We start from the raw sequence: 57671 nt of genomic DNA on the forward strand, positions 1-57671 counted from the left end.
GGCTACGGCAAGGGCGAGTGGACGGACTCGGCCGTGCGCCGGTACGTGACCGACGCCGGCCCGCTGCTGTCCCGCCTGCACAAGCTCGTCCGCGCCGACAGCACCACCCGCAACCGGCGCAAGGCGGCCGCCCTGCAGCGCACCTACGACGACCTCGAGGCAAGGATCGGCCGCATCGCCGCCGAGGAGGACCTGGCGCGGGTGCGGCCGGACCTGGACGGCAACGAGATCATGCGGCTGCTCGGCCTGCCGCCGGGGCCGCTGGTCGGCAGGGCGTGGCGGCACCTGAAGGAGCTGCGCCTGGACCGCGGCCCGCTGGACCACGACGAGGCGGTCGCGGAGCTGCGCAGGTGGGCCGAGGCCGAGGGGGTCAGTGGCCCGCCTGCCGAGCCCGGCGACTGACCAGCTCGAACCCGCTGATCCCGGCCAGGTAGAGGATGGTCGCGGCCACGATCAGGCCCACCGACTCGCCGTTGGCCGGGATCACGGTCGCCGCGATGGCCACCGCAAGCGCTTGCGTGATGTTGAACAGCATGTCGTAGAGGGCGAACACCCGGCCGCGGGTCTCGTCGCCGATGTCGCGTTGCACGGCCGCGTCGACGCACAGCTTGACGACCTGGCCCGTGTAGGCGATGAGGAACGCGGCGACCAGCGTCGTCGGCAGCAGCATGGGCAGGCCGAGCCCGAACTGGGTGGCCGCGGCGGCCCCGAGCGCGACGAACACGGTCCGCTTGCGGCCGAACGCCGTGACCAGCCGCGCGGTGGTGAGCCCGGCGAGGAAGATGCCGAGGCCACCCGCGCCGAGCACCACGCCGAGTCCGGGCAGGCCGGCCTTGATCGGCCCCCAGTCCGCGAAGCTGTAGCGCATCAGGATCACGGTCAGCAGCAGCGAGATGCCGAAGGCCGCCCGGTGCGCCATGAGCGCGCAGAACCCGGCGGCGACGCTGGGTGTGCGGGCCGCGACCCGGCCGCCGTCGAACAACCCGGTGGCCACCGCCGCGACGGCGGTCGCCGGCTCGACGACCCGGTCCGGGCCGAGCGCGCCCCGGACGAACCGCCCGGCGAGCCAGGCGGCGAGCACGGACCCGACGACCGCGACGACGGTGGTGAGCCCGGAGCCGATGTTGCCCTCGCCGAACAGGGCACGCAGCCCGACCGCGCAGCCCGCGCCGATGACGGAGATGACCGCGCCGAGCGTCACGGACAGCGCGTTGGCCTCGACGAGGTTGGGCACGGGCACGACATGCGGCAGCGCGGCGGACAGCCCGGCGCCGACGAACCGGCTGATGCCGATCACCACGAGGGCGAGCAACAGGATCGGAAACCCGTCCACCCCGATGGCCACACAGCCGGCGGACACGACGATCAACGTCCCACGAAGCACGTTGGCGGCGACCAGCACACGACGCCGGTCCCACCGATCAAGCAACGCACCGGCAAAAGGCCCCACAATCGAGTACGGCAGCAGCAGCACGACGAACCCGGCCGCGATCTCCGGTGGCGACACCGCCCGCTCCGGATTGAACACAACAGCACCAGCAAGCCCGGTCTGAAAGAGCCCATCCCCCCACTGCGACGAGAACCGGCTGAACAACAGCCGCCGAAACCCCTCGACAGCCAGGAGCCTCCGCGCCCCGATCCGAACGTGATGGGGGTCAGCCCCCATACGCGAAGATCTCTCCACCGTCTCACTCACAAAGAATCAGCCTACGGCGAACGATGTAAAGATCCCGAAACGCCACTTGACACCCCACCCAGCCCCACCACGGAGCGGAGAAGCTCAAGGGTCCCCAGGAGGGCGTCAGGCGGTCCAGGGGCGAGCCGTCCTCGCGGACCCAGCCAGGGCACCGGGGGCCCGGGGGCGGAGCCCGCCGGGCGGGGCCTGGGGGTTGCGCCCCCAGAAAACAAACGGAGCGAGCTGGTCCGCGCTTTCTGCGGACACAGCTCGCCCCGAGCGGAGGCCGGACATCCGGTCGCCTCACGGCGGTTGGCGCAACGCGGCTCCTGCCGAACGGTATTCCGCGAAGGCGATTCTGGTTGAGCCCGGGGGACACGGTGATGTCCAGCCACCTGCTGCAACGAGGAGGTATCGCTGATTGTTCCCCGTGTGGTGAACTCCTGCTGGATTCAGAACGACCGGATGGGATCATGTGGCTGTGCGATCCGACGCTCCCGACGCGGCAGTCGAGCCGGGCACGCTGCTCGTGGCGGCGCCGAGCCTGACCGACGCCAACTTCCGCCGCACGGTCGTGTTCGTCATCGACCACCGGGGCGAGGGCACCCTCGGGGTGGTGCTGAACCGGCCGAGTGAGGTCCCGGTCGATGACGTGCTGCCCAACTGGGGCCCGCACGTGACCAACCCGGGCTCGGTGTTCGTCGGCGGCCCGGTCGACCAGAAGACCGCGTTGTGCCTGGCCGCCATGCGTACCGGTGAGCAGGCGACCGGGGTCAAGGGCCTGATCGGCGTGCGTGGCCCGGTGGCTCTGGTGGACCTGGACGCCGACCCCGAGATGCTGGTCCCCAAGTTCCGCGGCCTACGGGTGTTCGCCGGCTACGCGGGCTGGGACGTGGGTCAGGTGGCGGGCGAGATCGAACGCGGTGACTGGATCGTGGTGCCGGCGCTGCCGTCCGACGTGCTCGCCCCGACCGAACACGACCTGTGGGGCCGCGTCCTGCGGCGGCAGGGCATGCCGATGGCGCTACTCGCCACCCACCCCGGCGACGTTCGCACCAACTGACTTCGCGATCCCGCAGCCGCCGCACTGGCAACCCGCGCAACCGGCCGGCAGCTCGGGCGCGGGCTGCGGCATGGGCTCTGGCATGGCCTCGGCGGCCCGGTGCCCGAGCACGCCCCCGGCCGTCGCGATGACCGCCAGGCCGGCGAGCGCGACGAGCGCGACCACCAGTGCGGTCGCGCCGGTCAGCGTCAGCGCGACCGCGCCGCCCACGACGCCGATCCCGCCGCCGACCGCGACCGGCAGGCCGGCGACCTTGTTGCCGACCCGGAACGTCTCGTCGTCGCGCAGGGTGGCCGGGGTGCGGACGCCACCGAACCGGTTCCTCGGCAGCCGTTCGAGGAACCCGAGCGTTCCGACGGCGGCGAGGAGCAGTCCGACTACCAGCGGCACGAGCGCGACGAGTGACACGCGCACGATCGTATGTCGTCCGGTTCGGGGCCGGACGAACGGTGTTGTCGCCCGCGATAGACTGGTGGTATGAGCGCCGGACGCCTGCTCCTTAGCCGGCCGCGCTGACCGACCCTCAGGAGGTCAGTGCGGCAACCCCTCGTGCCCTGCGGCAGAGGGGTTTTTTGTGTTCGGAGCAGAGCAACCACGGAAGGACCCCCGACGATGAGTGAGCAAGTCTCGGCCGTCGACCCAGCGGCAGTGCCCGCACACCGCTACACGGCCGCGCTGGCCAACTCCATCGAGGCGCGGTGGCAGGAGCGCTGGCAGGAGCGCGGCACCTTCGAGGCGCCCAACCCGGCCGGCCCGCTGAAGGGCGACGTGCCGGAGGACAAGCTGTTCGTGCAGGACATGTTCCCGTACCCGTCCGGGTCGGGCCTGCACGTCGGCCACCCCCTGGGTTTCATCGGCACGGACGTGTTCGCCCGGTACCACCGCATGACCGGGCGCAACGTGCTGCACACCATGGGCTTCGACGCGTTCGGCCTGCCCGCCGAGCAGTACGCGGTGCGCACCGGCCAGCACCCGCGCAAGACGACCGAGGAGAACATCAGCCGGTACCTGACCCAGATCCGCAGGCTGGGCCTGGGCCACGACGAGCGCCGGCGCGTCAGCACCACCGACCTGACCTTCTACCGCTGGACGCAGTGGATCTTCCTGCAGATCTTCAACTCCTGGTACGACACCGAGCAGGACAGGGCCCGGCCGATCAGCGAGCTGGAGGCCGAGTACGCGCAGGACAGGCGTCGCACGCCCGACGGTCGCGGCTGGTGCGAGCTGACCCGCGTCGAGCAGCGGCGGATCATCGACACGCACCGGCTGGTGTACCTGTCGGAGACGCCGGTCAACTGGTGTCCGGGGCTGGGCACGGTGCTGGCCAACGAGGAGGTCACGGCCGACGGTCGCAGCGAGCGCGGCAACTTCCCCGTGTTCCGCAAGAACCTGCGCCAGTGGATGATGCGGATCACCGCGTACTCCGACCGCCTGATCGACGACCTGGATCTGCTGGAGTGGTCCGACCAGGTCAAGACCATGCAGCGCAACTGGATCGGCCGCTCGTCGGGCGCGCACATCCGGTTCCCGGTCACGGGCGGTGACGCCATCGAGGTCTTCACCACCCGGCCCGACACCGTGTTCGGCGCGACGTACATGGTCCTGGCGCCGGAGCATCACCTGGTGGACCGGATCGTGCCGGCGGCCTGGCCGGCCGATGTCGACGAACGCTGGACCGGCGGCCACGCGACGCCCGCCGAGGCCGTCGCGGCCTACCGGCTGGCCGCGTCCCGCAAGTCCGAGCTGGACCGCCAGGAGAACAAGGAGAAGACCGGCGTCTTCGTTGGCGTCCACGCGACGAACCCGGCCACCGGCACCAGGATCCCGGTGTTCATCGCCGACTACGTCCTGATGGGCTACGGCACCGGCGCGATCATGGCCGTGCCCGGCCAGGACCAGCGCGACTGGGACTTCGCGAAGGTCTTCGGCCTGACGATCATCCGGACCGTCCAGCCGACCGAGGGCTTCGACGGCGAGGCGTTCACGGGCGAGGGCGTCGCGATCAACTCGGGCTTCCTGGACGGCCTGGACGTGGCCGAGGCCAAGAAGACGATCATCGGCTGGCTGGAGCAGCACGGCCACGGCGAGGGAAAGCTGCAGTACAAGCTGCGCGACTGGCTGTTCGCCCGGCAGCGCTACTGGGGCGAGCCGTTCCCGATCGTGTTCGACGAGGACGACCTGCCGCACGCCATCCCCGAGCGCCTGCTGCCGGTGGAGCTGCCCGAGATCGCGGACTACTCGCCGGCGTCGTTCGACCCGGAGGACGCCGGCTCGGAGCCGTCCCCGCCGCTGCTGCGCGCGACGGAGTGGATCGAGGTCGAGCTGGACCTGGGCGACGGGCCGAAGAAGTACCGCCGCGACGCGAACGTGATGCCCCAGTGGGCCGGTTCGAGCTGGTACCAGCTGCGGTACGTGGACCCGACCAACACCGAGAACATCTGCGAGCCGGAGAACGAGCGGTACTGGCTGGGCCCCCGCCCGGAGATCCACGGCGAGCAGGACCCGGGCGGCGTCGACCTGTACATCGGCGGGATCGAGCACGCGGTGCTGCACCTGCTGTACTCGCGGTTCTGGCAGAAGGTGCTGTTCGACCTGGGGCACGTGTCGGCGAAGGAGCCGTACCGCCGCCTGTTCAACCAGGGCTACATCCAGGCCTACGCGTACACGGACGCCCGCGGGGTGTACGTGCCGGCCGAGGAGGTCGTGGAGCGGAACGGCAGGTTCTACTGGGAGGACCAGGAGGTCCGCCAGGAGTACGGGAAGATGGGCAAGAGCCTGAAGAACGTCGTCACGCCGGACGAGATGTGTGAGCTGTACGGCGCGGACACGTTCCGGTTCTACGAGATGTCCATGGGCCCGATGGACGTGTCCCGGCCGTGGGCGACCAAGGACGTCGTCGGCGCCCAACGGTTCCTGCAGCGCATGTGGCGCAACGCGGTGGACGAACAGACGGGTGCGGTCAACGTCAGCTCCGACGAGCCGGACGAGGCGACCCTGCGCGCACTGCACAAGGCGATCGCCGGGGTGCACGCCGACTACGCGAACATGCGGTTCAACACGGCCGGCGCGAAGCTGATCGAGCTGAACAACCACGTGACCAAGACCTACGGCAACAAGCCGGCGCCGCGGTCGGTGGTGGAGGCCATGGTGCTGATGGTCGCGCCCCTGTGCCCCCACGTCGCGGAGGAGATGTGGGACCGCCTGGGCCACGACCGGTCCCTGGCCCACGGTCCCTTCCCGACCGCCGACGAGAAGTACCTGGTCGAGGACACGATCGAGTACCCGATCCAGGTCAACGGCAAGGTCCGCGCCCGCGTCACCGTCCCGACGTCCGCGACCCAGGACGAGGTGCGGACCGCGGCCCTGGCCGACGAGAAGGTGTCGGCGCTGATCACGGGCGAGCCGAAGAAGGTGATCGTGGTTCCCGGCCGGCTGGTCAACGTGGTCGTCTGACCCCGTGCCACGGGGAAACTGGATCGCGCCGCTGGCATCGATCGCTCGGGGGGCTACGCGACCGAGGCCAGCGGCGCGCGCGAACATTGTGGCACCCCGGTCGGGCGGTGCTAACTAATCGTTAGCACTTGCGCACGAAATCCCCGTTGTCGTGTTCGGATGATCGCGAAGCGTATCTGCACGTGCAGGGCCTACGGCGAACTCAGGCCCTCCCGTAGCGCACCGATCATCTTCGCCGCCGCGCCCGGCGGTAGGAGATACATCGGCGCGCCCGCGACCTGGCTCGCCAGTTGCAGGTCGCCGCTCTCCGGCATCCGCACGACGCCGACGCGACATCTCACCGGTCTCGGCTGTCCGTCGTCCCAGTGGACGACGTTGATCAACGTCATCGACAACCATTCCGGTCCCCCGGATGACATGTCTGAGGAACGCACGTTCACCCCAGGTATGACGGCGGCCATCCGGACTACATCGCGGAGCGTGCCGCGACGAACGCGGCCACGGCTCTCTCGACGTCGGCCGTCGAGTGGGCCGCGGACATCTGCGTGCGGATCCGCGCCTTCCCGTGCGGCACCACCGGATACGAGAAGCCGATCACGTAGATCCCCTGTGCCAGCAGCAGGTCCGCCATGCGGCCGGCCGCGGCCGCGTCGCCGATCATCACCGGGATGATCGGGTGCTCGCCCGGCAGCAGGTCGAAGCCGGCCTTCGTCATGAGCGACCGGAACAGCGCGGTGTTCTCCCGCAGCCGAGCAAGCAGGTCGCTCGACGCCGACAGCAGCTCCAGCCCGGCCAGCGCCGCACCCACGATCGACGGCGCCACCGAGTTCGAGAACAGGTACGGCCGCGACCGCTGCCGCAGCAGCTCCACGATCTCCGCGCGCCCGGACGTGTACCCGCCGCTCGCCCCGCCCAGTGCCTTGCCGAGCGTTCCCGTGACCACGTCCACCCGGTCGGCGACGCCGAACAGCTCCGGCGTGCCCCGCCCGGTCGGCCCGACGAACCCGACCGCGTGCGAGTCGTCCACCATCACCAGCGCGTCGTGGCGATCGGCCAGCGCGCAGATCTCGTCCAGCGGCGCCAGGTAACCGTCCATGGAGAACACGCCGTCGGTGGCGATCAGGCGGTACCGCGCGTCGGCCGCCTCCTCGAGCCGCTGTGCCAGGTCGGCCATGTCCCGGTTCCGGTACCGCAGCCGGCGTGCCTTGCACAGCCGGATGCCGTCGATCACCGACGCGTGGTTCAGCTCGTCGGAGATCACCGCGTCCTCGGGGCCCAGCAGTGTCTCGAACAGGCCCGCGTTGGCGTCGAAGCACGAGCCGTAGAGGATCGTGTCCTCGGTGCCCAGGAACGCGGAGAGCGCCGCCTCCAGCTCCTTGTGCGGCTCCTGGGTGCCGCAGATGAACCGGACCGACGCCATGCCGAAGCCCCAGCGGTCCAGCGCCTCCTTCGCGGCGGCGACCAGCACCGGGTGGTCGGCGAGCCCCAGGTAGTTGTTGGCGCAGAAGTTCAGCACCTCGTCGCCGGCACCCACCCGCACCGTGGCGTTCTGCGGTGTCGAGATGACCCGTTCCGCCTTGTACAGCCCGGCCGAGCGGATCTCCGCCAGCTCCTTGCTCAGGTGCTCCCGCATGGCGCCGTACATCACGCCACCTCGCCCGCTGGGTGTTGGTCGTTCGCTCCGCAAGCTTCGCTCATGAGGCCTCCGTCCAGTCCAAGATGACCTTGCCGCACCGGCCGTCGCGCGCGGTGGCGAACGCGGTGGCGTGGTCGGTGTAGGGGAACCGGTGGGTGATCACCGGCGAGATGTCCAGCCCCGCCTGCAGCAGGACCGACATCGCGTACCAGGTCTCGAACATCTCCCGCCCGTAGATGCCCTTGATCGTCAGCATCTTGAGCACGACGTTCGACCAGTCGATGGGGATCTCCGTCGCGGGCAACCCCAGCATCGCGATCCGGCCGCCGTGGGTCATGTTCGCGATCATGTCGCGCAGCGCCGACGGCTGTCCGGACATCTCCATGCCCACGTCGAAGCCCTCGGTCATGCGCAGCTCGCCGTAGACGTCCGAGATCTTCGTGCCGGACACGTTCAGCGCCAGGCTCACGCCCATCTTCGCGGCGAGCTCCAGCCGCGGCTCGCTCACGTCGGTGATCACCACGTGCCGCGCCCCGGCGTGCCGTGCGACCGCGGCGGCCATCAACCCGATCGGGCCGGCGCCGGTGATCAGCACGTCCTCGCCCAGCACGGGGAACTGCAACGCGGTGTGCACCGCGTTCCCGAACGGGTCGAAGATCGCCGCCACGTCCAGGTCGACCTGGTAGTTGTGCACCCACGCGTTCTGCTCGGGCAGCACGGTGTACTCGGCGAACGCCCCGTCCGTGTGCACGCCCAACCCGATCGTGTTCGCGCACAGGTGCCGCCGGCCGGCCCGGCAGTTCCGGCACAACCCGCAGATCAGGTGCCCCTCACCGCTGACCAGGTCGCCGACCCTGATCTTGGTGACGGCGGCCCCGACCTCGACGACCTCGCCGACGAACTCGTGCCCGACCACCAGCGGCGCCTTGATCGTGTTCGCCGCCCACTCGTCCCAGGCGTCGATGTGCAGGTCCGTGCCGCAGATGCCGGTACGCAGCACCCGCAGCAGCACGTCACCCGGGCCAGGCGCCGGGTCGGGCACCTCGGTGAGCTCCAGCCCTGGACCCTGCACACCCTTGACCAGAGCCTTCACGCACTTCCTCCCGAGTCAGTCCGACGCGACGCCCATCTTCCACGGCGAGCGAATCACCAGGTTGCCGATCCGAACGTAGCCGGACCGGCGGATCTTCAGTGTGCCCGCGGTGATCCGGCCGGTGATCACGAACCTCGGCCGCCCGCTCGTGCCGCCGACCCGGTCCTTCACCGTCCCGGCGATCACCTGGACGCCGTTAGTGTCGACCATCGCTCGTTCGGGCAGTTGGAGCTTCACCGTCCCGCCACTCACGTCCAGCTTGATCCGCACCTCCGCGTGCTCGATCCGTGCCTCGGAGAAGTCCAGCTTGGTCGAGCCGAGCCGATTGCGGATGATCAGCTCGCGCGGCACCTCCCAGGCGCCGCCGCGCTTGATGGTGGACATGTTCGCGCGCAGCTCCACCGGCGGGGTTCTCACCGGTGACGTCGGGTCGGTGTGCGTCAGCCCGGGCAGGTCCACCAGCACCGTGTTCAGCTCGCCGCGCGTCTTCGCCGCCAGTGCCTGGTCGGTCCGCTCGGTGAACTCGTCCAGTGACAGCAGTCCCTGGCCGATGGCCTTCTGCAACAGGTTGACCACATGCGTCCGCTCCGCGTCGGAGACACGCAGCTCTCGCGGGTCGACGGGTGCCGGTTGCTCGGCCATGACGCTCACTCCCCCACAGAACCGTCCGGGTTGACGCGCTTGAATCGGGTGTACGGCACCAGGGCGGGCGGGATCAGGACCGACCCGTCCGCCTGCTGGTTCTGCTCCAGCACCGCCACCAGTGTGCGCCCGATGGGAAGGCCCGAGCCGTTCAGTGTGTTCGCGAGACCGCGCGTGCCGTCCTTGGCCTTGGTCCGGATGCCGGCCCGCCGGGCCTGGAACACGCCGAAGTCCGACACGCTGGAGATCTCCCGGTACCGCTGCTGACCCGGCAGCCACGCTTCGAGGTCGTAGGTGCGCTCGGCGGAGAACCCGATGTCGCCGGCGGCCAGCTTCACCACCCGGTAGGCCAGCCCCAGCTCCCGCAGCGCGGTCTCGGCGTGCGACAGCAGCAGGTCGAACTCCGCGGCGGCCCGGTCGGGTGTGCAGAACCGCACCAGCTCGATCTTCTGGAACTGGTGCACCCGGATCAGCCCCCGGGTGTCCTTGCCGTACGAGCCGGCCTCCGACCGGAAGCACGGCGTGTTCGCGGTGTAGGCGAACGGCAGGTCCTCCGCGGCGAGCGTCTCGCCGGCGTGCAGGTTGGTCAGTGGCACCTCGGCGGTCGGGATCAGGTACAGCTCCCGGTCCGCCACGCCGGTCTTGAACAGGTCGGCCTCGAACTTCGGCAGCTGGCCGGTGCCGGTCATGGTCGGCCGGTTGACGATCACCGGCACGTTGAACTCGGTGTAGCCGTGCCGCTCGGTGTGCAGGTCGATGAGGAACGCGGCGATGGCCCGCTCCAGCCGGGCGCCCGCACCCCGCGTGACCGCGAACCGCGGGCCCGACAGCTTGGTGGCCCTGGCGAAGTCGAAGATGCCGAGCTTCTCGCCGATCGTCACGTGGTCGGCCGGCTCGAAGTCGAACGTGGGTGGCTCGCCCCAGGTGCGGACAAGCTCCGCGTCCTCGTCGGTGTTGCCGTCGGGCAGGTCGTCGCTGGGCAGGTTCGGGACGTCGAGCAGGAGCTCCTCCAGCTCGGCCGCCAGCGTCCGCTGCTCCTCCTCCAGCTCCTGCACGCGGACCTTGACCGCCTTGGCCCGCTCGCGCGCCTCGGTCACGTCCTCGCCGCGCTTGGCGGCCGCGCCGACCTCCCTGGCCAGCCGGTTGGACTCCGCGCGGGACTCGTCGGTCTGCCCGATCACCGCGGTGCGCCGGGAGAACAGCTTCTCCAGCGCGGGCAGGTCGAGAGCGAAGCCGCGGCGCGCCAGCCTGCGCACCGCGTCCGTGGCCGGATCGAGGAGTACCCGCGGGTCATGCATGGGTCCAGACTATTGCGGGGCGCCATCGGGTTCCGCGTCGAGGCCGTGCTCGATGGCGTAGCGGGCCAGCTCGACCCGGTTGTGCAGCTGGAGTTTCCGCAGCGTGGACTGCACGTGGTTCTCCACGGTCCGGTGCGAGAGCACCAGCCTCGTGGCGATCTGCCGCGCGGTCATGCCCTTCGCCACCAGCCGGAGCACGTCGGTCTCCCGGTCGGTGAGCCGCGGTGCGTCCCTCGGCTCGGGATCGGCCGCCATCCGCCGGTACTCGCCGAGCACGAGACCCGCGAGGCCGGCCGTGAACACCGCGTCGCCGGCGGCCGTCCTGGTCACCGCGTCCACCAGGTCCTCGACCGACGAGGACTTCAGCAGGTAGCCGGACGCGCCCGCCTTGACCGCCTCCAGCACGTCCGCGTGCTCGCCGGACGCGGACAGCACCAGCACCCGGGTCTCCGGCAGCTCGCCGGTGATCTGCCCGGTCGCGCTCACCCCGGACTCCGCGCCCAGGTTGAGATCCATCAGCACCACGTCAGGCCGCACCGTCCGCGCGATCCGCACGGCCGCGCCCGCGTCCCCGGCCGTGGCCCTGACCTCGAAGCCACGTTCGGACAGGTCTCGTGCCACCCCGTCCCGCCAGATGGGGTGGTCGTCCACGACCATCACGGAAATCATCGGGTCACCCGAAGCTCCCACTCGACACCCTCCCCCGGTGCGGTCTCCAGGTTGACGGTGCCGCCGAGTGCGGCGACCCGGCCACGCAGGGACTTGGCGATCCCCATCCGCCCTTCCCGCTCAGCCTCGGCGACCCGCTCCGGTGCGATGCCGACACCGTCGTCACGGACGCTCACCACGATCTCCGAACCGAGGTCCTCGAGCAACACCCACGCCCGTGCCTCCGCTCCCGCGTGCCTTTCCACGTTGATGAGCGCCTCGCGCACCGCCGCCGTTAGCTCCGTCGCCGTCTCGGCCGGCACCAGCACCGCGGTGGCCGGCGCGGACACGGACACCCGGTCGGTCTCCAGGACCTTCAGCCGCGCGCCGAGGTCCGCCATGCCTTCCTCGCTGGCCGCCGGCGCGCTCGACACCAGCGCCCGCAGGGCGACCTCCTGCTGACCGGCCAGCTTCGCCAGCTCCGCCGCCTCGCCGCCCAGCTCCGCGCCCCGCCTGCGGACGCGGGCGAGCACCTGCAGCACGCCGTCGTGGATGGACCTGGCCAGCCGTTCCCGCTCGGCCGTCGCCGCCTCGACCCGCAGCGCCTCGGCCAGCCGTTCCTGGGACCGCCGCGCCTGCCGCAGCGAGGACGCGGCCAGGCCCAGCGCGAACCCGATGCCGACCAGCAGGATCATGTCGCGGGTCAGGTCGACGTCGAAGTAGCCGCGCACCCCGTAGTTGAAGGCGGCCACCACCGCGCCGAAGGCGGCGCCGGCCACCGCGCCCGCGTGGAGCGCGCCGACCGCCACCGCACCGGTGACCCAGATGGTGGGGACGAGCGGTGTCGCCTGGACCTTGAGCTGGGTGAACGTGAGGACCCAGCGCGAGGACGTCATCACCGCGCAGCAGACCACGAGGTCGACGACCGTGAACGCGAGCAGGTTCCCGCCGACCGGCCGCCAGTACCGGATGGACACGACCACGGTCCACACGATCATCACGCCGCCCATGACGAACGCCAGCCACGGCCGCTCGTAGAACGTCCGGTGGTAGTAGACGACGCCGAGCGCGAACAGCAGGGTCAGGATGCGCAGGATCACCGCCGCCCGCCAGAACGGGAGCGTCGGGTCCTGCCCCTGCCGAACGACGGCCCCACCACTCACGCCGCTCACGCCGTCGGCTCACGGGGCGCTCCGCAAGCTCCGCTCACGGTTGTTCCCAGCGCGCCTTCGTTTCCTTCTCGCCGTCGGGGAGGTCGGTCGCGTCCTGGTGCAGTACGTCGATGTCCTCCGGCTCGGGCTCGTCGCCGTGCACCAGCGACTTGACGCCCGCGTTCAGCACCGCCAGCAGCGGCACGGACAGCAACGCGCCCGCGATGCCCGCCGCGATCAACCCCGCGGCGATGGCGAAGACGACGGCCAGCGGGTGCAGCCGCACCGCGCGACCCAGCAGCCACGGCTGGAGCACGTGGCCCTCCAGTTGCATCACGGCGATCACGATCGCGAGCACGATCAGTGCCTGGATGAACCCGTTGGCCACCAGCGTGATCAACACCGCGACCGTGCCGGCCAGCACCGCGCCGATGATCGGCACGAACGCGGAGAGGAACACCAGCGCGGCGAGCGGGATCACCAGCGGCACACCCACGACCGCCAGCCCGATGCCGATGCCGACGGCGTCGACCAGCGCCACCGCCGCGGTCGCCCGCACGTAGCTGACCAGCGCCCCGAACCCGCGCCGCCCGGCGACGTCCACCCGATCGCGCACCCGCGCCGGCACGCCGCGGGTCAGGAACCGCCAGATGCCCGCGCCGTCGTACAGGAAGAAGATCAGCACGAACACGGTGAGCAGCAGTCCGGTCAGGATCTCGCCGATGGTGGCCGCGGTGGTGATCGCGCCCTGGGTGATCGCGGACTGGTTCTTCTGGATCGTGTCGATGATGTTGTTGAGGAAGTTCGTGATCTGCTCCTGGCGGATGTGCAGTGGACCATCCTTGAGCCAGGCCTTGATCTGGGTGAGCGAGTCCGACACCTGCTGCTGCAGCTGGGGAAGGCCGTCGATGAACTGGATGATCACGAACGTGAGCAGGCCGCCGACCACCGCGATGCCGGCCACCATCACCAGCATCGCCGACAGCCCGCGCGGCACGCCCCACTTGACCAGCCGCTCGACGCCGGGCGCCATCAGCGCGGCGAGCAGCAGGGCGATCGCGATCGGCACCATCAGGTGCGAGAAGTAGCCGGCCAGCCAGATCAGCACGTAGAGCGCGGCGATGATCACCAGGAACCGCCAGGCCAGGGCGGCGCTCACACGCAGTCCGGTCGGCACCAGTTCGGTCACGTCGGCCGGCGGGGTCCTGCGGCGTCGGTTCGCCCTCGGCGGGGGGTTCTCTGAGGTCACAAGGAGACGGTATCGATCGACTCGGACATATGGGAGCCGATATGTCCTTCTCGCGTCACTCGATTGGGCGGACTGTCGTCTTGTGGCGTGCGAGGCGGGGGTCAGGGATGAAAGTGTCTCGCTGCAAGGCCGGACGGGACCGAATGTGATCAGTCGATCGCCCAGTGTTCGTTCCCGGCTCTGCCCCGGCCCCTACGCGGTGAGGTTCTGTGACACAGGCGAGATTGGCACGGCGCATGATCTTTCGTGCGTTGACGGTGCTCGGCGGCGCTGCCGCCGGTACCGCCCTTGCCTGGTTGCTGTCCAGCACGTCCGCGTCGGCCCAGACCGAGGTCCCGGTCGACGCGCCCGCGTTGGTCCAGCAGATTGTGGTGCCGGTCGAGCACCCGGCGGTCGAGCAGACGATCGACGTCGCGGCACAGCAGCTGCGGACTTCACCGCCCCGGCCGACCGACCCGCTGGGCGATCTGGGTCAGAAGGTGACGGACGCGGCCGAGCAGTTCCAGCCGCGTGCCGACCTCCCGGAGCTGCCGCGGTGCGAGGACCTGTGCCTGCACGACGAGCAGCACGTGTACCCGGTCGACGGCTTCGACCGGTCGGACCTGCCCGGCACGCCGGCACCCGCACCGGCGCCCGCGCCGGTGGCGACCACCGGCACGCCGGGCTTCGCGGTCGACGCGCTCACGCCGAACACCGCCAAGGACCGTGCGTTCGCGGACGGCATGAGCCGGCGGGGTTCCCCCACGCCGGCGCGGCCGGCCAACCCCGGCCTGCCGAACTGGCCGGCCCCGCTGCCGTTCACGCCGACGGGCATCCCCACCACGGGCAACCACGGTTCCGTCGGCAACGACGGTGACTCACACCTGTTCACGGCACTGCCGTGGCAGGACCGTGCCGCCGGCGAGCTCGTCATGGGCGGCATCGCCGACGGGACCGACGCGGCCGCCTCCGGTCGCGCGAGCGCTCAACCCGGCGTCGCTCCGGACTGATCACTGACCGGCGCGTCCGCCACGGCCAGTCGCGGCCGAGCGGATCCAGCACCGTGTCTTCCTCTCGAACCACTCGGTGTCGCGCCTTCGGCGGACGTTCGCTCCCGCGAGCGCCGCTCCCACCCCGCGGGCCTTCTTTCCCGCGCCACCACACAGACCCGGGTGGCCGAAGCACCCCGACGCGCCCCCTCCCGCGTCCGGCCACCCGCCAACCCCCAAAGGGACAACCGAAAGGAGCATCCGACGATGCAAACCTGGGCGAAGCGTGGACTCCAGACCGCGCTAGTCACCGGTGGTTTGCTGATGCTGGGTACCGGCATCGCTTCTGCCGACGAGGACGTGAACCCCGACAGGCCGGCCACGCCGCTTGACGGGTCGGTCACCGCCCCCGTCCACCTCCAGAACAACGCCATCGGCACGCCGCTCGGCACCCAGATCGTGCCGAACGTCCACCGGGACGTCACGATCCGCGCCTCCGACGTGACACGCGCGGTGCCGACGGGCCGGCTCGCCCCGGCCGCGGACCCGGTGGTCAACAACGCGCAGCAGGTCGTGGCCAACCTGGCCGCGCCGGCCGTCGACAAGGTCCGGTCCGGGGCCGCCTCGGTCACCGGCGGCGCCCGTGACCAGGCCACCCCGCTCGTGGACCGGACCAAGCCGGTCACCGACAAGCTGAGCCGTATCCCGGGCGGGGACCGGCTCTCGCACCTGCCGTCCGTCGCGGACAAGGTCAACGTGCCCGCGCTCGACGCCCGCGGCCAGCACCTGTCCGGCAACTCGATCAACGCCGACCTGGTCGTGCCGGTCGACCTGTCCGGCAACGCGATCGCGATCCTCGGCGCCGCCGCGACGAGCAACGACTCGTCGCAGAGTTACGGCACCGACCACGACGTGGCGACCAACGGCGACGGTGGCGTCATCTCCGGCAACGTGGTCGACCTGGACTGGGCCCTGCCCGTCCAGTTCACCAACAACGCCGTCGCGGTTCTCGGCACGGCATGCGCGGCGGGCGACAGCTCGCAGGAGGCGTGGGCGACGGGCGACATCATCGCCAGCGGTGAGCACAGCCTCCTCGGCGGCAACGTGATCGCGCCGCAGTTCGCGACGCCCGTCCAGGGCAGCGGCAACGCGATCTCCGCCCTCGGCCTCGCCACCGCGAGCTCAACGGCGGACACCTCCGGCGAGGCGGGCGGCTGGATCCTCACCTCCGGTGCGGACAGCGTGGGTGGCGGCAACGCCGTACCGGTGCCTGTTGCGGTGCCCGTCAAGGCGAACGGCAACGCGATCATGGCCGGCGGCAGGTCCGTCGCCCAGGCGATCACCACGGCCAACGCGCAGTCCGGCGCGACCCGCCCCGGCATGTACGGCGTGCCCACCTACGTCGAGACCGACGGCTCCCCGGCCGTGGCCGCCGGCAACATCGTGCAGCCCGCGGCCTCCGGGCCCGTGTTGCTGTGCGGCAACGCCGGTGGCGCCATCGGTGCCGCGGACGCGTTCTGCGAGACGTCGACACGGTCGACCGCGGGTGGCGTCAGCCGCAGCACGGGTGCCGGCTCGATCGCCTCCGGCGCCATCGGCACGGCTCCGGTCGCACTGCCGGTCTCCGGCTACGGCAACGCCCCGATCGCGTTGGGCAGGGCCACCACGAACGCCATCAACACCAACTACTCGACGGCGGGCGGGGACTCCTACACCCGCGGCCACGACAGCGTGCTGTCCGGCACCGCCGCCAACACCGCGCCGGCCGGCCCGGTCGACGTGTTCGCCAACCCGATCGCGGCGGTCGGCCAGGCCACCACGACCGCGAAGAACACCACCACCACAACCGCGGGCGGCTACACCGGCAGCACCGGTGACAACGCCGTCGGCGGCGGCAACATGGGCACCGTCCCGGTGACGATGCCCGGTGAGGTCTTCGGCAACGCCGTCGCGGGCGTCGGTGGCGCGGAGTCCACGGTCAGCGAGGACAAGGACGTGATTGGCGGCGGCGGCAGCAGCGCCGTCGACGACAACGGCCTGGCGTCGTCCAACCTGGTGAACGCCCCGGTCGCGTCGGCGGCGCAGGCCTTCGGCAACGGCGCGGGCGTGCTGGCCTGCTACCGGACCACCGCCCTGGCCGCCAACGAGGTCACCGCGGGTGGGCCGAGCAAGGCCACCGGCACCGCGGGCGTCGGCTCCGGCAACATCGCCCAGACCCCGGTCTCCGCACCGCTGCAGGGTTTCGGAAACGGTGTCAGCGGCGCGGCCACGGGCACCCAGACCGTGATCAACACGATCGACTCCTCGGCGGGCGGCGACGCGACCAGCGACGGGTCGAACGCACTCGCCGGCGGCAACGTGCTGTCCGCCCCTGCCGGCGGTGCCGGCCAGGTGTACGGCGAGTCGGTCGCGGCACTGGGCAGGAACAACGCACTCGTCGGGTCGGCCACCAACACGGTGGCCGGTGGCGACACCTCGACCAGCGGCCAGTGTGGGACGGTCAGTGGAAACGCGGTGAGCCCGCAGGCCATGCCGCTCGTGCAGAGTTTCGCGGCAGCGGCGTCGGGGGTCGGCGGTCTCAACTCCTCCCTGGCGACCAACAAGACGGACGCGCAGTCCGGCGGCGACATCGACACCAACGGTGACTCGGGCTTCATCTCGGGCAACCTGGTGGACGTCCCGGCGGGTGCGGTCGCGCAGCCGTTCGGCGACGCGGTGGCCGCGGTGGGCAGCCAGTCGGCGGCCGCCGGCTACGGCGACACCACTGGCGTGGTCGGCGGCACCTCCACCACGAGCGGCCAGGGCCCCGCCTCACTGTCCGGCCTGGACGCGACGCTGCCGGTGGGCGCCAACGCCCCGGTGTACGACGTGCCCGTCGAGGTGCTCGCGAGGGCCATCACCGAGTCGGCCAACACGAGCAACCTGCAGGTGGGCGAGGGTGAGTCCCAGCTCAACGCGCCGATCCAGGGCGGCATCGCACCGACGGACGTGCCGTCGTTGCGGCGTGGCGCGCGCAGCATGGCGGACGACCCGACTCAGGGCGTGTTCTCCGGTGTGCTGACCGGGCTTCCCGGCCTGGCGGGCCTGGTGTCGCAGGGCGGCCTGGCCACCCCGGCGGCCGTGCCGCAGGTCCTGCCGGTCCCGGCCGCGGGCCGCAGCGCCTCGGTCACGCCGGTGGACGGCAGCGGCGTGCTGGGTGGCATCGGCTCGCTGGACAACGTCTTCGGTGGCCAGCCCGCGGTGCCGGCGATGCCGGACCTCGGCTCGCTGCTGTCCCCGCTGCCGGCCGGTCAGCCGTCCGGCTTCGGTGGCGGCCGCGCCTACCCGGAGACGCCGCTGCAGTCCGCGCCGATGTTCGGTGGCCTGGTCGACCCGACGCTGGCCTTCCCGAGCATGCCGGACGTCACGACGATCCTGCCGGTCCTCCCGGCCGCACCGGTCGGCGCCGACGTGCCGACCGTGACCTCGATGGGGGCCGGCTCGCGGTCTGCGGGGTCTTCGCTCGACTCGACCCGCGCCGCGCTGGCGAACCTCTTCACCGCCCACTCGATCGGCTGATCGGGTAACCAGGAAGGGCCCGGGAGAGCACCCCCTCCTCCCGGGCCCTTCCCCTGTGCGCTAGTCCCAGCTGCCGAGCCACCTCGGCACCGGCATGCCCAGATCGCCGGCGAGCTCCTGGGCCTCCGCCCGCAGCCGGGCGAGCTTGTCCCTGGGGTCGCTGGCGCCCATGACCGACTGGACCAGGTCCGCGAGCGCGAGCGAGTCGTGTTCCTGCGCGGCGTTGCGGACCGCGGTGGGCACGGCCGAGTCGAAGGAGACATCGAACCGGGACAGTCCTTTGCCCGCCTTGGCGCAGGCTGGACATCCGCAGTGGGTCACCTCGGTGCCCTTGAGGTCGACGCCGCGTTGCCAGTGCAGCAGCCGCGGCACGAAGACCTGCGGGCTTCGCTTTGGCCGCACCCCGTCCGCTCGCCGGGCGACCGGCCCCCCGAGGTGCCGTGTCGAGGTGGACAGTCCGATGGCGGCGACCTTCGCCCCGGCGGCGATGGCCGGAATCCCGATGGGTCCGGTGCGCAGCAGCTCGAGCTTCCGGCCGGTCCGCGCGCTCCACCGCAGCAACCGTTGCAGCCCCTGCACCTTGTACGAGGAGTCGACGGGGTCGAACGGCGCGCCGAGCACGAGGGACACGTCCCGGTTGGCCGCGCGCAGCTGCTCGGCGAGCACGCCGCTGTGCCTGGACCCGAGCCATCCGCCGTCGAGCACCAGGGTGACGGACACCGGCACGGGATAGTCACGCGCCAGCTCGGCCTTCAGCTCGTCGAGCTGTCCCACCCGCAACCGCTGCCCGGGCGTCCGCACCACCGGCAGCCCGAGCTCGGCCTGCGCGGTCACCCAGTCGAAGACGGGCAGGTCGAGGTCGAATCCCAGCTGCCCCTCGACCACCGGCGGCTTCGCCTTCCCACGGGCGAGATAGGCGGCCGGGTCCAGGTCGACCCCGCGCAGCTCGCCGACCCGTGCCAACCGCGTGGCGACCGCCAACCCGTGCAGGCCCTGGAGAGTGACGCCCCCGAACCGCTCACGGTTGGCGACGACCTCGTCGGCGCGGCAGCGCCCGAGGTACACCTGCACGCGCCCAAGCGAGGCACGCCGATCGGCCATGACCACAACGGTAGGTCAGGCAAGTGCCGCCGCAAACGCCGACCGCCGACCCACTCAGCGCGAGTCCCGCGTTCAGACATAGCGAGTCCCGCGTTCGCACACCCCGAGTTGCGGTTTGGTGCGGCTTCCCCGGAGGCCGGTCCTAGGCCTGAGCCAGGTCGGTGAAGCGGCTGTAGTGCAGCTGGTGCGCGACGGTGATGGTCGCCGTCGGGCCGGCGCGGTGTTTGGCCAGGATCAGGTCGGCCTCCCCGGCACGGGGGTCGTCGCGTTCGAAGGCGTCCGGGCGGTTGATCAGGATGACCATGTCGGCATCCTGTTCCAGGGAGCCGGACTCACGGAGGTCGGACAGCATGGGGCGCTTGTCGGTGCGTTGTTCCGGACCGCGGTTCAGCTGGCTGATCGCGACCACGGGCACCTCGAGCTCCTTTGCCAGCAGCTTGAGCTGCCGGGAGAACTCCGAGACCTCCTGCTGGCGGGACTCCACCCGCTTGCCGGACGTCATCAGCTGCATGTAGTCGACGACCACGAGCCTCAGGTCGTGCCTCTGCTTGAGGCGTCTGGCCTTCGCCCGGATCTCCATCATGGTCATGTTCGGCGAGTCGTCCACGAACAGCGGCGCCTCGCTGACCTCGCTCATCCGGCGGGCGAGCCGGGTCCAGTCGTCGTCGGTCATGCGGCCGCCACGCATGTCCTGCAGCCGGATCCTCGCCTCGGCCGACAGCATGCGCATCACGATCTCGGTGCGGCTCATCTCCAGCGAGAAGATGACGCTGGTCATCCGGTGCGCGATCGAACAGGACCTGGCGAAGTCCAACCCGAGGGTCGACTTGCCGATACCCGGGCGGGCCGCGACGATGATCATCTGGCCGGGGTGCAGGCCGTTGGTGACGGCCTCCAGGTCGGCGAAGCCGGTCGGGACGCCCAGCGAGGTGCCGCCGCGGGACGCGATCGCGTCGATCTCGTCCATGGTCGGCTGGAGGAGCTCCTCCAGTGCCACGTAGTCCTCGGTCATCCGGCGCTCGGTGACCTCGTAGATCGACGACTGCGCTCGGTCGACCACCTCGTTGATGTCCGCGCCCTCGGCGCCCGAGTACCCCAGCTGCACGATCCGGGTACCGGCCTCGACCAGCCTGCGCAGTGTCGCCTTCTCGGCGACGATCTCCGCGTAGTAGCTGGCGTTGGCGGCGGTCGGCACCGTCGCGATCAGGGTGTGCAGGTACGGGGCGCCGCCGACCCGGCGCAGCTCGCCGCGCCGTTCGAGCTCCGCCGCCACGGTCACCGCGTCGGCCGGCTCGCCGCGGCTGTACAGGTCGAGGACGCAGTCGTACACCAGCTGGTGCGCCGGGCGGTAGAAGTCGCCGGGACGCAGCACCTCGACCACGTCGGCGATCGCGTCCTTCGACAACATCATCCCGCCGAGAACGCTCTGCTCCGCCGTCAGGTCCTGCGGCGGCTGCCTGTCGAAACCGTTGCCGCTCTCGGGCGGACCCGTCGCGGCTGCCCGGTCATCGGTCAGAGCCACCGAATAGCCCCCTCAGATCTCGAACATAAGTTCGAACACCAACGATAAGCACCAGCGACGGCCGCGGCAAGACGCCCGGCCGGCCGTACACGCAGAGCGAGCGGACAAGCGGAACTTAGAGTGCGCCGAACCAGTCCGCAAACACACCGGTGGACAGACCTGTGGACAGCTCACGCCAACGAGTCACAGCCTGCCGTGGCACCTGTGGACAACTTGGGGACAGGTTGTGCGATCGCCAACGAAACCCCAGCTCAGGGGCGGTAGGCGAGGTGTGGAAAAACTCGGTCGGCGTGTCGCTGTGAAACGCGTCCTCGGCGTGTCGCGGGGCGTCCGCCGACGATGACCGGAAACAGACCCGTCAGCCCCGGCCGGGACGGTTACCCGGCGCGGGGCTGACCAGCAGATCAACTACTCTGTGTCACCCAAAACTAGTTGGCCGTGACCTCGAGCTTGAAGGAGACGGTGACATCCGGGTGCAGCCGGACGTTGACCGAGTGCTTGCCGACGGTCTTGATGTGACCCGACAGCTCGACCGAACGCCTGTCCAGCGCCGGCCCGCCGGCGGCCCTGACCGCCGAGACGACGTCGGCCGTGGTGACCGAGCCGAACAGCTTGCCGGACCCCGCGGCGGCCTTGGCCTTCAGCTTCACCGGGGAGATCTTCTCGATCGCCTCCTTGACCTCCGTCGCGTGGTCCAGGCCGCGGATGGCCCGGGCCCGTTGCGCGCGACGGATGGTCTGCACCTGCTTCTCGGCGCCCTTGGATGCGACGATTGCCAGCTGGCGGGGCAGCAGGTAGTTGCGCCCGTAGCCGTCCTTGACCTCGACGATGTCGCCCGGCCCACCGAGGCCGTCCACATCAGCGGTGAGGATGAGTTTCATGACAGCGGACTCCTTGCTCAGCGCGCGGTCGAGGTGTACGGCAGCAGCGCCATCTCCCGCGCGTTCTTCACCGCGATGGCGACGTCACGCTGGTGCTGGCTGCAGTTGCCGGTGACCCGGCGGGCACGGATCTTGCCGCGGTCGGAGATGTACTTCCGCAGCAGCGTGGTGTCCTTGTAGTCGATGTCCTGAAGGTCCGACTTCGACTTGGCCTTCTTCTCGGCCTTGCAGAACACGCAAACCTTCTTCTTGGGCTTGCGAATGGGTGGCTTTGCCACTGGTCTTTACTCCTCAGTCAAATCCCGAAGCTGTGAATCAGAAGGGCGGTTCGTCCGAGAACCCGCCGCCAGAGCCCGCCGGCGGGGCCGAGCCCCACGGGTCGTCGGCCGGGGCGCCACCGCCGTTGCCACCACCGCCGTAGCCGCCACCACCGCCGCTCCCGCGGGCCACCTTGTTGATCTTCGCGGTGGCGTAGCGCAGCGACGGGCCGATCTCGTCGACCTCGAGCTCGACGACGGTCCGCTTCTCACCCTCACGGGTCTCGAAGGACCGCTGCTTGAGCCGGCCGCTGACGATCACGCGCGCGCCCCTGGTCAGGGACTCCGCCACGTTCTCGGCGGCCTGCCGCCAGATGTTGCACCGCAGGAAGAGGGCCTCGCCGTCCTTCCACTCACCGGATGCCCGGTCGAGGGTGCGCGGCGTCGACGCGATGGTGAAGTTGGCGACCGCGGCACCGGACTGCGTGAACCGCAGCTCCGGGTCGGCGGTCAGGTTGCCGATAACGGTGATAACCGTGTCGCCGGCCATGTTGTACCTCCCGGTGTCAGGCCCCCGCGGGGTCGCGCCGCAGAACCTTGGTCCGCAGCACCGACTCCTGGAGCCCCAGCTGACGGTCGAGCTCCTTGACCGCATCTGGCTCGGAGTTCACATCGAGCACGGCGTAGATGCCCTCGGTGTGCTTCTTGATCTCGAACGAGAGGCGACGCTTGCCCCAGACCTCAACCTTCTCGACGTTCCCGCCCGAGGTGCGGATGACGTTGAGGAAGTTGTCCAGCGTGGGCTGAACCGTGCGCTCGTCGAGAGTGGGATCGAGGATGACCATAACCTCGTAATGACGCATGAAGACCACTCACCTCCTGTGGACTCGGCGGCCACGGACTCTCCGTGGCAGGAGGGGTCTTACGACGAACAGGCTACAGGGCGACCTGAGGGGCCCTGCGCAGCACCCAGGTACGGACGAGCGCGGCCGTCACGCCGGACAGCGCCAGCACGGCCAGGAGCACCGGGAACTCGACCCGCTGGTTCATCGGCGGTTTCAGCGCCTCCGCGCGGCCGGCCACCGACACGCCGTCGTCGGTGGTGTCGCCGACGATGCCGAACTCCGGGGAGTACCCGGGGACGCCGCCGCCGTACCGGACGCCCGGCGAGGGCGCCCACATGCCGGCGCGGGCGAACGGGATGTTCGAGTAGTCGGCCATCGGCGAGCGGCCGAAGTCCCACAGGCCCTGCTGGTAGAGCTGGAGGCCGAGGCCGTTCGTGCCGCCGGTGACCGGCTGGTTGGGCGAGGGCGAGCCACCACCGGGGGTGGTGCCGGGGTTCGAGCCGGGGCTGACGCCGGTGCCGGGCTTGCCGCTGCCCGGTGCGCCCGGGACGACCTGGCCCACGCCGGCCTCCGAGGCGTCCGCCACGGCCTTCGCGCCGTCCTGGACGGGTGCCGCGGCGCCGTTCACGCCGGTCACGGTCACCCCGCAGAGCGCGGTGAGCTGCTGCTGCACGCCGGTGGCGACCGCGGTGATGATGCCGCCGAGCAGGGGGATCTTCCGCAGTTCCGCGGTCACCGCGTTCGCGATGGTGGCGCCGGTGATGTATCCGGTGCCGTTGGGCAGCGCGCCGATCGGGATGGGCGGCAGCGCGGCGAACGCCTGGTTGGCGGCTCCCGCGAGGGGCGGTCCGAGGATGGGCACCGCCCGCACGGCGTCGGTGACGATGCCGAGCACGGCCGACGGCGCGAGGGAGACGGGCTGGCCGGGGGTGCCCTGGACGCTGGTGGCGCAGCTGCCGATGACGATCGGCTCCGCCGCGACGGCCGTGCCGCTACCAGCCAGAAGAACTGCCAGCGAGGTGGCGAAAACGAGCGCGACCGCGGAGACGACTTTGTTCACACGTCGGCGCATCTTCCCTCCCGGACACACACCTGGATACTCGCGGGTAACACCTTTTCAACGACGTTAACCGCACTTGGTGACGATGACCAGGCAGATTGGTCGCCAGGGCGGCGCGCGTTCCGCCGTCCGGCCCAACCGGCGGGACCTCCATACTCCCCTCGGCGCGGCCGACTACGCTCGCGGGCCATGAGCATCGGCGCCCACATCCACAGCGACGACCCTCTCGGCGCCGCACGGGAGCGGAACGCGGACGTCGTGCAGTTCTTCCTCGGTGACCCGCAGAGCTGGAAGGCACAGCCGCCGCATCCGCAGGCCGACGCGTTGCGCGAGGCCGGCATCGACGTGTTCGTGCACTCGCCGTACCCGGTCAACATCGCCTCGACGAACAACCGTATCCGCATCCCCTCCCGCAAGACCGTCACCCAGTACGCGGAGTCCGCCGCCAAGTCCGGCGCGAAGGGTCTCATCGTGCACGGTGGCCACGTCACGCAGGGCGAGGACCCCGCGGAAGGGCTCGTGAACTGGCGCAAGTTCTTCGCCCGCCAGGCCGAGGCAGGTGGCTTCCCGCTGCCGGTCCTGATCGAGAACACCGCGGGCGGCGAGAACGCCATGGCCCGCCGGTTCGACATGCTGGCGCGACTCTGGGACGAGGTCGGCGAGTTCGGCGCCGGGTTCTGCCTGGACACCTGCCACGCGTTCTCGGCAGGCGAGGACCTGGTCGGCATCGTCGAGCGGGTCAGGGCCATCACCGGCCGCATCGACCTCGTGCACCTGAACAACTCGCGGGACGAGTTCGGATCGTCGCGGGACCGGCACGCGAACATCGCGACTGGCATGATCGACGCCGAGCAGCTCGCCGCGGTGGTCAAGGAGGCCGGCGCGCCCGTCGTGGTGGAGACACCGGCCGACGGGCAGGCCGACGACATCGCGTTCCTGCGTGAGGCCACGGGACGGTGAGCATCGTGCCGGCCGGCGCCGCGGCGGCACCCGAGTCGCAACCGAGGTCAGGAGCGGACGTGCCCGAGGAGGTGGGCGCGGCGGGGGACGAAGCGCCCCGCCCGCCGAGCGTCGGTGTGCGGCTCACCTCGTTCGGCCTGATCGTGCTCATCGCGCTGTGCGGGATCACGCTCGTCCTCGGGTTCGTCAACAAGGACCGCTGCACGGGTCCCCGCTTCGACCAGTGGGGCCGCAGCCAGCCGGACTTCGACGAGCGCCGGTACCGGGACGTCTGCTACTCCGACATCCAGACCCTGTGGATCGGCCGGGACATCGACCGGCACGTGTTCCCGTACGTGCACGGCAAGCTGACCAACAAGGGCCAGCCGGTCGGCGGCGTGGTCGAGTACCCGGTGCTGACCGGCGTGTTCATCTGGGCGTCGGCGCTGTTCGCGCACACGGACGCGGACTTCCTGCTGTACTCGGCACTGCTGCTGGCGCCGTTCGGGCTGGCGACGGCGTGGCTGCTCGGCCGCATGTCCGGCTGGCGGGCCCTGTTGTGGGCGATCGGGCCGCCGCTGGTGCTGTACGCGTTCCACAACTGGGAACTGCCCGTGGTCCTGTGCGCGACCGCCGCGATCTACGTGGTGCACCACGGCTGGGGGTCGCGCGGCGCGAGCAGACCGCTGGCGACCAGGGCGACGGTCGCCGGGGTCCTGCTGGGGCTGGGCTTCGCGTTCAAGGTGTACCCGGCGATCTTCGCGCTGCCACTGATGCTGTACGTGCTGACCGGTGGCCGCGACCGCGCCGAGTTCGTCGAGGGGCGCAAGGGCCTCGACTGGCGCGGCGCGCTGCGGGTCGCGGGCGTCACGCTGGGGACCGCGATCGCGGTGAACGTGCCGTTCATGATCGCCGGGTTCGAGGGCTGGCGCGCGTCGTTCACGTTCCAGCTGCTGCGCAAGGCCGACATCACGACGAACTCGATCTGGTTCTGGGGGCTGCGGCCGGACTCGAACCCCGAGAACGTGCCGGTGCAGGAGCTCATCGGCGTGCTGTCGCCACTGCTGATGCTCATCTCGTTCGTGGTGGCGTGCACGGTCGGCTGGGTGCGGTACCAGAAGGAGGGCACGTACCCATGGGTGCCGGTGTCGGCGGCCATGCTGTGCGGGTTCCTGCTGCTGCACAAGGTGCACTCGCCGCAGTACACGCTCTGGCTGATCCCGATGTTCGTGCTGCTGCGGATCCGCTGGGGCTGGATCGTGGCGTACTTCGCCGCGGACCTGGCCATGGGGATCGGGATCTTCCGCTGGTACTACGAGATCTTCTACGGCAAGCACGGCGACATCTACAACGGGCTGGCGGCCCAGGCGGTCATGGTGGGCGTCTGGGGGAGGGCGGCACTGCTCGTCGGCCTGTTCTTCGCCTTCCTCACGTCGAAGGAAACGTTCCGCGAACGCTTGACAGCGTGACGGCCGACACGTTCGATGCGCGCATGGAAACAACGGATGGCACTGACGCGCGGATCCTGGCCAGTGCCTTCGTGCTGTCCGCGGTGGCGATCCCACTGGTGGGCCTGGTGGTCGTCCGCGACGCGCCGCACGACATGACGGCGAGCACCATGATCCCGCTGCTGCTGGCGGCGGCGGGCTTCCTGGTGATGATGCTGGTGGTGGACCCGGTGCTGACCCCGAGCGCGTTCCCCTCCCCCGGCGAGGTCCACGTCTGGCTGTCGAGGACGTTCACGTACCGCCTCCCGGCGATCGAGCTGCCCGTGCTGGCAGGCCTGGTGATCGCGGTGGCCGACCAGGAACGCGGCGTGCTGCTGATCGGCGCGTTCGGCTCCCTGATCCTGTCCGCGGTCTGGTGGCCGGGCGAACAGTTCTTCAACGCCATGCGCCGCCGCCTGCAACCCATGCGTGCCGACCATCTGATGGACGACCTGCTGACCAAGTCGAACGGCCGCCTGTTCCTCAGGTCGCGCTAGTCGACATTGACCTGTCCACAACCACTCGCGGTTGTCCACAGGTTGTCCACACCTAGGGTCAGGCTACGGGGACGGGCTCGCGGCGTTTCAACACGACCTTGTCCTCGGCGCCGTCCAGGACGCCGCCCGTCGGGTCGTCGTCGCCGGCCATGCGGACCAGGTCGCGGGCCGGATGGTAGATCTCGTAGACGACCAGGACACACAGGCCGAGCACCGCCAGGTCCCGCAGCACGACGAACGACAGGAACCAGTCGATCGGCAGGCCCTTCTTGTCGTCGCCGAGGTAGAACATCATGCGTGGCGCCCACACCAGCGCGTCCAGCGTCATCCACCCCAGCAGCAACCGCCACCGTGGTACGGCCAGGATCGCCAGGGGCACCAGCCACAGTGAGTACTGCGGGCTCCACACCTTGTTCGTCACCAGGAACGCGGCCACGACGAGGAAGCCCAGCTGCGCGACCCGCGGCCGCATCGGGGCGTGCATCGCCATGAACGCGATCCCCGCACAGCACGCCAGGAACAGCAGTGCGGTCACCGCGTTCAGCCAGGTCGGCATCTGGTCGAACGCCAGTGGACCGTCGAACCCCTGCCAGCCGGTGTACTGGCTGATCACGTTGTACAGCGAGTCCGGGTCGGCCCCGCGCAGGCTGTTGCGGTAGAAGAACTCCCACCAGCCGCGCGGGTACAGCAGGGCGATCGGCAGGTTCACCGCGGCCCACGTCAGCGCCGCGGCGCCCGCCGCTCGGTAGAACACCCGCATCCGGTCCGCCCGCAGGCACAGCACCAGCAGCGCCCCGAGCAGGAACAGGGGATACAGCTTCGCCGCGCCGCCCAGCCCCAGCAGCACGCCGGCGAGGACCGGGCGTTTTCGTGCCCACGCCAGCATGGCGGTCGCCGCGCAGGCGGTCGCGAGGGTGTCGAAGTTGGTGAAGGCATGCACCAGAACCAGTGGGGACGCCGCGATGAGCGCCGCGTCCCACGGGCGTCGCCGCGCCGTTCTCGTCACGGCCCAGATCGTCACCAGCCACGCCAGGGCCAGCCAGAACGCCGAGATGTCGAAGAACACCGTCACAGCCAGGCCGGTCGGTAGCCAGCCGGCGTTCGCGATGTTCAGCCAGCCGTCGGTCAGCTTCGCGTTCACCCACTGGAACAGGCCGGTCAGTACCGGGTACTCCATCCAGCGCTGGTGCTGCGTCGGCTTGCCCTCGTCGTCGTACCAGCTCGTCTGGTACGGGAAGCCACCCTTGTCCAGCTGCTCGGCCGAGTACAGCGGGATGATGTCGGAGTAGCACATGGCGGTGAACGGCCGGTTCGACCGCCAGTCCAGCTCCAGCTGCTTCGAGTCCTCGTTGTAGTACTGCTGTACGCAAGCGGCCTTGCCGAACCAGCCGACGGCCAGTCCGATGAGCGCGATCAGCAGCGCCACCCGCAGCGGCGTCCAGAACCAGTGCCGCCCGATCACCGCGTGCACGCCGAGCGGGCCACCGATCGGCGTGCTGCCCGCGCGGGCGATCGGCTCGGTCCACGTCGGGACGACGCGGTCCGACGGGCCGAGCGTCGCGGTGTCGCTGACGTTGCCGGGGCGGGTGTTCGCCGGCGCGACGGCACCGTCCCCGGTGGGGTCCGCGGTGTCGTCTGCGATGTCGTCGACCTCGTCAGCGGGCTCGGTCACGCGGCCGATGCTACTGGGGCCTCGATCTTCCTGCGGGCGCATACCTCTCCACAAAAGGACAGAGGCCCCACACGGGGGCCTCTGTCACGAATCACCGGCGGGCCGGTCAACCGCCGTCGTTGGTGTTGTTGTTGCCGCCGGGACCACAGAGCGGCGGACAGTTGTTGCCCGGGCCGTTCGGCTCGCTCGTCCCCGTGGGATCGCCGCCCGGCGACGACGGGTCCGTGGACGGGTTGTTCTGGTGGTCCGTCGGCGGGTCGTTCGTCTGGGTGTTGGTGTTCGGCGGCGGGTTGTCGCCGGAGTGCTTGTTGTCGCCGTCCTTCTTCTCGTCGCCGCCGACCTTGTCGCTGGCCGGCTTGCCGATCGGCTTGTACGGACCGAAGGACTGGTTACGTGCGCCCTGCAGGTAGGAGTTCATGAACTTCTGCCAGATGGGACCCGGCAGCGTCGCACCGTAGACGATCCTGCCTGTGTTGGTCTTGAGCGGCACCTGCTTGCCGTTCTCCTCGGCCGCCATCGACACCGCGACCGAGATCTGCGGGGTGTAGCCCACCATCCAGGCCTTGGCGTTGTCCGCGGTCTCACCCAGCTGGTGGGTACCGGTCTTGCCGGCGCAGTCCCGGTTGTTCGCGCACTCGACCTTCGAGTACTTCGGGATGGGCCGCAGCGACTCGGTGACGTTGCGGGCGATCATCTGGTTGTGGTTCAGGTCTTCCTTGTCGAACGCGGGCTGGCCCTGCGCGACCGACGCGGGCTGCTCCCAGAAGATCCCACCGTCTGGCGTCAGGATCTTGCTCACCAGGTGCGGCTTGCGGTGGATGCCGTTCGCGGCGAACGTGGCGTACGCCGAGGCCATCTCGATGGTCGACACGCGGGTCGTGCCACCACCGATGGCGATGTTGCCGTCCGGCGCTCCGCCGTTCGTGCCCTGGAGGTCCGTCTCGATGCCGGCCTGGTGCGCGGCGTTGGCGACGGCCTGGGTGCCGACCGAGTTCAGCGCGATGTCGTAGAACACGGTGTTGATGGACTTCTTCATCGCCAGCGAGACCGGACACTGCTTGCACGAGTTGTCGTTGCCCGCGTTGCGGATCTTCGGGCTGTCGGGACCGCCGAACTGGCGGGGGGAGCTGCCGTCGTACACCTCGCCGAGGCCCTTGCCCGTCTCCAGCAGCGCCACCAGGTCGAACGGCTTGAACGACGAGCCCGGCTCCTGCTGGGTGGCCGCCCAGTCGAGCCCGTTGCCGTTCTTGCCGCCGTAGTAGGCCACGACCTCGCCGGTGTCCGGCTTGACCGCCACCAGGGCCGGCAGCAGGTTGGGCGGCTGAGGCCCCATCACGGAGTTCACGGCTTCCACGGCCAGGTCCTGCGCGCGCTTGTCGATCGTGGTGACGACCGTGTAGCCGCGCTGCCGCAGCTGGGCGAGGGTCAGCTTCGTCTCGTCCTCGACCTCTTCGAGCACGGCCTTCTGGATGTGCGCGTTCGGGCCGCTGTCGACGCCGACCGGTCGGGACTCCTCGATCGGGATCAACGCCGGGTACGCCGCGGCCTGACGGTCGGTGGGCGACAGCCCGCCCTTCTCGGCCATCTGGCCGATCACGTAGTTCCAGCGCCGGTGCATGTAGGCCTCGTCCCGGAACTTGCCGGGGCTCTGGATCATGCCCGCGAGCAGCGCGGCCTCGGACGGCGTGACGTCCTTGAGCTGCTTGTCCCTGCCGAAGTAGGCCTTCGCGGCCGCGACGACGCCGTTCGCGCTGCGCCCGAAGTAGATCGTGTTGAGGTACGCCTCGAGGATGTCCTCCTTCGAGTACGTGTTGTTCATCTTGTAGGCCTTGACGACCTCGAGCGCCTTCCGGCTGTAGCCGCCGAGACCGCTGGCCTCGTCGTCGCCGGTGGCCTGCTTGATGTACTGCTGGGTGATCGTGGACCCGCCACCCCTGCCGCCGGTGACCTGGTTCCAGCCCGCGTTCAGCACGCCCTTGATGTCGAAGCCCGGGTTCGTCATGAACTCGGAGTCCTCCGCCGCGAACACGGCGTGCTTGACCACGTCGGGGATCTCGTCGTATTTCGCGAAGGTCCTGGCGAGGCCGTCCGACGGCACGATCTTCGAGAAGTCCGTGGCGCCGTCGTTGTACTTGAGCGTCACGACCTGCTGCTGCTGGGCGGCCACCGACTCCGGTGTCGGCACCTCGACGGTCTGGTAGGCGATGAAGAACCCGATGAGCGGCCCGATGATCATCAGCGCGGTGAGCACGTAGCCCCCGCGCCGCACCCGCCGCCAGATCTTCTTGCGCCGGTGCTTGCGGTCGCTGGCGGAGAGCGGCTGGTCCTCGTCCTCGTAGTCGAGGTCGGGATCGTCGTACAGCTCCTCGTCGTAGTCCGGCTCGCGGTGCGTGAGCAGGCCGGGCTCCGGGCCCGTGCTGCGGTGCGTCGGCGGCATGACCTCGGTCGGCCCGTTGGGGTCGACCCCCGGCCGGCCGGGGGGCATGCCCGGACGCGGCGGTCCCGCGGGACGCGGCCGGACCACCCGGGTGGCCTGACCGGGCGGCGGGCCCTGCTTGCCGGGCCGGCCGGGCGGCGGCGTGTGCGGTCCGGCGGCACGGCGGGCGTTCGGGGCCTCCTCGCCACTCGGCCACACGGGCGCGCCACCGTTGGGGGAGGCGTTCGCGGCGCGGCGCGGCGGTGACGGGCGGGGCGGCGAGGGCGGCTCGACGCGTCGTGCCGCGGCGGGGGGCTCGGCCTCCGGCCAGGCGTGGTCGCCGCCCTTGCGGGCGTGCGAGCCGGCGGATGCCTGGCCTTCGGAGTCGTTGCGCGCATGGCTGCCGGAGCCGCCGTGCCCGCTCGGGCGCTCGCGGCGGCCGTGTCCGCTCGCGGGCCGGGCAGGCGACTTGGCGTCATCGTCGTCGTCCCAGAGCGGGCTCCAGAAGCCGGTGCGGTCCTCCTGCTGCTGCGGCTTCTGTGGTGGCTTCGCCGCGCGCGGGGCCGGGTCCTCACCTGTCGGCCACGCAGGCTCATTCGCGCGATGCCGGTGGTTGCGATGGTCACTCACGATGAACAGGCCTCCCAGAGCAACGGGCGCCCATGCGCCCGCCGTGTGGTGGTCATCAGTCTCGGAGCAGGCAAAACGGTGGGTTTCACTCCGCCGCTGTCCTCCTCCGTGGCTTACGGGTGTCAAGTCCGCCCGTCCCCAGGACGTATGACTGCACCAGGTGGTTCCATCCACAGGTGCGACAAACTTCGACGACGTAGACGGTGAACTCGGCGAAGAGGGCGGCCATCCGCGCCAGCTCCTCCGGCGCCCGCGCCGAGCCGGACGCGTGCTTGAGCTCGTCACCGTATACCCAGGCGACCCTCGTCAGCGGCTCCTTGCGGCAGACGGGGCAGGTCACTTCGCTCGGCGTGCCGTGGAACTTGGCGGCCCGCAGCAGGTACGGGTTGGCGTCACACACGTCCATGGTGCCGACGCGGCCAGAGTGCACCTCCGCGAGCAGCGCCTTGCGCTGCAACGCGTAGTCGACCACCTGCCGCTGTGTACGCACGGGGGACAGCCTACGCGGCGCCGTTATCACGTTCACGTGCTGTTTGGTGTACGGCACGCTGACCTGTCGCCACTCTGCGTTGAAGAAGTGATGTGCGCGCACTTTGTCAACGGCACTGACCTGCGACTGATCATCACGCCCCGCCGCCGCCTCGCCGACCCGGCCCGGCGTGATCACGACCACGCCTGCTTTCCGGACACCCCGCAGATGTATCGGCGCGATATAGTGAGCCCGTAGGTCGGTGCGATCGATTGGGGAGGTCGAATGCTCGAGTTCGCCATCCTCGGGCTGTTGCACGAGGCCCCCATGCACGGCTACGAGCTGCGCAAACGACTTTTCGACATGCTCGGCACGCTGCGTGCGTTCTCGTACGGCTCGCTGTACCCGACACTGCGCCGGCTGCTCAAGACCGGGTTGATCGTCGAGGAGGACCCGCAGGAGGCCGCCACGCGCGGCACGTGGGGCAAGCGCGCCAAGCGCGTCTACAAGCTCTCCGCGGAGGGCAAGGAACGCTTCGCCGAGATGCTCGCCGACGTCGGCCCCCAGGCCTACGACGACGAGGGGTTCGGCGTTCACATGGCGTTCTTCTCCCGGACGCCGGCCGAGATCAGGATGCGCATCCTCGAAGGTCGCCGGCGTCGGGTGGAGGAACGGCGAGAGGGACTGCGTGCCTCGATGGCGCGGGCGGGTGAGCAGATCGACCGCTACACCCGGGAGCTGCATCGGCTCGGTCTGGAGGCCAGTGAGCGGGAGGTTCGCTGGCTCAACGAGCTGATCGCGGAGGAACAGAGGGAGCAGAAGGAACGGCAGGACGGCGTCGAGTAGACGCCGGCAGGTCAGTGCGGATCTGCACTCGACATCGCCGCGGCACGGGAGAGGCCGCGGCACTAGAAGGGAGTACCGGCATGGGCGAGAAGCGCAGTGTCCGGGTCGCGATCGTCGGGGTTGGCAACTGTGCGGCTTCGCTCGTGCAGGGTGTGCACTACTACCACGACGCGGACCCGGCGACCCGTGTCCCCGGCCTGATGCATGTTCAGTTCGGCGACTACCACGTGCGCGACGTCGAGTTCGTCGCCGCGTTCGACGTCGACGCCAAGAAGGTCGGCCGCGACCTGTCCGAGGCGATCGTCGCGAGCGAGAACAACACGATCAAGATCTGCGACGTGCCGCCGCTGGGCGTCACGGTGCAGCGCGGCCACACGTTCGACGGTCTCGGCGAGTTCTACCGCGACATCATCACCGAGTCCGACGAGAAGCCGGTGGACGTCGTCGCCGCGCTGCGTGAGGTCCAGGCCGACGTGCTCGTGTCGTACCTGCCCGTCGGTTCGGAAGAGGCGGACCGGTTCTACGCCCAGTGCGCGATCGACGCGGGCGTCGCGTTCGTCAACGCGCTGCCGGTGTTCATCGCGTCCGACCCGGAGTGGGCGGCCAAGTTCACCGACGCCGGCGTGCCGATCATCGGCGACGACATCAAGTCCCAGGTCGGCGCCACCATCACCCACCGGGTGCTGGCCAAGCTGTTCGAGGACCGCGGGGTCGAGCTGCTGCGGACCTACCAGCTCAACTTCGGCGGCAACATGGACTTCATGAACATGCTGGAGCGCAAGCGCCTCCAGTCGAAGAAGATCTCCAAGACCCAGTCGGTCACCTCCCAGATCCCGCACGAGATGGCCAAGGCGGACGTCCACATCGGCCCGTCGGACCACGTGCCCTGGCTCGACGACCGCAAGTGGGCCTACGTGCGGCTCGAGGGCAAGGCGTTCGGTGACGTGCCGCTGAGCCTTGAGTACAAGCTCGAGGTCTGGGACTCGCCCAACTCGGCCGGCGTGATCATCGACGCCGTCCGGGCCGCGAAGATCGCCCTGGACCGCTGCATCGGCGGCCCGGTCACCTCGGCGTCGTCGTACTTCATGAAGTCCCCGCCCGAGCAGTACTCGGACACCGAGGCCTACGACGCGGTGGAGAGGTTCATCGCGGGCGAGCTGGAGCGCTGACCTAACCGGTCCGCTGGTCCGCGCGGTGGTCGTACGCCGCGCGGGCCTCGCCGATCTCGTCGGCGTGCTCGATGGCCCAGCTCATCAGGCCGCACACGTGGCCGAGCAGCGTCTGGCCGAGCTTGGTGAGCCGGTAGTCGACCCGAGGCGGCACGACGGGGTGCACGGTCCGCTCGACCATGCCGTCGCGCTCGAGTGCCCGCACGGTCGAGGTCAGCATGCGCTGGCTGATGCCGGGGATCCCCCGCTGCAGCTCGGTGAACCGCATGACGGGTTTGCCGCCGAGCTGATGGATGACCGCGATCGACCACTTGTCACCGATGCGGTCCAGGATCTGTCGCGTGTAGCACAGTCGCGCGTGTTCCGCGTCCTCCACCTGCACGGTTACCTCCACCTCAGTGACGCAGAAAAAGGTGCGATCTTTCGCATCCCACCATAGTTCCTCACGATGGGGTCAGTTACCAATAGGAACTGACTGCTGAAGGGGAACCATGACCATCGAAGCGCTCCCGGTCGACGACACGTTCGCCGCCGTGGCCGACGACGAGGCGCTCAGCCGCGCGGCGAAGGGCCTGCGCGAGCGCGGGCTCTCCGCCCATGTCGTCGACACTGTCGCCGACGCCCGCGTGCTCGTCCGCGACCTGCTCCCGCGCGACAAGGCGATCTTCACCAGCGCCAGCGAGACGCTGCGGCACTCGGGCCTGCTCGCTGACATCGACGACGGCGAGGAGTTCATCTCCGTGCGCGGCCGGCTCGCGGACGTCGACCCGAAGGACATCCGCAGGCAGATCACCATGGGGGCCGCCCCGGAGGTCGTCATCGGCAGCGTCCACGCCATCACCGAGGACGGGATCATGGTCGTCGCCTCGGCCACCGGCAGCCAGTTCGGGCCGTACGCGGCCGGCGCCGAGAAGGCGTTCTGGGTCGTCGGCGGGCAGAAGATCGTGCCGGACCTCGACACCGCCTTCCGCCGCGTCCGCACCTACACCTACCCGAGGGAGCACGACCGGCTCCGCCACCTGGGCTTCGAGTCGTTCATCGGCAGGCTGCTCGTGCTGGAGCGCGAGTACGACCCCACCCGCGGCACGGTCGTCCTGGTCCGGGAGGAGATCGGCTTCTAGTCCGCCGTACCAGCGGTTGTTAAGACTCCCTTTACCCGCACTATGCCTTCCGATGGGATAGGCCATCTACGGTCAGCGCGTTCCCAGCCCTGACAGTGGAGGCCACGCGTGTCCTCAGCCGACGAACCCCGGCTCCTGCCGTTGCTCACCACCAACCCGCACGGCGGCCGGTCCTCGATCACCTGCCTCTACCGCTGTGGCAACGCATGCGCGCACGAGGCGCCGAACACCTCGGACAACCGGTACTTCGGTGACGTCGTGGCGGAGGTCGTCAGCCGCCGCGGGGTGCTCAGGGCCGGCGCCGTGATCGCGGTGGCCGGTGTGGGTATGGCCGCCACCGGCGCCGGCACCGCCGCCGCGGCGCCGGCGCCGGGCAGGCATGGTGGCGCCACCGGCCTCGACTTCGAGCCGGTCGCGCCCAACGACCTCGACGCGGTCGTCACCCCGCCCGGCTACGACCAGGGCGTGGTGATCCGATGGGGCGACCCGGTCGTGCCGGGCGCGCCGCGGTTCGACTTCGCGAACCAGACCGCCGCGGCGCAGGCCGGGCAGTTCGGGTTCAACAACGACTTCTGCGGGCTGGTCGAGATCCCCGGCTGCCGCGACCGGTGGCTCATGGTGTCCAACCACGAGTACACGACCGAGTCGGCCATGTTCCACGGCTACGACGCCGACAACCCGACCCGTGCGCAGGCCGAGATCGCGTGGGCCGCGCACGGCCTCTCCGTCGTCGCGGTGGAGAAGAGCCGCCACGGCGGCGTGGCGGTGGCGCCGGACCGGCACTACAACCGGCGCATCACGCTGACCACGCCGTTCGTCGTGCGGGGCCCGGCCGCGGGGTCGAAGTACCTGAGGGCCTCGGCCGACCCGACCGGCCGCAGGATCCTCGGCACGCAGAACAACTGTTCCGGCGGCGTCACGCCGTGGGGCACGATCCTGTCCGGCGAGGAGAACTTCAACCAGTACCTGGCGAACGCGGACCTGGTGACCGACCCGGTCGCCAGGGCCCGCAACGCCCGCTACGGCATCGCCGGCCTCGCCTCGCAGCGCAAGTGGGAGAGGTTCGACGAGCGCTTCGACCTCGCGCGGGAACCCAACGAGGCCAACCGCTTCGGCTGGATCGTCGAGATCGACCCGCTCGACCCGCACTCGTCGCCGGTGAAGCACACCGCGCTCGGCCGGTTCAAGCACGAGGGCGCGAACGTCATCCTCTCCCGCCAGGGCCACGCGGTCGCGTACATGGGTGACGACGAGCGCTTCGACTACCTGTACAAGTTCGTCTCCGACGGCAGGTTCAAGCCGGGCGGCAGCCGCTTCGCCCGCGAGCACAACAAGAAGCTGCTCGACACCGGCACGCTGTACGTCGCGCGGTTCACCGGCGACAGCCCCGCGACGGAGATCGACGGCACGGGCACGCTCCCCGCCGACGGCGAGTTCGACGGCTCCGGCGAGTGGATCCCGTTGGCGCACAACGACACCTCGTTCGTGCCGGGCTTCACCGCCGAGGAGGTGTACGTCTTCACCCGGCTCGCCGCGGACACCGTCGGCGCGACGAAGATGGACCGTCCCGAGGACGTCGAGCCGAGCCCGCGCAACGGCCGTGTCTACGCCGCGCTCACCAACAACACCGACCGCGGCAAGCCGGGCAAGGAAGGCGCGACGGAGATCGCCCCACGCCTGAACAACAAGCACGGCCACGTCCTGGAGCTCGCCGAGCACCGCGGCGACCACACGGGCACCCGGTTCGCCTGGCAGCTCCTGCTCGTGTGCGGCGACCCCGCGTCACCGGACACGTACTTCGCCGGCTACGACAAGTCGCGGGTCAGCCCGATCTCCTGTCCGGACAACGTCGCGTTCGACAGTGCGGGCAACCTGTGGATCTCCACGGACGGCAACGCGCTGTCCCACAACGACGGCCTGTTCGCGGTGCCGGTCGAGGGCCGCGAACGCGGGCACGTCAAGCAGTTCCTCACCGTGCCGCACGGGGCGGAGACCTGCGGCCCGGTCGTGACGGACGACTTCGTGCTGGTGTCGGTGCAGCATCCCGGTGAGCTGGCGGGTTCCAGCGCCGACAACCCGCTGTCGCACTGGCCGGACGGCGGCACCTCGCAGCCCCGCCCGTCGGTGGTCGCGGTGTGGCGGAAGAGGCGCTGAGCGGAGCTCGCCGGCGCGGGTTGTCTAGGTTGGGGGCATGACGGACCGGCCGCTTGCCCTGATCACCGGCGCGTCCCGAGGCATCGGCAAGGCGGTCGCCGAGGCCCTCCGTGACACGCACGACCTGCTGCTCGGCGGCCGTGACGAGAAGGCGCTCTCGTCGCTGGCCGCCGGGCTGCCGTCGGCGCGTCCCTGGGTGGCGGAGCTGACCGACCAGGCCGCCGTCACCGCCGCGACGGCCGGCATCGACCGGCTGGACGTGCTGGTGCACTCGGCCGGCGTCTCCCGCCTCGGCGCGCTGGCCGACCTGACCACCGACGTCTGGCGCGACTCGTACGAGCTGAACGTGGTGGCGGTGGCGGAGCTGACCCGGCTCCTGCTGCCGGCGCTGCGGTCGGCCGCCGGCCACGTGGTCCTGGTCAACTCCGGTCAGGGCCTGCACGTGAACCCGAACTGGGGTGCGTACGCGGCGAGCAAGTTCGCGCTGCGTGCGTACGGCGACGCGCTACGCGGCGAGGAGGAGCGGAACGGACTTCGCGTCACCACGGTGTTCCCCGGGCGCACCGCGACGGACATGCAGAAGGACGTGCGTGCTTTCGAGGGCGGCGCCTACGAGCCGGACCGCTACATGCGCCCGGAGTCGGTCGCGGGCGTGGTGAAGGCCGCGATAGCGACCCCCCGCGACGCCCATGTCCACGAGATCGTGATCCGCCCGATGGCCCGGTAGCGTCAGGACTTCAGCCGGGCCGTCACCGTGCCGGCGACCGCCTGGACCTTCGCGCGGTCGACCTTCGTCGGCTCGCGGGCGGCGACCACCTGCTCGCCGCCCACCCAGACGTCCCGCACGTCGCGGGCCCCCGCGGCCCACACCAGGTTCGCCAGCAGGTGTTCGGCCGGCACCGACAGGCCGCCGGCGAACGCCTCGGACGACACGTCCACGTGCACGACATCCGCCCAGCGGCCCGGTTCCAGCACGCCGATGTCGTCACGGCCCAGCGCCGCCGCGCCGCCGCGGGTCGCCAGCAGCAGCACGTCCGCCGCCGTCAGCGCCGACGAGTCCATTGTGGACAGGCGGGCGAGCAGGCCGGCCAGGCGCATCTCCTCCCACAGGTCCAGGTCGTCGTTGCTCGCGGGCCCGTCGGTGCCCAGGCCGACCCGGACCCCCGCCGCCTGTAGCGCGGGCAACCGCGCGATGCCGGAGGCCAGCTTCGCGTTCGAGCCGGGGCAGTGGGCGACCGCCACGTCGTGGTCGGCGAACAACGCGATGTCCTCATCGGACAGATGGACCGAGTGCGCGGCCAGCACGCGCCCGTCCAACAGGCCGATCTTCGCCAGCAGCCGGGGCACCGACCCGTGCTCGATGCGCTGCACCGAGTCCTCGCCGAGCGACTCCGCGACATGCAGCAGCAGCAAGGCGTCCCGGGACCGGGCCGCCTCGGCGACGGTCGTCAGCTGCTCCGGGCTCAGCGTGTACGCCGAGTGCGGCCCGTAGGCGATCTCGATCCGGTCGTGCGGCCGCACCCCGTCGACGTCGATGCGGGCGCTCACCTCGTCCAGCTGCCTGCGCCAGTCGTGGCCCGGCGTGTCGACCACGGCCGGCCCGAGGACCATCCGCCCACCCGTGGCGAGCACGGCGCGAATCATGTGCTCCGGCTGGAAGTACTGCTCCACGCTCGTCGTGATCCCGTTGCGCAGCATCTCGACCGAGCCGAGCAGCATCCCCGCCTCGATGTCCGCCGGGGTCAGCAGCGACTCGGCCGGCCAGATGATCTCCGCGAGCCACCGCATCAGCGGCAGGTCGCCGCCCATCCCACGCAGCACGGTCATCGGGCTGTGCGCGTGTGTGTTGACCATCCCGGGCATCAGGATCCCGGGCAGCGACCGCAACGGCCCGGGATGCGCGGGCGCCGACGCGAACGGACCGACGTACCCCAGCCGGCCGGCGTCGTCGACGTCGACGACCGCGTCACGCAGCACGGCGCAGGTCTGGTCGCAGGGCAGAACGATCGGGGCATGCAGTCGCTCCATGCCGGCACCCTACAGAGGCGTGTCCTCCCAGTTCGTGAACGAGGGCCGCCCCTCACCGGTGCACGCGGGCAGGAAGCCGTCGACCGAGTGCTTGATCGTCACCTCGGCCGCGTCGAACGAGTGCAGCACCGCCCGGTTCAGCTCGACCACCACCCGGTCGCGCCACAGCGTGCGGTCGGACGTCGTGTCCAGCCCGAGCCGGTCTGCGACCAGCCTGGCCAGCCCGTACGCGTCGTCGTCGGCGAACACGTCCTCGCCGATCGCCTGGCAGATGTAGACGCCGTTGTAGGGCGCCGCGGGGTAGGTGATCCCGCCGATGCGCAGCCTGCGGTTGCTGATCACCGGCACCGCGTGCCAGCGCAGGCCCAGCGACGCGAACCACGGCAGCTCGGGATGCGCCAATGGCACCTCGCGCACGACCTCACGCGGCAGCGGGAAGACGCAGACACCCTCGGTCGGGGTCTGCACGACCAGCGGCAGTTGGTCGAACGCCGTCCGTCCGGCCCGCGCGCGCCAGCCCAGCCGGTACAGCGCACCGGTGAACTCCACGTACCGCCGGTCGCCGAGCACGCTGGCCGGCTCGGCGTACCCCGCGTACCGCACGAGCTGGTCGTTGTGGATCCGCGGGCCCGGCCGCTCCGGCGTGTCCGGCGCGAGCACGGTCACCATCGGCCGCACCGCGCCCGCGTTGGTCGACATCCACAGGTGCCGCACGCACTGCGCCGCGACGGCGGCCGCGTCGCGGACCCGCCTCAGGTCGCGCACGAGCAGCCCACGCCACGGCACGTCCGCCGGGCACCAGCCGCTGTCCCGCAGCGCGAGGCGGGCGCCGTAGGCCAGCTCGGCCGGCAGGTGCCGGTACGTGCCGGTGGCCGTGATCTCGTCGCGCACCGTCGCGAGCCGCGCCTTCACCTGCCCCGCCCTTGGTCTGGCGTGGTGGAAGGCGCGGATGAAGTCCTCGGCCTCGCCGTAGGTCGACTGCGTGGGCAAGCCTGTTCGCGGCGCCGAGCCGAGCGCGGCGTCGCGCTGAGCGGTCACGCCTGTGAATATCGGGCCCGGTCGGGCAGTACTGGATTACCTGGTGGGGTGGTGTGTCAAGGTCGAGCACTACTTTCTGTCAGCTTCAGTCCGGTTGTTTAGCCTTTGGCGGCACGCCGAGCACCGAATTCGGTCAGACGCGTTCGAAAATGAGGTCGCGGCTGACGCGCCCAACTTCCTCGGCCCGGCTCTCGAACTTGGTCAGCGGTCGCCACGGTGGCCGCGGCGCCCAGCCGTCCGGCTCGCCGGCGAAGCGGTTGCGCAGCAGTGGCTCGGCCGAGCACACCGCCAGCATGTGCTCGGCGTAGTGCTCCCAGTCCGTCGCGAGGTGCAGCGTCCCGCCGGGTACCAGCCGCGACGCCACCACCGACACCAGTGCCGGCTGCACCAGCCGGCGCTTGTGGTGCTTCTTCTTCGGCCACGGGTCCGGGTAGAAGATCCGGACGGCGGACAGCGACGACGGCGGCAGGTGGTCCTCCAGCAGCACGACCGCGTCGCCACGCATGACCCGCAGGTTCTTCAGCCCGCCCGTCTCCGCCCGCATCATGAGCTGCGCGAGCCCCGGCGGGTAGACGTCCACGGCCAGGTAGTTCACCTCGGGCTCGGCCTCCGCCAGCGCGGCCGTGGTCTCACCCATGCCCGGCCCGATCTCCAGCGTGACCGGCGCCGGCCGGCCGAACCAGTCGGCGAGGTCGAGCGGTCCGGCGGGCAGGTCACGGATGTTCCGCCCGAGCGATGGCCAGAGCCGCTCCCACGCACGCGTCTGCCCGACGGTCATCCGACCGCCACGGTTCACATAGCTGACCACAGTGCGTCGAGGTGCGTCCACGACGCAAGAGACTAGGGGGCGAGCGATTCCACCCGCGCGAGGTTCGCCCGCAGGTCCGGGAGGCCGGCCACCGCGACCGGCTCCGGTGACGCGTCACCGGCGTGCACGCGGATCACGTCGATCCAGCCGGCGTGGCGGTCGGTCAGCTTGAGCGTGGTCGGCACGCCCGGCTCGCTCAGCTTGCGTTCGGACGGCACGTACTCCCAGAAACCGGAGTCGCCGTCCATGGTCCATGGGACGTACACCCAGCCCGGCCGCGACGACAGCAGCTTCGACACCCGGTCCTCGACCGTGTAGCCCTCCAGGCGGGAGGCCAGCTTGCCGTCGGCGAGCGCACGCAGCCACCACGGCGCCGGCGCGGCGGGGTCCGCCTCGACGATGGCCCGGTAGAGGGCGAGCACCTGCTGTTCGGGTGCGCGGTGCAACCAGGAACGCCTGGTCTCCGCCGGCGAGGTCGCGTTCTCCCCGCCCCATTGCTCGATCGCCTGCGACCATTCAAGGCCCAGCAGCGGTTCGACCCGCAGTGCCTCGGACGGTTGGTGTGACGAGCGCCGTTGCTCCTCAGCCGCGGCCGCGGCATCAGTAGTTGGGCCGGTGTCAACCACCGTCACAAGTCCACCTCCAACGGACGCCCCTGTATTGAGTTAGGGCGCGGCTTGGGACTGCCTACTAACGATATGACCCCTAGTTCATACCGTCTGTCCGCTCGCTGTGGGACGAATCACGACAGCTTTACGTGGTATTAACCACGATGTGTGGTGTAGAACACCCAACCCCGACCTGTCTGCCAGATCGCTGTGTTGACCTTGATCGTTACCCGTTCGCGATCTTGGTGACGGAATGTCACCCGATTGGCAGAGCGGTACTTGTCGCGGCAAATATAAAAGGGACCCGAGCCACCCCCCGAAAGGTGACCCGGGTCCCTGCCCCCCAGTGCTGTGACGTGACAGCGGCTCCCCCGAGTCGCTACGCGTCCCGCTTGTTGGCGGTGAACAGCGCGATGACGAGCATCACGACCGCGAACCCGGCGAAGTAGGCCAGCGCGCCCCACGGACCGAGCCCGGCGGTGGCCGGGGGCGGGCCGTCCTGACCGCCCGTCATGTTCGACGGATCCGGGTCACCGGCGAGGAACATGTTGGCCATCTGGAACGGCATCCACTTCTGGATGTCCACGCCGACGCTCGGGATGAGCCCGACCAGGTTCTCCACGAGGAGGACGTAGATCAACGTCAGCGACACCGCGCCGGCGGAGTGCCGAATCAGGGTGCCGACCGCGACGGAAATCACGGCGGCCAGCCCGTAGACGAGACCGACGCCGGCGATCGCCCGCCACTCGAACGCGGTGTTGATGCTGAGGTCGGCGGACGGCTTGACCAGCATGCCGATCGCGGCGGCGCCGAATGCGACCACCTCGCCGACCAGCCCGGCGAACAGCGCGACGACCGTGGTCTTGGCCAGCAGTGTGCTCGTCCGGTTGGGGATGGCCTGGAAGGTGGCGCGGATCGTGCCGAAGCGGTACTCGGTGGTGATCGCCAGCGCGGCCATCACCATGACGATCATCAGGCCGAGGTTGACGCCGAACTGCGTCATGGCGAGGGTGACCGGCTGGTCCTTGACCGTGCCGGTGACCAGGGCCGCGAACCCGACGGTCACGACGATGGCGGCGAGGGTGCACCACAGCGGCGAGCGCGTGGTGAACAGCTTGATTCGTTCTACGGCGAGCAGAGTCATCGGTTCACTTCCCGGTGGGCGCGAGGTCGGCGGCCACCTCGTCGGTGGGGGACAGGGCCGCGTGGTACTCGACGGAGTCACCCGTCAGCTGGATGAAGGCCTCCTCCAGCGAGCCACGCTGCGGGCTCAGCTCGTGCAGCGTGATCCCGTTGGTAGCGGCCAGGTCGCCGATGTCCTCGATCTCCATCCCGGAGACGTACAGGCTCTCGCCCTCGTCACGCAGGCTCGCGCCCTTCTGGCCGAGCGCGGACCGCAGCTGCGGGAGCTGCGGGCTGCGCACCAGCACGCTCGACTCGGTCGCCTTGGCGACGAACTCCTCGGTGCTGCACTGCGCGATCAGCTTGCCGCGGCCGATGACCACCAGCTCCTGGGCGGTCAGCGCCATCTCCGACAGCAGGTGGCTGGACACGAAGACCGTGCGGCCCTCGTCCGCCAGCCGGTGCATGAACCGGCGGATCCAGAGGATGCCCTCCGGGTCCAGGCCGTTGACCGGCTCGTCGAACAGGAGGATCTCCGGGTCGCCGAGCAGTGCGGCGGCGATGCCGAGCCGCTGGCTCATGCCGAGCGAGAACCCGCCGGCGCGGCGGTTCGCCACGTCCGTGAGCCCGACCTGCTCGAGCACCTCGTCGACCCGCTTCGCCGGCAGCTTGTTGGACTTGGCGAGCCAGCGCAGGTGCGCGCGGGCGGAGCGGTTCGGGTGCACCCACTTGGCGTCCAGCAGGGCGCCGATCTTGCGGAGCGGCTGGTGCAGCTGGCGGTACTTCTGGCCGTCGATGTCGACGTGCCCGCCGGTCGGCGAGTCCAGTCCCAGGATCATCCGCATCGTGGTGGACTTCCCGGCGCCGTTCGGGCCGAGGAAGCCGGTGACCCGGCCCGGCTGGACGGTGAACGTCAGGTCGTCGACGGCTAACGTCTTTCCGTACCGCTTGCTGAGGCCGACTGCCTCAATCATGTCCGCTCCCTTGTAAGTCTGTGTGTCCCCGTCGAGGCAAATACTGGCGGTACCGAGGCACTCCGCACGTCCACCTGAGGTCCCCAGTTCAGGTCAACTTCTGGGAGTAGCGTCCATCAGCCAAAAGGTTGGCGTAATCCGTAACCACCCTGAGGGAACCCTGACTTATCGACCCTGAGAGATAGCTGAGGAACGGTTATGCCTCACCCGGCCGGACGAGGCCGGTCTCATACGCGAGGACGACGGCCTGGACGCGGTCCCGCAGGTCGAGCTTTGCCAGCACCCGGCCGACGTGGGTCTTCACCGTCGCCTCGGACAGGAAGAGCCGGTGCGCGATCTCGGTGTTCGACAGCCCCTGCGCGATGTGCAGCATGACCTCGCGCTCGCGGTCGGTCAGCACGTCGAGCATGGCCGCGTCCCGCAGCTCGCCGCCGGCCGAGCCGAGGAACCGGTCGAGCAGCCGGCGGGTGACGCTCGGCGAGACGACCGCGTCGCCGCTGGCCACCGAGCGCAGCGCGGCCACGAGCTGGACGGACGGCGTGTCCTTGAGCAGGAACCCGCTCGCGCCGTTGCGCAGCGCGGACAGCGCGTACTCGTCGAGGTCGAACGTGGTCATCACCAGGACCTTCGCGAGGCCCCGCCCGGTGATGATCTTGGTGGCCTCGACGCCGTCGAGCACGGGCATGCGCACGTCCATCAGCACGACGTCCGGCCGCAGCTCCTCGGCGAGCTGGACGGCCTCCTCGCCGTTGCCGGCCTCGCCGACGATCTCCATGTCCTCCTGCGCGCCGAGCACCATCCGGAACCCGACCCGCATAAGTTCCTGGTCGTCGACGAGCACCACCCTGATCACGTACGCCAAACTAGCGCCTCCACCTCTTGGTCTTCGTGTGAAGTCCGCCGAGCGGCACCGGAGCGGACCGGTGCCTCACGAGTTCCCGATGGGCAGCGTCGCGCGAACCTGCCAGCCGCCGACGGGTCGTGGGCCCGCCTCGAGTGTCCCGCCGAACACGAGTGCCCGCTCCCGCATGCCGATCAGCCCGTTGCCGCCGGACACGCCGACCAGCGCACCGCTGGCCCGTCGCCCGTTGTCCACGATGGACAGCTCGATCCGGTCGCCGGTCCGCTCGACCCGTACGACGGCCGAGCTGCCCGGTCCGGCGTGCTTGAGCGAGTTGGTGAGCGCCTCCTGCACGATCCGGTAGATGCCGAGGCCGACACCCGTGGACAGGTCGTCGACGTCGCCGACGATGTCGAGCTGGACCGGCAGGCCCACCGCGCGGACGCGTCCGGCCAGGTCGGAGAGGGACTGGGTGCCGGGCTGGGGCGTGCGCTCGCCGCCGTCGTTCTCCTCGCTGCGGAGCACGCCGAGCAGCCTGCGCAGCTCGGTGAGTGCCTCCCGCCCGGTGCTGGAGATGGTCTTGACGGCGCGCTCGGCGAGGTCGGGCTGGCCGCGCACGGCGTAGGCGGCGCCGTCGGCCTGCACGACCATCACGCTCACCGCATGCGCGACCACGTCGTGCAACTCCCGGGCGATCCTGGCCCGCTCCTCCGCGACCGCGATCCGCGCCTGCTGGTCCCGTTCGGTCTCCAGCAGCCGGAGCCGCCGCTCGACCTCGGCGTTGTAGGCGCGACGGGCGCCGTTGAACTCGCCGAGCGCCCAGGAGAACGCCATGGACAGGGCGAACAGGATCACGCCGATGACCCAGTCGTTGGGCCGTTGCAACGGCATCTGCACCACGGCGACGACCACGTTGACCGCGAGGTACAGCAACGCCGCCCTGCGGTTCACGTAGGCGACGAGCGTGTACAAGGCGATACACCCGGTGACCAGGCTCCCGATGCCGATCTCCAGCAACGAGTGCACGACCCCGACCGCGAGCGCCAGGTACGCGGCGGCGAGCGGGTACTTGCGCCGGAACACCACCGGCGCGACCATCCCGACGATCAGGGGCAACGTCACGAACCAGGGATGTGGCCGCGGGTTGGACGCCGGCTCGACCACCCTGGCGACGAACAGCAGCAGGTCGAACGCCGCGATGAGGGCAGCGATCAGCGTGTCCCCGAACATGGGATGCGCCTTCATCCACAGGCTGAACCGCCGCACGAGACCCAGCGTAGGCAGTTCCGGCGTGCGGCGACGTCCTGCCAGGGTCTGATCGGCAGTAGTCCTGAGGGCTGAACGGCCGTCGTGTGTGCCGCGTGGTCGGGATCGGCGGACCGCGCCCCGGCTGCCGGTCCGTCATGGCACGATCAGCGGTGCACGAACATGAGGGGGTGACATGACGACGGCGACCGCTCAGTCGCAGCCGGCCGGGCCGTTGTCTGCCGCGGTGGCGAACCTGTGCACGCGGCTGCAGCCGCAGGTCTCCGCACGCACCGCGGCGGGGTTTCGCGAGGTGCTCCGGCGGCTGTCCGCGCCGCTGCAGGTCGCGGTGGCCGGGCGCATCAAGTCGGGCAAGTCCACGCTGGTCAACGCGCTCATCGGGCGCCGGGTCGCGCCGACGGACGTGGGTGAGTGCACCCGGCTCGTCACCCGCTTCCAGTACGGCACGGTCGACCGCGTGGAGATCGTCTTCGAGGACGGCAGCAAGCAGGTGCTGCCCTTCTCCGCGGACGGCATGATCCCCAACGACCTCGAGGTCGACTTCGACAAGGTCTCCCACCTCGAGGCGTACCTGACCAACGCCGTGCTGCGCGACCTCACGGTCATCGACACCCCGGGCCTCGGCTCGCTGGACGCCGCCTCGGTCAGGCGTACCGAGCAGCTCCTCGGCGCGGCCAAGCACCGCAAGGACGACGCGGACGACGACGCCGATGAGGACGGCTCCGACGAGCTGGACGACACCTCACGCAACGCCGTCGCCGGCGCGGAGGCCGTGCTCTACGTCGTGACCCAGGGTGTCCGCGCCGACGACCAGCAGGCGCTCGCCGCGTTCACCGCCGCCACCGCGAGCCGTGAGGCGGGCCCGGTCAACGCGATCGCCGTGCTCAACAAGGCCGACACCATCGCCCCGGAGTCCGTCGCCGGCTCCGACGGGGACGTGTGGCGCGCCGCCAGCATGCTCGCCGAGAAGCAGGCGTCGACGCTCAAGCCCCGCGTCGCGGACGTCATCCCGGTCATCGGCCTGCTCGCCGAGTCCGCCGAGTCCGGCAACTTCACCTCCGCCGACGCCGACGCGCTCCGCTCGCTGTCCAAACTGGACGACGCGACCTGGGAGACCATGCTGATGTCCGCGGACATCTTCACCACCTGGGACTGCGAGGTGGCGGAGGCGACCAGGCTGCGCCTGCTGGAGAAGCTGGACCTGTACGGCATCCGCACCGCTGTCGGCGCGCTGCGCCGCGACCCCGAGCTGACCGCGGGCGCGCTGCGCAGGAGTCTCCTGACCGCCTCGGGACTGAGCGCCGTGCGCGGCAGGCTGGACGCGGTGTTCCGGGCCAGGGCCGACGGCATCAAGGCGGCGGCGGCACTCGCCTCGGTCACCGCGCTGGCCCACGCCTCCGGCGACCCCGGTGAGCGGCAACGGGTGCACGACGCCATCGAGGTGCTGCTGGCCAAGCCGGAGGCACACCAGCTGCGCCTGCTCGAGGCGCTCACACTCGTCACGTCCGGCGCGGTCGCCATGCCCGAGGACCTCGCCGAGGAGGTCCTCCGGGTCGGCAGCAGCGCCGACATCGGCGAACAGCTCGGCATGAAGGGCCGGCCCGCCAAGGAACTCTCGGCCTACGCCCTGGAACGGGCCGGGTGGTGGCGGTCGTTCGCCTCGTTCGGCGCGACGCCGGCCCAGAGCCGCGTCGCGCATGTCGTGCATCGTGCGTACTTCCTTATCTGGCAACAGCTTCGCGAACAGGCGGGGTGAGGCACATGGCATCGTGGTTCAAGCGCAAGGACGCCGGGGACCCGGACGAGTCGACCATCGAGGTGAAGGCCAGGGTGATCGCCGACGCGGTCCGTGCTGCGGAGCAGCCGCCGCCGCACCAGCAGGTCGGCCCGCAGGCCGGGATCGCCGCGGACGGCCTGGTGTCCGGTGGTGACTTCGCCGAGCCGGACGCGGTCCCGCCGACCGTCGAGGCGGTTGTCCTCGACCAGGCCATGGCCGAGCGGCGGTCGCTGGTGCAGCTGTGCCTGTACGCGTTGGACCGCGCCAAGAGCCCGGGCGTCGTCGAGCGTCTCGAGGAGGGCCTGGCCGGTGTCGGTGTGGCGGCGATCCGCCCCGACGGCGCCCGCTTCGACCCCGCGCTCCACGAGGCCGGCGGCACGGTCGCCACCACCGACGAGAACCTGGACGGCGTCGTCGCCGAGACCGAGGTCGTGGGCTTCAACGACCGCGGCGAGGTGCTCCGCGTCCCGATCGTGACGGTCTACAGCAAGGGTTCGTCGTGACCGCGCCGGCGGCGCAGCAGAAGCCGTCCCTGCCCCAGCAGGTGAAGGCGACCCGGGAGAAGCTGCTGACCCTGCTGAAGGACGTCAACCCCGACTCGGCCCGCTGGGTCGACGAGGTGCGTGCCAAGCGCAGGGGCAAGCCCTCCGCCGTCGTCGTCGGCGAGACCAACCGAGGCAAGAGCTCGCTCGTCAACGCGCTCATCGGCCAGCCGGGACTGTCCCCGGTGGACGCCGAGGTGGCCACCGCGACCTACCTCGTCTTCGGCCACGCCGAGGAGTGGGGGGCCCGCGCCTGCTACCCGGGCCAGCTCGCGCCCATCCCGATCGAGCTGGCCGAGCTGATCAACTGGGTCTCCGCCGCGCACGAGCTGCCCACCGGCCACCTGCCGCCGCGGTACGTCGAGATCGACGGGCCGGCCGACTTCCTGGACAAGGTGTCCATCGTGGACACCCCGGGCGTCGGCGGCCTCGACTCGATGCACGGCGAGCTGGCCAAGGAGGCCGCCGAGTCCGCGACCGCGCTGCTGTTCGTCGTGGACGCCTCCGCGCCGTTCACCACCGGTGAGCTGAACTTCCTCGCCACGGTCGGCGAGAGCGTCGAGACCGTCGTGTTCGCGCTGTCCAAGGTCGACCAGTACCGCGGCTGGCGGCAGGTCCTCGAAGCGAACCAGGCCCTGCTCGCCGAGCATGCGCCGCGCTTCGCGCAGGCCACGTTCCACCCGGTGTCGGCACGCATGTACGAGATGGCCGCCAAGGCGCCCACCCCGGATGCCGCGGCCATGCTGCGCGAGCGGTCCGGGGTCGACGAGGTGCGGACCGCGCTGACGAGCCTGCTCGCCGGCCGCTCGGCGATGCTCGGCGAGGCCAACACCATGCGGGCGTTGGCGACCGCGCTCGTCGAGCTGCAGATCCGGCTCGAGGCGGAGAAGCGGGCACTGTCCACCGGTGAGGACGAGGCCGAGAAGCTCCGTGCCCGCAAGGACGAGCTGACGAGCGAGCGCCGGTCGTCGACCAAGGGCTGGCAGGTGCGCATGCGCACCGAGATCCAGCGCACCCGGCTGGAGAACAACCACGAGGTCGGCCGGCAGATGCGCGACGTGCAGTCGTGGTTCCGCCAGGCCATCGACGCCGCCGACCGGGACAAGCTGCGTGAGCTGCCGCCCCAGGTGGACGCCGCGCTGCAGATGGTGTCGGGCCGGATCAGCCAGGGCGTCGCCTTCCGGCTGAACCAGGTGGCCGAGATCGTCCTCGGCGAGCTGTTCACGCCGGAGGAGCTCACCATGATCCGCGCGCAGTTCGCGCGGGCCGGGTCGCCGATCATCGTGCGTGGCGCGGACAAGCGGCCACCGACCACCGAGGACAAGCTGCTCGTCTTCATGGGCGTCACCGGCGGGTTCAGTGCCGGCAAGCTGGCGGTCGCGCCGCTGGCCGGCCTCGTCATCGCGCCGGTGCTGCTCGTGCCGACCATCGCCATCGCGCTCGGCGCCGGCTGGTGGCTGGCCAAGACCCGCAAGCACTCGGCGGACAAGCAGCACATGAAGCAGTGGCTCGGCGAGGCCATCGCCGACGCCCGTTCCACAGTGGACCAGCTGCTGGCCGAGCAGCTCATCGAGGCGGAGCAGCAGCTGTCCCTGTCGCTGGACGAGGCGCTCGGCAAGCGAATCGCGGGTATCGAAGAAGAGCTACGTGAGGTAGACAAGGCACTGCGCCTGGACACCGCCGAACGCACGAAGCGCCTCGCCGCGGTGGACAAGCGTCTGGCCGACGTCACCGGCGGCCGGGAGCGGGCCGAGAAGCTGCTGGCCAGCATCAGGTCGGTGCGCGACCGGGCGTGAAACTCCCGTCTGGATGAGGGAACCGACCAGGCCTACCGTCAGTCATACATGCCGCAACAGAACATCAGCTCGGAAGCACAACCAAGGGGGCAACCCGTGTACGTCGACAGTGACGACCCGACCGACACCACCACCGACACGACCGACGACACCTACGGTGACGACGGCTCGACCGACTCGTCGCACCACGACGAGATGGAGGTCGAGGTCGACGGCGAGACCTACACCGCCGAAGAGAACTACGACATGGACGGTGACGGGGCCAACGACACCGCCGTGGTGGAGACCGAGGGCGGGTACCTGGGCTTCGAGGACTCCGACGGTGACGGCACCGCCGACATCGCCGTGGAGTACGACGAGGACGGCAACCCGGTCGCCGCTGCCGAGTACGACGAGTCGTCCGGCGAGTGGGAGCAGACGGATGTCGAGAACCTTCCGGAGCCGGTCGGGGGCGACGGCACGGACGACGGCGCGACGGGCAGCAGCGACGACAGCACCGACGACTCGACCGACACCACCGACACCACGGACACGACCGGCACGTCCTCCGGCGGCGAGGACATCACCGTCGACGTCGAGGGTGCCGAGGACGTGGACGCGGGTCCGGCCACGTACGACACCGACGGCGACGGCACCAACGACACGGCCGTCGTGACGGACACCGACGGCACGACCTACGCCTTCACCGACACCGACGGCGACGGGCAGGCCGACGAGGCCGTCGTCATCGAGGCGGACGGCGACGTGACGGTGGCCGCGCACACCGGCGACGACGAGTGGACGACCGAGGAGACCGGGCACATCGACGAGCAGGGCAACTACACCCCGGACAGCTCGTCTTCCTCCTCCGACGCGGCCTGGTCCCAGGGCTGAACCACTCTCGCACTTAACTCGTACTGAACGATCCCGGCAGGGCGCCTTACCTGCCGGGATCTTTTTTGTGTCCTAGACCACTCGTACTTCTGGGTGCTGAATCGATACCTAAATCGGTCTTGTGGCCCAGCCGACACGTCAGATCTCGTTTACCCGTAGGCCACGCGGTTACTCTCAACAACATCCCCATGCGAGGTCCCGTCCGAGTTCCGGACGGGTGCTTCGCCGTTCATGAACGAAGGACGTCGACGTCCGGCTTTCGGACACCGACGTCCTTGGTCATTCGGCGGCGAGCCAAGTCAGGAGATGAAGCGAGAGATGACGGCAGTGGCAATCCCAGGTGTTGATCACGCACCTACAACGCACGGACGCCTTCTTTCCTGGGTACAGGAGGTGGCGGAGCTGACCACCCCGGACGAGGTCGTCTGGGTCGACGGCTCGGACGAGGAGTGGCAACGCCTCACCGACCAGCTCGTCGAAGCCGGAACCTTCACCCGCCTTGCGAAGAAGCCCAACTCGTTCTGGGCCGCCTCCGACCCCGACGATGTCGCGCGCGTCGAGCAGCGCACCTTCATCTGCTCGGTCGACCCCGACGACGCCGGTCCCACCAACAACTGGATGGACCCGGCCGAGATGAAGTCGACCATGACCGAGCTGTACCACCGCTCGATGCGTGGCCGCACGATGTACGTCATCCCGTTCTGCATGGGCCCCCTGACCGCCGAGAAGCCGATGCTCGGCCTACAGATCACCGACTCGGCGTACGTCGTGGTCTCCATGAAGATCATGACCCGCATGGGGACCAGGGCGCTGGAGCAGTTCATCGCGCCGGACGGCACCGAGCGCGACTTCGTGCCCGCCCTGCACTCCGTCGGCGCGCCGCTCGATCCCGGCCAGGACGACGTGCCGTGGCCGTGCAACGAGGAGAAGTACATCTCGCAGTTCCCCGAGACCCGCGAGATCTGGAGCTACGGCTCGGGTTACGGCGGCAACGCCCTGCTCGGCAAGAAGTGCTACTCGCTGCGGATCGCCTCGGTGCAGGGCCGCGACGAGGGCTGGCTCGCCGAGCACATGCTGATCCTCAAGCTGATCTCGCCGGAGAACAAGGTCTACTACGTCGCGGCGGCGTTCCCGAGTGCCTGCGGCAAGACGAACCTGGCGATGCTGGAGCCGACCATTCCGGGCTGGCGGGTCGAGACGCTCGGCGACGACATCGCGTGGATGCGGTTCGGCGACGACGGCCGGCTGTACGCGGTGAACCCGGAGGCCGGCTTCTTCGGCGTCGCGCCCGGCACCGACTACCACACCAACCCGAACGCGATGCGCACGATCGAGAAGGGCAACTCGATCTTCACCAACGTCGCCCTGACCGACGAGGGCGACATCTGGTGGGAGGGCATGGGCGAGCCGCCCGCGCACCTGACCTCGTGGAAGAAGCGGGACTGGACGCCCGCTTCTGACGAGCCGTCCTCGCACCCGAACTCGCGGTACTGCACGCCGATGGCGCAGTGCCCGATCCTGGCGCCGGAGTGGGACGACCCGAAGGGCGTGCCGATCTCGGCGATCTTCTTCGGCGGCCGCCGCGCGGACACGATCCCGCTGGTCGCGGAGTCGCGGGACTGGATGCACGGCACGTTCATGGGCGCCACCCTGTCGTCGGAGACCACGGCCGCCGCGAAGGGCAAGGTCGGCGTGGTGCGCCGCGACCCGATGGCGATGCTGCCGTTCATCGGCTACCACGCGGGTGACTACTTCCAGCACTGGATCGACACCGGCAAGCGGGCGGACGCGGCGAAGCTGCCGAAGATCTTCTACGTGAACTGGTTCCGGCGCGGCGACACAGTGTCTGATGCGGGACACCCGCACCCGGGGAAGTTCCTGTGGCCGGGCTTCGGTGAGAACTCGCGGATCCTGAAGTGGGCCGTGGAGCGCATCGAGGGCAAGGCCGCCGCGCAGGAGACGCCGGTTGGCTACGTCCCGACCGTCGCCGACCTGGACCTTTCCGGTCTGGACGTGTCGAAGGAGGACATCGAGGCGGCGCTGCGCTTCGACGCGGACGAGTGGCGCGCGGAGATCCCGATGATCGAGGAGTGGTTCGACAAGATCGGCCCCAAGCTGCCCTCGCTGCTGCGCGCCGAGCTGGACGCGCTGAGGACGCGGTTGGCCACCGAATGAAGCTCCGAGTACGGCCCTGAGTAGAGCCGTCGACACAATGGGGACCACCGGGTCAGGTGGTCCCCATTGTTTGTCCACAGCCTGTGGACAAACCTGTGCACAGCCTGTTGATTCGGCCCCCAGCCTCTGACCTGCCCAGACGGTAGAGACATCCGGATGACACCTAGAAGTCACCCACTGGACACTCAGTTTGTCCACAGAGGCCGGTGCCACCAAGGGTAGCGATCATGGCCACTATCAGGTGAAACAGGTCAGACCTATGACCTTCGCCCGCGAAGATCGAGTCGCCAGGTCTGGCCGGTCAGAGACAGGCCGAAGCGCATCGCGGTGTCCTCCTCGACCAGCTCGAAGCCGGCCCGCTGGTAGATCCGCCGCGCCGGCGCCAGTATCGAGACGGTCCAGAGTTCCATCGCGTGGTAGCCGGCCGACCGGGCGAACCCGACGCACTCGTCGACGAGGGCGGTGCCGACCCCCGCGCCGCGCGCGCTCGGCTCGACGTGCAGCAACCGCAGTTTGGCGGTGGTGTCGTCCTTGCGCACGCAGACGACGGCGCCGACCCGCTCACCCCGCAGCTCCGCGACCCAGGCCCGCTCGGTCCCGGGGTCGTGCTTGTCGAGGTAGCCGGCGACGATCCGCGCCACGAGTGCCTCGTAGGACGAGTCGAACCCGTGCTCCGCGGCGTAGAGCGCGCCGTTCCGCTCGACGACCCAACCGAAGTCACCGGGCGCGGGCGGGCGGAGGGTGACGTCGGGTCGGCCGGCGGGCCGGTCGATGCGCCTGCGGATCATGTCCATGGCATCGACGAGGCGGACCTGTTCGTCGTCGCTGAGGTCGGCGAGCAGCGTGCGGATGTGGTCGACCGTCCTGGTGTCGAGCACGCGGAAGGCGTCGTGGCCCTTGCCGGTCAACCGGATGATCTGGCGTCGGGCGTCGGCGCCGGAACGGTCCCGGCGCACCAGGCCGTGCTCCTCGAACCGGCTGAGCAGACGGCTCAGATAGCCCGCGTCCAGCCCGCACGCCTGCCGCAGCGCGGCCACCTCGGTCTCGTCCCGCTGGCCCAGCTCGTACAGAACTCTTGCCTCAGTCAATGAAAATGGCGTATGTAGATGATGTTCGTTGAGTGCGTCGAGGAACTTGGTGTAGCTGCGATTGAACGCTCTTACTGCCGCGATCCGGTCAGCGCTGACGTCGGTGGCCATGAAGATCCCGTTTCCCGTGAAACAATTCATTGACTAGGTCAAAGAATATGCCAGGGCGGCGGCGCCATACAACCCAGCGGTGGTCCCGAGCTTCACCGGCTCGACCCGCAGCCCCCGCAGGTACGACAACCGGGCATGCGTGGCCAGCGCGGCCCGGACGGGCTCGAACAGCAGGTCCCCGGTCTGCGCAAGCCCGCCGCCGACCACGGCCAGGTCGAGATCGCAGACAGCCGCGGTGGCGACGATCGCCAACCCGACGGCCCGCCCGCACCGCTCGAACGCCTGGCGCGCCACGGCATCTCCCGCGTGCGCGGAGGCGGCGAGCGCACGCGCGTCCTCCCCGACCCAACCGCGTTGCCGCGCCCACCGCACGAGGTTCGGCCCGCTGGCCACGGTCTCGGCGCACCCGCGCCCACCGCAGGCGCACGGCTCGCCGTCCGGCTCGACCACGACGTGCCCGACGTGGCCGGCGTTGCCGGACAGCCCGCCGAAGGGCCGCCCGTCGATGACGAGCCCGCCACCGATCCCGGTGGAGACGACCATGCCGAGCATGGCGCTGGATCCCTGTCCGGCCCCGACCCAGTGCTCCCCGAGCGCGACGCAGACCGCGTCCCCGGCGAGGGCGACGGGTGCGTTCACCAGCTCTCGAACCCGTTCGACCAGCGGAAACCCCCGCCAGGCGGCGATGTTGATGGGCGAGACCGTGCCGGCGACGGGGTCGACGGGGCCGGCACACCCGATCCCCACCCCGGCCACGGCGCCGGCCTTCAACTCGGCGACCACCGCGCGGAGCGAACCGAAGGGGTCGTCCCCGGTGGGGCGAGTGGCCTGGCGCAACAACCGCCCATCCGGGTCGACGACCCCACCGGCGATCTTCGTGCCGCCGATGTCCAACGCCAGCATGCTCATGCCCACCTCAGTGGCGGTGTGTGTTGTCCGGCTGGTCGGGGTCGCCGGGGTGCTCGTAGCCGGGTGCCAGTCTTACCCGTGCCGCCATGCGCTCGTCGAGCCACGCCGTGAACGCCCTGCGCCGGGCCGCGGCCGTCAACCACGCCGTGATCGACTCCCGCACCTCGTCCAGGGGGCGGACCCGCGCCGGCCGCACCTCCTCCAGCACGAGCGTGTGCGTGCCCAGCGGATCCCGCACCGGCCCGACGGTGTCACCGGCCTCGGCCGCGAACACCGCGTCCTCCACCGGGCCGGTCAGCTCGCCCCGCCGCAGCACCCGGCGGCGCGGCGGCCCACCGCCGATCGCGTGCCGCACGACCCGTTCCTCGGGCACCCGGTACCGCGCCGGGTCGTAGCACCGTCCGACCGCCTCCGCCGACACCCGCACGTCCGCCGTCACCGCCGCGAACACCGCGCGGGCCAACGGATCGCGGGTCAGCAGGTCCGCCGCCACGCTCCCGAGCCCCAGCAGCGCGGCGCGGTCCGGCGCGATCTCGGCCAGCGGCGGTCCCGGCGGCAGCCCCCGTGCCTCCTCCGCCACGAGCCGTTCCGCCACCAGCACCTGCACCAGCCACCGCCGCAGCTGCCGGCCCTCGCCGGTCCGCTCCCGCGGCAGCGTCGGCGCCACCGGCCCGGCCCGCAGCGCCTCCTCCCGACCGTCCACATCGGACGAGTCGACGGGCGTCCCGGAGACCCAGGCGACCGCCGTCACGGTGTCACCTCGAGGGAGACCGCCGGCGAGTACAGCAACCGCCCGGCTCCGGCCACGCGAACCAGCGCCCACCACCTCCCGGGCGCGGCCCACGCCGGCACGTTCACGTCGAACGCCAGCTCCACCTCGCCATGCGCCGGCACCTCCGCCCCGACCGTCCGCGGCCTGACGAGGTCCCACGTCCCCCACGGGCTCACCACCGCCGCCTCCAGTGCGACCGGCGCGCCCGCCGCCGAAGCCACCCGCACCGCCAGCCGCCCGCTTTCCCCGCGCCGCAACCGAACCGGCTCCGGACCGGCCGACAGCGAGAGCAGGTTCTCCGCCGGAACCGGACCGACGGTCAGCACCGCCACGTCCTCGACCACCTGCCGCCAGCTCGCCGGCACGTCCCCGGCCAGCTCCGCGGACACCCGCACGGGATAGCGCCCCGGCTCGGCGCCGGCGGTCACGCTGACCTCGGTCACCAGGTGTCCACCCGGTGGCAGCCCGAAGGGCACCTCCTCGGGCTCGACCGTCCAGCCCGCCGGTGCCGCCACCCGCACGAACCCGTGCAGGTCCACATCGGTCGCGTCCGAGGCGACCGTCACGGTCAGGCCGGCGTCGGTGGGCGTCGCGTGCACCGCCACCGGCAACCCGCCGAGCGGCGCCGGACCCCGGTTGTGCAGCCAGTACTTGGCATACAGCGGCTGCACCGGCTCGGCCTCCGGCCCGAGCGGACCACCGTCCACAGCGGACCATGTCGGCGCGGTCTCGGCGAGCACCGTGACCGCGTCGCAGCCGGCCACCTCGATGCCGGCCAGCGGCTCGCCGGCCTCCTCCAGCAGGTTCGCCGAGGTGAACACGGACAGCGTGACCACGTCGGACGACAACGTCGCCGTGGTGGACGTGCCGGTGTGCGCGACCACCCGCACCGCAAGGGCCTCCCGAGGGTCGGCCGGCTCCGCGGACCCACGCGTCAGCGGGTTGCCCGCCGCCTTCACCGCGCTCAGTCGCACCCGGTTCGCCGGCTCGGCCCGCAGCAGCGACCCGCGTCCCGGCAGCCCCCGCTCGCCGCCCTCCGTCGTCACCACCGCGTGCAGCGGCCGGCTGAACTCCGCGCTGTTGTCGGCGATCTCCGCCGCCCGCCAGTCCCCGTCGCCCTCCGCGATCCCGTAGCGAAACTCGTGGGTCCAGTGCTGCAGCTGGAAGTTCGATCCGTCCGGCGCGGTCCGCCGCGGCGGGTCGATCCACACGCCCGACGGCCAGCCCGTGCAGGACCGCAGCAGCGACGCGTGCAGCGTCCCGGCCGTGTCGACCGCGAAGCCGGGCAGGCCGCGGTTCAGCAACGCGACCGTCCAACCCGCGTACTGCTCCTGCCCTGCAGACCCCGAGCCCACCTCGATCACGTGGTCGGCCAGATCGTCCACAACGGACTGAACGCGGTCGACCGGGACGACCAGCACGCCGAGGGCTCGCGCGTCCCGC

At 70.4% G+C, this 57671-nt stretch carries 50 protein-coding genes and 1 pseudogene (1 of these 51 running past the window's edge); 18 read left to right on the forward strand and 33 right to left on the reverse strand.

The features are described 5' to 3' along the window. Nucleotides 1–402, forward strand: a pseudogene (locus tag VET29_RS00720) (CCA tRNA nucleotidyltransferase); the annotation flags it as partial. On the opposite strand, the gene VET29_RS00725 reads toward VET29_RS00720, so the two are convergent. After that, entirely contained in the window at nt 371–1666 is a 1296-nt protein-coding gene (locus VET29_RS00725) for an MFS transporter (protein WP_324913224.1), read from the reverse strand. The pseudogene VET29_RS00720 and the gene VET29_RS00725 overlap by 32 nt on opposite strands. A 490-nt stretch (nt 1667–2156) precedes the next feature. Between VET29_RS00725 and VET29_RS00730 the strand changes: the two genes are divergently transcribed. After that, nucleotides 2157–2738, forward strand: a complete 582-nt coding sequence (locus VET29_RS00730; protein WP_324913226.1) for a YqgE/AlgH family protein — start codon at nt 2157–2159, stop codon at nt 2736–2738. On the opposite strand, the gene VET29_RS00735 is transcribed toward VET29_RS00730, so the two are convergent. After that, a complete protein-coding gene (locus VET29_RS00735) occupies nt 2700–3146 on the reverse strand; it encodes an SdpI family protein (RefSeq protein WP_324913228.1) in 447 nt (148 codons plus the stop codon). The genes VET29_RS00730 and VET29_RS00735 overlap by 39 nt on opposite strands. A 204-nt stretch (nt 3147–3350) precedes the next feature. Here VET29_RS00735 and leuS point away from each other — a divergent pair, with 204 nt between their 5' ends. Then, nucleotides 3351–6191, forward strand: coding sequence for a leucine--tRNA ligase (gene leuS, locus VET29_RS00740; protein WP_324913230.1), 2841 nt, complete (start codon nt 3351–3353; stop codon nt 6189–6191). A 191-nt stretch (nt 6192–6382) separates the two neighbouring features. On the opposite strand, the gene VET29_RS00745 is transcribed toward leuS, so the two are convergent. The 8 genes from VET29_RS00745 to VET29_RS00780 form a co-directional block, all read right to left on the reverse strand. Further along, nucleotides 6383–6580, reverse strand: coding sequence for a hypothetical protein (locus VET29_RS00745; protein WP_324913231.1), 198 nt, complete (start codon nt 6578–6580; stop codon nt 6383–6385). Nucleotides 6581–6657: 77 nt separating this feature from the next. Beyond that, complete coding sequence (locus VET29_RS00750; RefSeq protein ID WP_324913233.1) at nt 6658–7836, reverse strand: glycine C-acetyltransferase; 1179 nt, start codon at nt 7834–7836, stop codon at nt 6658–6660. A 49-nt stretch (nt 7837–7885) separates the two neighbouring features. Continuing rightward, a complete protein-coding gene (gene tdh / locus VET29_RS00755) occupies nt 7886–8920 on the reverse strand; it encodes an L-threonine 3-dehydrogenase (protein WP_324913235.1) in 1035 nt (344 codons plus the stop codon). A 15-nt stretch (nt 8921–8935) separates the two neighbouring features. Then, entirely contained in the window at nt 8936–9562 is a 627-nt protein-coding gene (locus VET29_RS00760) for a DUF1707 domain-containing protein (RefSeq protein WP_324913237.1), read from the reverse strand. 5 nt (nt 9563–9567) lie between these two features. Further along, a complete protein-coding gene (gene serS, locus VET29_RS00765) occupies nt 9568–10860 on the reverse strand; it encodes a serine--tRNA ligase (RefSeq protein ID WP_324913239.1) in 1293 nt (430 codons plus the stop codon). A gap of 9 nt (nt 10861–10869) precedes the next feature. After that, nucleotides 10870–11529: a response regulator transcription factor gene (locus tag VET29_RS00770; protein WP_324913241.1), complete on the reverse strand. Its 660-nt coding sequence runs from the start codon at nt 11527–11529 to the stop codon at nt 10870–10872. Then, nucleotides 11526–12671 (reverse strand): MacS family sensor histidine kinase, encoded by a 1146-nt coding sequence (gene macS, locus VET29_RS00775; RefSeq protein WP_324913242.1) that lies wholly within the window; start codon nt 12669–12671, stop codon nt 11526–11528. Before macS ends, VET29_RS00770 begins: the two co-directional genes overlap by 4 nt. 43 nt (nt 12672–12714) lie before the next feature. Then, complete coding sequence (locus tag VET29_RS00780) at nt 12715–13908, reverse strand: AI-2E family transporter (protein WP_324913243.1); 1194 nt, start codon at nt 13906–13908, stop codon at nt 12715–12717. A 236-nt stretch (nt 13909–14144) separates the two neighbouring features. On the opposite strand from VET29_RS00780, the gene VET29_RS00785 reads away from it, so the two are divergent. Both VET29_RS00785 and VET29_RS00790 read left to right on the forward strand, forming a co-directional pair. Next, nucleotides 14145–14897 carry a hypothetical protein gene (locus tag VET29_RS00785; RefSeq protein ID WP_324913244.1) on the forward strand — a complete coding sequence of 251 codons (753 nt, stop codon included), beginning with the start codon at nt 14145–14147 and terminating at the stop codon, nt 14895–14897. 246 nt (nt 14898–15143) lie between these two features. Further along, nucleotides 15144–18434: a hypothetical protein gene (locus tag VET29_RS00790; protein ID WP_324913246.1), complete on the forward strand. Its 3291-nt coding sequence runs from the start codon at nt 15144–15146 to the stop codon at nt 18432–18434. A gap of 60 nt (nt 18435–18494) precedes the next feature. On the opposite strand, the gene VET29_RS00795 is transcribed toward VET29_RS00790, so the two are convergent. From VET29_RS00795 to VET29_RS00825, 7 genes are all read right to left on the reverse strand, one after another. Then, complete coding sequence (locus VET29_RS00795) at nt 18495–19535, reverse strand: hypothetical protein (protein ID WP_324913248.1); 1041 nt, start codon at nt 19533–19535, stop codon at nt 18495–18497. A gap of 142 nt (nt 19536–19677) precedes the next feature. After that, the gene (gene dnaB, locus VET29_RS00800) at nt 19678–21057 is read right to left on the reverse strand and encodes a replicative DNA helicase (protein ID WP_324913250.1); all 1380 of its coding nucleotides are present in this window, start codon (nt 21055–21057) and stop codon (nt 19678–19680) included. Nucleotides 21058–21485: 428 nt separating this feature from the next. Beyond that, on the reverse strand, nt 21486–21938 hold the full coding sequence (gene rplI / locus VET29_RS00805; protein ID WP_324913252.1) for a 50S ribosomal protein L9: 453 nt from the start codon (nt 21936–21938) through the stop codon (nt 21486–21488). 17 nt (nt 21939–21955) lie between these two features. Continuing rightward, on the reverse strand, nt 21956–22216 hold the full coding sequence (rpsR, locus tag VET29_RS00810) for a 30S ribosomal protein S18 (protein ID WP_133904028.1): 261 nt from the start codon (nt 22214–22216) through the stop codon (nt 21956–21958). Between the two features lie 37 nt (nt 22217–22253). Further along, entirely contained in the window at nt 22254–22745 is a 492-nt protein-coding gene (locus VET29_RS00815) for a single-stranded DNA-binding protein (protein WP_324913257.1), read from the reverse strand. A gap of 16 nt (nt 22746–22761) precedes the next feature. Next, complete coding sequence (rpsF, locus tag VET29_RS00820; protein ID WP_324913322.1) at nt 22762–23058, reverse strand: 30S ribosomal protein S6; 297 nt, start codon at nt 23056–23058, stop codon at nt 22762–22764. Nucleotides 23059–23131: 73 nt separating this feature from the next. After that, nucleotides 23132–24112 (reverse strand): hypothetical protein, encoded by a 981-nt coding sequence (locus VET29_RS00825; RefSeq protein ID WP_324913259.1) that lies wholly within the window; start codon nt 24110–24112, stop codon nt 23132–23134. A gap of 177 nt (nt 24113–24289) precedes the next feature. Between VET29_RS00825 and VET29_RS00830 the strand changes: the two genes are divergently transcribed. From VET29_RS00830 to VET29_RS00840, 3 genes are read left to right on the forward strand one after another with little or no spacing between them, the layout of a single operon-like run. Continuing rightward, nucleotides 24290–25060: a deoxyribonuclease IV gene (locus VET29_RS00830; RefSeq protein WP_324913261.1), complete on the forward strand. Its 771-nt coding sequence runs from the start codon at nt 24290–24292 to the stop codon at nt 25058–25060. A 59-nt stretch (nt 25061–25119) separates the two neighbouring features. After that, nucleotides 25120–26508: a glycosyltransferase family 87 protein gene (locus VET29_RS00835; RefSeq protein WP_414636428.1), complete on the forward strand. Its 1389-nt coding sequence runs from the start codon at nt 25120–25122 to the stop codon at nt 26506–26508. A gap of 23 nt (nt 26509–26531) precedes the next feature. Beyond that, the gene (locus VET29_RS00840) at nt 26532–27023 is read left to right on the forward strand and encodes a hypothetical protein (RefSeq protein ID WP_324913263.1); all 492 of its coding nucleotides are present in this window, start codon (nt 26532–26534) and stop codon (nt 27021–27023) included. Between the two features lie 58 nt (nt 27024–27081). Here the strand turns inward: VET29_RS00840 and VET29_RS00845 are convergent, their stop codons facing one another. The 3 genes from VET29_RS00845 to VET29_RS00855 all read right to left on the reverse strand — a co-directional run bounded on the left by VET29_RS00845 (nt 27082) and on the right by VET29_RS00855 (nt 32231). Then, nucleotides 27082–28695: a glycosyltransferase family 87 protein gene (locus VET29_RS00845; protein WP_324913265.1), complete on the reverse strand. Its 1614-nt coding sequence runs from the start codon at nt 28693–28695 to the stop codon at nt 27082–27084. A gap of 106 nt (nt 28696–28801) precedes the next feature. Further along, nucleotides 28802–31741 carry a transglycosylase domain-containing protein gene (locus VET29_RS00850; RefSeq protein WP_324913267.1) on the reverse strand — a complete coding sequence of 980 codons (2940 nt, stop codon included), beginning with the start codon at nt 31739–31741 and terminating at the stop codon, nt 28802–28804. 85 nt (nt 31742–31826) lie between these two features. After that, entirely contained in the window at nt 31827–32231 is a 405-nt protein-coding gene (locus tag VET29_RS00855; RefSeq protein ID WP_324913269.1) for a DUF5318 domain-containing protein, read from the reverse strand. Nucleotides 32232–32495: 264 nt separating this feature from the next. Here VET29_RS00855 and VET29_RS00860 point away from each other — a divergent pair, with 264 nt between their 5' ends. Further along, complete coding sequence (locus VET29_RS00860; protein WP_324913271.1) at nt 32496–33056, forward strand: PadR family transcriptional regulator; 561 nt, start codon at nt 32496–32498, stop codon at nt 33054–33056. An 80-nt stretch (nt 33057–33136) separates the two neighbouring features. Continuing rightward, nucleotides 33137–34225, forward strand: a complete 1089-nt coding sequence (locus VET29_RS00865) for an inositol-3-phosphate synthase (RefSeq protein ID WP_324913273.1) — start codon at nt 33137–33139, stop codon at nt 34223–34225. A 1-nt stretch (nt 34226) separates the two neighbouring features. Here the strand turns inward: VET29_RS00865 and VET29_RS00870 are convergent, their stop codons facing one another. Beyond that, complete coding sequence (locus VET29_RS00870) at nt 34227–34607, reverse strand: helix-turn-helix domain-containing protein (RefSeq protein WP_324913275.1); 381 nt, start codon at nt 34605–34607, stop codon at nt 34227–34229. A gap of 109 nt (nt 34608–34716) precedes the next feature. On the opposite strand from VET29_RS00870, the gene VET29_RS00875 reads away from it, so the two are divergent. The 3 genes from VET29_RS00875 to VET29_RS00885 all read left to right on the forward strand — a co-directional run bounded on the left by VET29_RS00875 (nt 34717) and on the right by VET29_RS00885 (nt 38227). After that, nucleotides 34717–35346: an LUD domain-containing protein gene (locus VET29_RS00875; protein ID WP_324913277.1), complete on the forward strand. Its 630-nt coding sequence runs from the start codon at nt 34717–34719 to the stop codon at nt 35344–35346. Between the two features lie 108 nt (nt 35347–35454). After that, on the forward strand, nt 35455–37500 hold the full coding sequence (locus VET29_RS00880) for a PhoX family phosphatase (protein WP_324913279.1): 2046 nt from the start codon (nt 35455–35457) through the stop codon (nt 37498–37500). Between the two features lie 37 nt (nt 37501–37537). Continuing rightward, nucleotides 37538–38227 (forward strand): SDR family oxidoreductase, encoded by a 690-nt coding sequence (locus VET29_RS00885; RefSeq protein WP_324913281.1) that lies wholly within the window; start codon nt 37538–37540, stop codon nt 38225–38227. Between the two features lie 2 nt (nt 38228–38229). Here the strand turns inward: VET29_RS00885 and VET29_RS00890 are convergent, their stop codons facing one another. The 8 genes from VET29_RS00890 to VET29_RS00925 all read right to left on the reverse strand — a co-directional run bounded on the left by VET29_RS00890 (nt 38230) and on the right by VET29_RS00925 (nt 46164). After that, complete coding sequence (locus VET29_RS00890) at nt 38230–39528, reverse strand: amidohydrolase (protein WP_324913283.1); 1299 nt, start codon at nt 39526–39528, stop codon at nt 38230–38232. A gap of 9 nt (nt 39529–39537) precedes the next feature. Further along, nucleotides 39538–40566, reverse strand: a complete 1029-nt coding sequence (locus tag VET29_RS00895; protein WP_324913285.1) for a nitric oxide synthase oxygenase — start codon at nt 40564–40566, stop codon at nt 39538–39540. A gap of 133 nt (nt 40567–40699) precedes the next feature. Further along, nucleotides 40700–41344 carry a tRNA (guanosine(46)-N7)-methyltransferase TrmB gene (gene trmB, locus VET29_RS00900; protein WP_324913326.1) on the reverse strand — a complete coding sequence of 215 codons (645 nt, stop codon included), beginning with the start codon at nt 41342–41344 and terminating at the stop codon, nt 40700–40702. 62 nt (nt 41345–41406) lie between these two features. After that, complete coding sequence (locus VET29_RS00905; protein ID WP_324913287.1) at nt 41407–42006, reverse strand: hypothetical protein; 600 nt, start codon at nt 42004–42006, stop codon at nt 41407–41409. Nucleotides 42007–42361: 355 nt separating this feature from the next. Continuing rightward, the gene (locus VET29_RS00910; RefSeq protein ID WP_324913289.1) at nt 42362–43126 is read right to left on the reverse strand and encodes an ABC transporter permease; all 765 of its coding nucleotides are present in this window, start codon (nt 43124–43126) and stop codon (nt 42362–42364) included. A gap of 4 nt (nt 43127–43130) precedes the next feature. After that, nucleotides 43131–44078: an ABC transporter ATP-binding protein gene (locus VET29_RS00915; protein WP_324913291.1), complete on the reverse strand. Its 948-nt coding sequence runs from the start codon at nt 44076–44078 to the stop codon at nt 43131–43133. A 196-nt stretch (nt 44079–44274) separates the two neighbouring features. After that, nucleotides 44275–44931 carry a response regulator transcription factor gene (locus VET29_RS00920; RefSeq protein WP_324913293.1) on the reverse strand — a complete coding sequence of 219 codons (657 nt, stop codon included), beginning with the start codon at nt 44929–44931 and terminating at the stop codon, nt 44275–44277. 75 nt (nt 44932–45006) lie between these two features. Further along, the gene (locus VET29_RS00925) at nt 45007–46164 is read right to left on the reverse strand and encodes a sensor histidine kinase (protein ID WP_422652964.1); all 1158 of its coding nucleotides are present in this window, start codon (nt 46162–46164) and stop codon (nt 45007–45009) included. A 196-nt stretch (nt 46165–46360) separates the two neighbouring features. Here VET29_RS00925 and VET29_RS00930 point away from each other — a divergent pair, with 196 nt between their 5' ends. The 5 genes from VET29_RS00930 to VET29_RS00950 all read left to right on the forward strand — a co-directional run bounded on the left by VET29_RS00930 (nt 46361) and on the right by VET29_RS00950 (nt 53348). Next, complete coding sequence (locus VET29_RS00930; RefSeq protein WP_324913295.1) at nt 46361–47941, forward strand: dynamin family protein; 1581 nt, start codon at nt 46361–46363, stop codon at nt 47939–47941. Between the two features lie 5 nt (nt 47942–47946). After that, the gene (gene grpE / locus VET29_RS00935; protein WP_324913297.1) at nt 47947–48465 is read left to right on the forward strand and encodes a nucleotide exchange factor GrpE; all 519 of its coding nucleotides are present in this window, start codon (nt 47947–47949) and stop codon (nt 48463–48465) included. Then, a complete protein-coding gene (locus VET29_RS00940) occupies nt 48462–50300 on the forward strand; it encodes a dynamin family protein (protein WP_324913298.1) in 1839 nt (612 codons plus the stop codon). Before grpE ends, VET29_RS00940 begins: the two co-directional genes overlap by 4 nt. Before the next feature lie 96 nt (nt 50301–50396). After that, complete coding sequence (locus tag VET29_RS00945) at nt 50397–51173, forward strand: hypothetical protein (protein WP_324913300.1); 777 nt, start codon at nt 50397–50399, stop codon at nt 51171–51173. Between the two features lie 318 nt (nt 51174–51491). Further along, nucleotides 51492–53348: a phosphoenolpyruvate carboxykinase (GTP) gene (locus tag VET29_RS00950; protein ID WP_324913302.1), complete on the forward strand. Its 1857-nt coding sequence runs from the start codon at nt 51492–51494 to the stop codon at nt 53346–53348. A 257-nt stretch (nt 53349–53605) separates the two neighbouring features. Here the strand turns inward: VET29_RS00950 and VET29_RS00955 are convergent, their stop codons facing one another. The 4 genes in view from VET29_RS00955 to VET29_RS00970 are tightly spaced (at most 33 nt apart) and all read right to left on the reverse strand, a layout consistent with a single transcriptional unit that may run on beyond the window. Further along, nucleotides 53606–54547: a helix-turn-helix domain-containing GNAT family N-acetyltransferase gene (locus tag VET29_RS00955; RefSeq protein WP_324913304.1), complete on the reverse strand. Its 942-nt coding sequence runs from the start codon at nt 54545–54547 to the stop codon at nt 53606–53608. Nucleotides 54548–54580: 33 nt separating this feature from the next. After that, complete coding sequence (locus tag VET29_RS00960; protein WP_324913305.1) at nt 54581–55456, reverse strand: ROK family protein; 876 nt, start codon at nt 55454–55456, stop codon at nt 54581–54583. A 7-nt stretch (nt 55457–55463) separates the two neighbouring features. After that, entirely contained in the window at nt 55464–56207 is a 744-nt protein-coding gene (locus VET29_RS00965) for a peptidylprolyl isomerase (RefSeq protein WP_324913306.1), read from the reverse strand. Further along, nucleotides 56204–57671: the end of an NEW3 domain-containing protein gene (locus VET29_RS00970; RefSeq protein WP_324913308.1), read on the reverse strand. The gene runs 2627 nt beyond the window's last position; 1468 of the gene's 4095 nt are visible here — the last part of the coding sequence; the start codon falls outside the window, past its right edge — the gene reads right to left on this strand; its stop codon occupies nt 56204–56206. Before VET29_RS00970 ends, VET29_RS00965 begins: the two co-directional genes overlap by 4 nt.

It is taken from the genome of Actinophytocola sp. (assembly GCF_035634895.1).
Taxonomy (GTDB): domain Bacteria; phylum Actinomycetota; class Actinomycetes; order Mycobacteriales; family Pseudonocardiaceae; genus Actinophytocola.

Coding starts and splice junctions, on each gene's coding strand:
- VET29_RS00725 (WP_324913224.1), bottom strand. CDS start 1,666: ATGGGGGCTGACCCCCATCACGTTCGGATCGGGGCGCGGAGGCTCCTG.
- leuS (WP_324913230.1), top strand. CDS start 3,351: ATGAGTGAGCAAGTCTCGGCCGTCGACCCAGCGGCAGTGCCCGCACAC.
- VET29_RS00745 (WP_324913231.1), bottom strand. CDS start 6,580: ATGACGTTGATCAACGTCGTCCACTGGGACGACGGACAGCCGAGACCG.
- VET29_RS00750 (WP_324913233.1), bottom strand. CDS start 7,836: ATGTACGGCGCCATGCGGGAGCACCTGAGCAAGGAGCTGGCGGAGATC.
- VET29_RS00760 (WP_324913237.1), bottom strand. CDS start 9,562: ATGGCCGAGCAACCGGCACCCGTCGACCCGCGAGAGCTGCGTGTCTCC.
- serS (WP_324913239.1), bottom strand. CDS start 10,860: ATGCATGACCCGCGGGTACTCCTCGATCCGGCCACGGACGCGGTGCGC.
- VET29_RS00770 (WP_324913241.1), bottom strand. CDS start 11,529: ATGATTTCCGTGATGGTCGTGGACGACCACCCCATCTGGCGGGACGGG.
- VET29_RS00785 (WP_324913244.1), top strand. CDS start 14,145: ATGATCTTTCGTGCGTTGACGGTGCTCGGCGGCGCTGCCGCCGGTACC.
- VET29_RS00790 (WP_324913246.1), top strand. CDS start 15,144: ATGCAAACCTGGGCGAAGCGTGGACTCCAGACCGCGCTAGTCACCGGT.
- VET29_RS00795 (WP_324913248.1), bottom strand. CDS start 19,535: ATGGCCGATCGGCGTGCCTCGCTTGGGCGCGTGCAGGTGTACCTCGGG.
- rplI (WP_324913252.1), bottom strand. CDS start 21,938: ATGAAACTCATCCTCACCGCTGATGTGGACGGCCTCGGTGGGCCGGGC.
- VET29_RS00815 (WP_324913257.1), bottom strand. CDS start 22,745: ATGGCCGGCGACACGGTTATCACCGTTATCGGCAACCTGACCGCCGAC.
- rpsF (WP_324913322.1), bottom strand. CDS start 23,058: ATGCGTCATTACGAGGTTATGGTCATCCTCGATCCCACTCTCGACGAG.
- VET29_RS00825 (WP_324913259.1), bottom strand. CDS start 24,112: ATGCGCCGACGTGTGAACAAAGTCGTCTCCGCGGTCGCGCTCGTTTTC.
- VET29_RS00830 (WP_324913261.1), top strand. CDS start 24,290: ATGAGCATCGGCGCCCACATCCACAGCGACGACCCTCTCGGCGCCGCA.
- VET29_RS00840 (WP_324913263.1), top strand. CDS start 26,532: ATGGAAACAACGGATGGCACTGACGCGCGGATCCTGGCCAGTGCCTTC.
- VET29_RS00860 (WP_324913271.1), top strand. CDS start 32,496: ATGCTCGAGTTCGCCATCCTCGGGCTGTTGCACGAGGCCCCCATGCAC.
- VET29_RS00865 (WP_324913273.1), top strand. CDS start 33,137: ATGGGCGAGAAGCGCAGTGTCCGGGTCGCGATCGTCGGGGTTGGCAAC.
- VET29_RS00875 (WP_324913277.1), top strand. CDS start 34,717: ATGACCATCGAAGCGCTCCCGGTCGACGACACGTTCGCCGCCGTGGCC.
- VET29_RS00885 (WP_324913281.1), top strand. CDS start 37,538: ATGACGGACCGGCCGCTTGCCCTGATCACCGGCGCGTCCCGAGGCATC.
- VET29_RS00890 (WP_324913283.1), bottom strand. CDS start 39,528: ATGGAGCGACTGCATGCCCCGATCGTTCTGCCCTGCGACCAGACCTGC.
- trmB (WP_324913326.1), bottom strand. CDS start 41,344: ATGACCGTCGGGCAGACGCGTGCGTGGGAGCGGCTCTGGCCATCGCTC.
- VET29_RS00910 (WP_324913289.1), bottom strand. CDS start 43,126: ATGACTCTGCTCGCCGTAGAACGAATCAAGCTGTTCACCACGCGCTCG.
- VET29_RS00915 (WP_324913291.1), bottom strand. CDS start 44,078: ATGATTGAGGCAGTCGGCCTCAGCAAGCGGTACGGAAAGACGTTAGCC.
- VET29_RS00925 (WP_422652964.1), bottom strand. CDS start 46,164: ATGAAGGCGCATCCCATGTTCGGGGACACGCTGATCGCTGCCCTCATC.
- VET29_RS00930 (WP_324913295.1), top strand. CDS start 46,361: ATGACGACGGCGACCGCTCAGTCGCAGCCGGCCGGGCCGTTGTCTGCC.
- grpE (WP_324913297.1), top strand. CDS start 47,947: ATGGCATCGTGGTTCAAGCGCAAGGACGCCGGGGACCCGGACGAGTCG.
- VET29_RS00950 (WP_324913302.1), top strand. CDS start 51,492: ATGACGGCAGTGGCAATCCCAGGTGTTGATCACGCACCTACAACGCAC.
- VET29_RS00955 (WP_324913304.1), bottom strand. CDS start 54,547: ATGGCCACCGACGTCAGCGCTGACCGGATCGCGGCAGTAAGAGCGTTC.
- VET29_RS00960 (WP_324913305.1), bottom strand. CDS start 55,456: ATGAGCATGCTGGCGTTGGACATCGGCGGCACGAAGATCGCCGGTGGG.